Source organism: Streptomyces sp. NPDC030820, from assembly GCF_055572075.1.
Genome location: NZ_JBVIEB010000002.1, coordinates 721461 through 777932, shown reverse-complemented (window position 1 = coordinate 777932; position 56472 = coordinate 721461). Strand labels below are relative to the sequence as shown.

General features: G+C 70.3%; 54 protein-coding genes and 1 pseudogene (2 of these 55 running past the window's edge). 23 read left to right on the top strand and 32 right to left on the bottom strand.

The features are described 5' to 3' along the window. Positions 1–79: the beginning of a MarR family winged helix-turn-helix transcriptional regulator gene (locus ACZ418_RS08220; protein WP_468358685.1), read on the bottom strand. 413 nt of this gene lie to the left of the window's left edge; 79 of the gene's 492 nt are visible here — the first part of the coding sequence; its start codon is at positions 77–79; its stop codon lies off the left edge, out of view. A 237-nt stretch (positions 80–316) separates the two neighbouring features. Here ACZ418_RS08220 and ACZ418_RS08215 point away from each other — a divergent pair, with 237 nt between their 5' ends. Continuing rightward, a complete protein-coding gene (locus ACZ418_RS08215) occupies positions 317–1159 on the top strand; it encodes a lysozyme (protein WP_468358682.1) in 843 nt (280 codons plus the stop codon). Positions 1160–1163: 4 nt separating this feature from the next. Here the strand turns inward: ACZ418_RS08215 and ACZ418_RS08210 are convergent, their stop codons facing one another. Next, on the bottom strand, positions 1164–1370 hold the full coding sequence (locus tag ACZ418_RS08210) for a response regulator transcription factor (protein ID WP_468358679.1): 207 nt from the start codon (positions 1368–1370) through the stop codon (positions 1164–1166). A 196-nt stretch (positions 1371–1566) separates the two neighbouring features. Between ACZ418_RS08210 and ACZ418_RS08205 the strand changes: the two genes are divergently transcribed. Continuing rightward, on the top strand, positions 1567–3933 hold the full coding sequence (locus tag ACZ418_RS08205; protein WP_468358675.1) for a SpoIIE family protein phosphatase: 2367 nt from the start codon (positions 1567–1569) through the stop codon (positions 3931–3933). A gap of 1 nt (position 3934) precedes the next feature. Here the strand turns inward: ACZ418_RS08205 and ACZ418_RS08200 are convergent, their stop codons facing one another. From ACZ418_RS08200 to ACZ418_RS08175, 6 genes are all read right to left on the bottom strand, one after another. After that, positions 3935–4444, bottom strand: a complete 510-nt coding sequence (locus ACZ418_RS08200) for a hypothetical protein (RefSeq protein WP_468358672.1) — start codon at positions 4442–4444, stop codon at positions 3935–3937. Between the two features lie 22 nt (positions 4445–4466). Continuing rightward, the gene (locus ACZ418_RS08195) at positions 4467–4898 is read right to left on the bottom strand and encodes a DUF1153 domain-containing protein (RefSeq protein ID WP_468358669.1); all 432 of its coding nucleotides are present in this window, start codon (positions 4896–4898) and stop codon (positions 4467–4469) included. Between the two features lie 116 nt (positions 4899–5014). Further along, a complete protein-coding gene (locus ACZ418_RS08190) occupies positions 5015–5611 on the bottom strand; it encodes a hypothetical protein (protein WP_468358666.1) in 597 nt (198 codons plus the stop codon). Between the two features lie 213 nt (positions 5612–5824). Beyond that, positions 5825–6775: a serine/threonine-protein kinase gene (locus ACZ418_RS08185; RefSeq protein WP_468358663.1), complete on the bottom strand. Its 951-nt coding sequence runs from the start codon at positions 6773–6775 to the stop codon at positions 5825–5827. 197 nt (positions 6776–6972) lie between these two features. After that, on the bottom strand, positions 6973–9393 hold the full coding sequence (gene lon, locus ACZ418_RS08180; protein WP_468358660.1) for an endopeptidase La: 2421 nt from the start codon (positions 9391–9393) through the stop codon (positions 6973–6975). 96 nt (positions 9394–9489) lie between these two features. Then, complete coding sequence (locus ACZ418_RS08175; protein ID WP_468358657.1) at positions 9490–10314, bottom strand: rhomboid-like protein; 825 nt, start codon at positions 10312–10314, stop codon at positions 9490–9492. A gap of 196 nt (positions 10315–10510) precedes the next feature. Here ACZ418_RS08175 and ACZ418_RS08170 point away from each other — a divergent pair, with 196 nt between their 5' ends. The 4 genes from ACZ418_RS08170 to ACZ418_RS08155 all read left to right on the top strand — a co-directional run bounded on the left by ACZ418_RS08170 (position 10511) and on the right by ACZ418_RS08155 (position 17264). Continuing rightward, a complete protein-coding gene (locus ACZ418_RS08170; protein ID WP_468358654.1) occupies positions 10511–11188 on the top strand; it encodes a spermine/spermidine synthase domain-containing protein in 678 nt (225 codons plus the stop codon). A gap of 113 nt (positions 11189–11301) precedes the next feature. Next, positions 11302–12042 (top strand): response regulator transcription factor, encoded by a 741-nt coding sequence (locus ACZ418_RS08165; protein WP_468358651.1) that lies wholly within the window; start codon positions 11302–11304, stop codon positions 12040–12042. Continuing rightward, positions 12039–13154, top strand: a complete 1116-nt coding sequence (locus ACZ418_RS08160) for a sensor histidine kinase (protein WP_468358648.1) — start codon at positions 12039–12041, stop codon at positions 13152–13154. The genes ACZ418_RS08165 and ACZ418_RS08160 overlap by 4 nt, the downstream gene beginning before the upstream one ends. A 303-nt stretch (positions 13155–13457) precedes the next feature. Next, a complete protein-coding gene (locus tag ACZ418_RS08155) occupies positions 13458–17264 on the top strand; it encodes a multifunctional oxoglutarate decarboxylase/oxoglutarate dehydrogenase thiamine pyrophosphate-binding subunit/dihydrolipoyllysine-residue succinyltransferase subunit (protein ID WP_468358645.1) in 3807 nt (1268 codons plus the stop codon). A gap of 75 nt (positions 17265–17339) precedes the next feature. Here ACZ418_RS08155 and fxsT read toward each other — a convergent pair whose 3' ends face one another. The 9 genes from fxsT to ACZ418_RS08110 form a co-directional block, all read right to left on the bottom strand. After that, positions 17340–20342 (bottom strand): FxSxx-COOH system tetratricopeptide repeat protein, encoded by a 3003-nt coding sequence (gene fxsT, locus ACZ418_RS08150; RefSeq protein ID WP_468358642.1) that lies wholly within the window; start codon positions 20340–20342, stop codon positions 17340–17342. A gap of 96 nt (positions 20343–20438) precedes the next feature. Continuing rightward, a complete protein-coding gene (locus tag ACZ418_RS08145) occupies positions 20439–21710 on the bottom strand; it encodes an aKG-HExxH-type peptide beta-hydroxylase (RefSeq protein ID WP_468358639.1) in 1272 nt (423 codons plus the stop codon). After that, positions 21707–21982: a hypothetical protein gene (locus ACZ418_RS08140; RefSeq protein ID WP_468358636.1), complete on the bottom strand. Its 276-nt coding sequence runs from the start codon at positions 21980–21982 to the stop codon at positions 21707–21709. Before ACZ418_RS08140 ends, ACZ418_RS08145 begins: the two co-directional genes overlap by 4 nt. Positions 21983–22073: 91 nt before the next feature. Then, on the bottom strand, positions 22074–25292 hold the full coding sequence (locus ACZ418_RS08135; RefSeq protein WP_468358633.1) for an SAV_2336 N-terminal domain-related protein: 3219 nt from the start codon (positions 25290–25292) through the stop codon (positions 22074–22076). A gap of 7 nt (positions 25293–25299) precedes the next feature. Further along, entirely contained in the window at positions 25300–26316 is a 1017-nt protein-coding gene (locus ACZ418_RS08130) for an AAA family ATPase (protein WP_468358630.1), read from the bottom strand. 170 nt (positions 26317–26486) lie between these two features. Beyond that, positions 26487–28673 carry a VMAP-C domain-containing protein gene (locus ACZ418_RS08125; protein WP_468358949.1) on the bottom strand — a complete coding sequence of 729 codons (2187 nt, stop codon included), beginning with the start codon at positions 28671–28673 and terminating at the stop codon, positions 26487–26489. A 14-nt stretch (positions 28674–28687) separates the two neighbouring features. Then, positions 28688–29095, bottom strand: coding sequence for a CU044_2847 family protein (locus ACZ418_RS08120; protein ID WP_468358627.1), 408 nt, complete (start codon positions 29093–29095; stop codon positions 28688–28690). A gap of 117 nt (positions 29096–29212) precedes the next feature. After that, positions 29213–29392, bottom strand: a complete 180-nt coding sequence (locus ACZ418_RS08115) for a DUF6104 family protein (protein WP_046418474.1) — start codon at positions 29390–29392, stop codon at positions 29213–29215. A gap of 634 nt (positions 29393–30026) precedes the next feature. After that, positions 30027–30905: a hypothetical protein gene (locus ACZ418_RS08110; RefSeq protein WP_468358624.1), complete on the bottom strand. Its 879-nt coding sequence runs from the start codon at positions 30903–30905 to the stop codon at positions 30027–30029. 155 nt (positions 30906–31060) lie between these two features. Between ACZ418_RS08110 and ACZ418_RS08105 the strand changes: the two genes are divergently transcribed. After that, positions 31061–32080 (top strand): DUF4097 family beta strand repeat-containing protein, encoded by a 1020-nt coding sequence (locus ACZ418_RS08105; protein WP_468358621.1) that lies wholly within the window; start codon positions 31061–31063, stop codon positions 32078–32080. Position 32081: 1 nt separating this feature from the next. Continuing rightward, positions 32082–33125 (top strand): PadR family transcriptional regulator, encoded by a 1044-nt coding sequence (locus ACZ418_RS08100; RefSeq protein ID WP_468358618.1) that lies wholly within the window; start codon positions 32082–32084, stop codon positions 33123–33125. 35 nt (positions 33126–33160) lie between these two features. Here the strand turns inward: ACZ418_RS08100 and ACZ418_RS08095 are convergent, their stop codons facing one another. The 4 genes from ACZ418_RS08095 to ACZ418_RS08080 form a co-directional block, all read right to left on the bottom strand. Then, entirely contained in the window at positions 33161–33727 is a 567-nt protein-coding gene (locus ACZ418_RS08095) for a Clp protease N-terminal domain-containing protein (RefSeq protein WP_468358615.1), read from the bottom strand. Beyond that, positions 33727–33936, bottom strand: a complete 210-nt coding sequence (locus ACZ418_RS08090) for a helix-turn-helix domain-containing protein (protein ID WP_018571396.1) — start codon at positions 33934–33936, stop codon at positions 33727–33729. Before ACZ418_RS08090 ends, ACZ418_RS08095 begins: the two co-directional genes overlap by 1 nt. A 113-nt stretch (positions 33937–34049) precedes the next feature. Then, positions 34050–35015 (bottom strand): zinc-binding dehydrogenase, encoded by a 966-nt coding sequence (locus tag ACZ418_RS08085; RefSeq protein ID WP_468358611.1) that lies wholly within the window; start codon positions 35013–35015, stop codon positions 34050–34052. Positions 35016–35173: 158 nt separating this feature from the next. After that, positions 35174–36397 carry an NAD(P)-dependent malic enzyme gene (locus ACZ418_RS08080; protein ID WP_468358608.1) on the bottom strand — a complete coding sequence of 408 codons (1224 nt, stop codon included), beginning with the start codon at positions 36395–36397 and terminating at the stop codon, positions 35174–35176. Between the two features lie 555 nt (positions 36398–36952). Between ACZ418_RS08080 and ACZ418_RS08075 the strand changes: the two genes are divergently transcribed. Genes ACZ418_RS08075 through ACZ418_RS08065 form a run of 3 tightly spaced genes read left to right on the top strand, consistent with a single transcriptional unit; the run spans position 36953 to position 39719 of the window. Then, complete coding sequence (locus tag ACZ418_RS08075) at positions 36953–37909, top strand: ABC transporter substrate-binding protein (RefSeq protein ID WP_468358605.1); 957 nt, start codon at positions 36953–36955, stop codon at positions 37907–37909. 47 nt (positions 37910–37956) lie between these two features. Then, a complete protein-coding gene (locus tag ACZ418_RS08070) occupies positions 37957–38916 on the top strand; it encodes an amino acid ABC transporter permease (RefSeq protein WP_468358602.1) in 960 nt (319 codons plus the stop codon). 50 nt (positions 38917–38966) lie between these two features. Then, positions 38967–39719 (top strand): amino acid ABC transporter ATP-binding protein, encoded by a 753-nt coding sequence (locus tag ACZ418_RS08065; protein ID WP_451552075.1) that lies wholly within the window; start codon positions 38967–38969, stop codon positions 39717–39719. A 93-nt stretch (positions 39720–39812) separates the two neighbouring features. On the opposite strand, the pseudogene ACZ418_RS08060 reads toward ACZ418_RS08065, so the two are convergent. Continuing rightward, a pseudogene (locus ACZ418_RS08060) lies at positions 39813–40223 on the bottom strand (SAM-dependent methyltransferase); the annotation flags it as partial. Between the two features lie 40 nt (positions 40224–40263). On the opposite strand from ACZ418_RS08060, the gene ACZ418_RS08055 reads away from it, so the two are divergent. The 3 genes from ACZ418_RS08055 (at position 40264) to ACZ418_RS08045 (ending at position 42646) form a co-directional block, all read left to right on the top strand. Next, positions 40264–41793: a recombinase family protein gene (locus tag ACZ418_RS08055; RefSeq protein WP_468358599.1), complete on the top strand. Its 1530-nt coding sequence runs from the start codon at positions 40264–40266 to the stop codon at positions 41791–41793. A gap of 398 nt (positions 41794–42191) precedes the next feature. Next, positions 42192–42356, top strand: coding sequence for a hypothetical protein (locus ACZ418_RS08050; protein WP_468358596.1), 165 nt, complete (start codon positions 42192–42194; stop codon positions 42354–42356). Continuing rightward, positions 42353–42646, top strand: a complete 294-nt coding sequence (locus ACZ418_RS08045) for a hypothetical protein (RefSeq protein ID WP_468358593.1) — start codon at positions 42353–42355, stop codon at positions 42644–42646. The genes ACZ418_RS08050 and ACZ418_RS08045 overlap by 4 nt, the downstream gene beginning before the upstream one ends. A gap of 64 nt (positions 42647–42710) precedes the next feature. Here the strand turns inward: ACZ418_RS08045 and ACZ418_RS08040 are convergent, their stop codons facing one another. The 7 genes from ACZ418_RS08040 to ACZ418_RS08010 form a co-directional block, all read right to left on the bottom strand. Further along, positions 42711–43160, bottom strand: a complete 450-nt coding sequence (locus tag ACZ418_RS08040; protein WP_468358590.1) for a hypothetical protein — start codon at positions 43158–43160, stop codon at positions 42711–42713. Next, a complete protein-coding gene (locus tag ACZ418_RS08035) occupies positions 43150–44589 on the bottom strand; it encodes a replication initiator (protein WP_468358587.1) in 1440 nt (479 codons plus the stop codon). The genes ACZ418_RS08040 and ACZ418_RS08035 overlap by 11 nt, the downstream gene beginning before the upstream one ends. A gap of 149 nt (positions 44590–44738) precedes the next feature. Further along, positions 44739–45089 carry an SH3 domain-containing protein gene (locus ACZ418_RS08030; RefSeq protein ID WP_468358583.1) on the bottom strand — a complete coding sequence of 117 codons (351 nt, stop codon included), beginning with the start codon at positions 45087–45089 and terminating at the stop codon, positions 44739–44741. Between the two features lie 28 nt (positions 45090–45117). After that, positions 45118–45309, bottom strand: a complete 192-nt coding sequence (locus tag ACZ418_RS08025; protein ID WP_468358580.1) for a hypothetical protein — start codon at positions 45307–45309, stop codon at positions 45118–45120. Next, on the bottom strand, positions 45306–46643 hold the full coding sequence (locus ACZ418_RS08020) for an FtsK/SpoIIIE domain-containing protein (RefSeq protein ID WP_468358577.1): 1338 nt from the start codon (positions 46641–46643) through the stop codon (positions 45306–45308). The genes ACZ418_RS08025 and ACZ418_RS08020 overlap by 4 nt, the downstream gene beginning before the upstream one ends. Continuing rightward, positions 46643–47098 (bottom strand): hypothetical protein, encoded by a 456-nt coding sequence (locus ACZ418_RS08015; RefSeq protein ID WP_468358574.1) that lies wholly within the window; start codon positions 47096–47098, stop codon positions 46643–46645. Before ACZ418_RS08015 ends, ACZ418_RS08020 begins: the two co-directional genes overlap by 1 nt. Further along, complete coding sequence (locus ACZ418_RS08010; RefSeq protein WP_468358571.1) at positions 47098–47475, bottom strand: hypothetical protein; 378 nt, start codon at positions 47473–47475, stop codon at positions 47098–47100. The genes ACZ418_RS08015 and ACZ418_RS08010 overlap by 1 nt, the downstream gene beginning before the upstream one ends. Positions 47476–47741: 266 nt before the next feature. Between ACZ418_RS08010 and ACZ418_RS08005 the strand changes: the two genes are divergently transcribed. From ACZ418_RS08005 to phoU, 4 genes are all read left to right on the top strand, one after another. Further along, positions 47742–48545: a GntR family transcriptional regulator gene (locus ACZ418_RS08005; protein WP_468358568.1), complete on the top strand. Its 804-nt coding sequence runs from the start codon at positions 47742–47744 to the stop codon at positions 48543–48545. A 306-nt stretch (positions 48546–48851) separates the two neighbouring features. Continuing rightward, positions 48852–50018: a PP2C family protein-serine/threonine phosphatase gene (locus ACZ418_RS08000; RefSeq protein WP_468358565.1), complete on the top strand. Its 1167-nt coding sequence runs from the start codon at positions 48852–48854 to the stop codon at positions 50016–50018. 258 nt (positions 50019–50276) lie between these two features. Continuing rightward, positions 50277–50759 (top strand): DUF6328 family protein, encoded by a 483-nt coding sequence (locus tag ACZ418_RS07995; protein ID WP_468358563.1) that lies wholly within the window; start codon positions 50277–50279, stop codon positions 50757–50759. A gap of 99 nt (positions 50760–50858) precedes the next feature. Further along, a complete protein-coding gene (gene phoU, locus ACZ418_RS07990; RefSeq protein ID WP_451006470.1) occupies positions 50859–51533 on the top strand; it encodes a phosphate signaling complex protein PhoU in 675 nt (224 codons plus the stop codon). Between the two features lie 1241 nt (positions 51534–52774). On the opposite strand, the gene ACZ418_RS07985 is transcribed toward phoU, so the two are convergent. The 3 genes from ACZ418_RS07985 to ACZ418_RS07975 form a co-directional block, all read right to left on the bottom strand. Continuing rightward, complete coding sequence (locus ACZ418_RS07985) at positions 52775–53152, bottom strand: SH3 domain-containing protein (protein WP_468358559.1); 378 nt, start codon at positions 53150–53152, stop codon at positions 52775–52777. A 219-nt stretch (positions 53153–53371) separates the two neighbouring features. Next, on the bottom strand, positions 53372–53581 hold the full coding sequence (locus ACZ418_RS07980) for a DUF397 domain-containing protein (protein ID WP_468358556.1): 210 nt from the start codon (positions 53579–53581) through the stop codon (positions 53372–53374). Continuing rightward, positions 53578–54405, bottom strand: a complete 828-nt coding sequence (locus tag ACZ418_RS07975; protein WP_468358552.1) for a helix-turn-helix domain-containing protein — start codon at positions 54403–54405, stop codon at positions 53578–53580. Before ACZ418_RS07975 ends, ACZ418_RS07980 begins: the two co-directional genes overlap by 4 nt. A 106-nt stretch (positions 54406–54511) precedes the next feature. Here ACZ418_RS07975 and ACZ418_RS07970 point away from each other — a divergent pair, with 106 nt between their 5' ends. From ACZ418_RS07970 to ACZ418_RS07950, 5 genes are all read left to right on the top strand, one after another. Further along, entirely contained in the window at positions 54512–54766 is a 255-nt protein-coding gene (locus tag ACZ418_RS07970) for a hypothetical protein (RefSeq protein WP_468358548.1), read from the top strand. Then, entirely contained in the window at positions 54763–55032 is a 270-nt protein-coding gene (locus ACZ418_RS07965) for a DUF7848 domain-containing protein (RefSeq protein ID WP_468358545.1), read from the top strand. Before ACZ418_RS07970 ends, ACZ418_RS07965 begins: the two co-directional genes overlap by 4 nt. A 113-nt stretch (positions 55033–55145) precedes the next feature. Beyond that, positions 55146–55514: a hypothetical protein gene (locus tag ACZ418_RS07960; protein WP_468358542.1), complete on the top strand. Its 369-nt coding sequence runs from the start codon at positions 55146–55148 to the stop codon at positions 55512–55514. Positions 55515–55631: 117 nt separating this feature from the next. Then, complete coding sequence (locus ACZ418_RS07955; protein WP_468358539.1) at positions 55632–55790, top strand: hypothetical protein; 159 nt, start codon at positions 55632–55634, stop codon at positions 55788–55790. Positions 55791–55842: 52 nt separating this feature from the next. Then, positions 55843–56472, top strand: the 5' portion of a protein-coding gene (locus tag ACZ418_RS07950; RefSeq protein ID WP_468358536.1) for a radical SAM/SPASM domain-containing protein. 237 nt of this gene lie beyond the right edge of the window; only the first 630 of its 867 coding nucleotides appear in the window; the start codon lies at positions 55843–55845; the stop codon falls past the right edge of the window.

Here is a 56472-nt window from a genome sequence, read left to right as displayed (position 1 = left end):
CCAGGAACTCCTGGTCTGCACCACTGGGCGTCATCTCCTGGGCGCCGCGATGTGCGTCGCCGTTTCCGTCCTCGTGCACGTCAGCACCCCTGCTCGGTTTCGCGGACCTGAAAGTTTCTGCCAAAAAATCGTCGTTGCCGCAGCTCTGTAAGTATTTCGCAGGGCTAGACCAACGGCGGCGCCCGGACCCCCTTCCCCGCCTTCATCTACGTGCGTAGCTTCTTTACCAGGCAATCAATGGCATGCCCACGCCAGTGCGGCATCCGGTACACGGTCACAGCCACGCTCCCCCCACCCCACTCTCCGGAGGCACGTCATGCCCGTGCTCAGACCCGGCTCCGACCGCTCCGCCCGCTCGCTCCGCCCGCGCCCCCTCGCCGTCCTGGTCACGGCCCTGCTCGCGGCACTCTCCCTCACCCTCCCCCTCACCTCCGCCCACGCCGCGACCAGACCCACCCGCGGCTCCGCCTACATGGGCATGGGTGTCCTCGCGCACGACGGCCGGACCGGCACCCCCGCCCCCGCCGCCGTCGCCCAGACCGAGGGCGTGGACGTCTCCGGCTACCAGGGCAACGTCGCCTGGTCGACCCTGTGGAACAGCGGGGTGCGCTGGGCGTACACCAAGGCGACGGAAGGCACGTACTACACGAACCCGTACTTCGCCCAGCAGTACAACGGCTCGTACAACATCGGCATGATCCGCGGCGCCTACCACTTCGCGACCCCGGACACCACCAGCGGCGCCACCCAGGCGAGCTACTTCGTCAGCCACGGCGGCGGCTGGTCCCGGGACGGCAAGACCCTGCCCGGCGCGCTCGACATCGAGTGGAACCCGTACGGCGCCGCCTGCTACGGCAAGACCGCGAGCCAGATGGTCAGCTGGATCGCCGACTTCCTGAACACCTACAAGTCCCTGACCGGCCGGGACGCCGTGATCTACACGGCGACCAGCTGGTGGACCCAGTGCACCGGCAACTACGGCGGCTTCGCGGTGAACAACCCGCTATGGATCGCCCGCTACGCCTCGGACCCGGGGACGCTGCCGGCCGGCTGGTCGTACTACACGATGTGGCAGTACACCTCCTCCGGCCCGACCGTCGGCGACCACGACAAGTTCAACGGGGCGCTCGACCGGGTGCAGGCCCTGGCCAACGGCTGAGCCCTCACAGCCCCAGGGAGATCGCGATCCGCGTCAGCTCGGCCATGCTCGTGCGGCCGAGCTTGGCGCGGATGCGGCGCATATAGGTGTCCACGGTGTGCCGGGACACGCCCATGGCGCGGGCCGTCTGGAGATAGGTACGGCCCGCGGCGATATGTCGGAGCGTCTCCCGTTCGCGGTCGGTCAGCGGCCGGGCCGTAACGCCAGTCATCGAGTCCTCCTTGTTGTCACCCCCCAGCAGGATGGGTAATGCCGGAATAAGGGCATTTGTCTCCTTCACGCCGGGCAACCCCCGACCGGTTGCGGACGGCCGCGGATTTCTTGCCGCGGCCCTGCGTTGGTGCTCCGCGCCGCCCGGGATCATGCTGGTCAGGAGAGCCTGCCGAGCAAGGGCGAGATGAGCGGCGATGGAGCGACAGTCGACGTACACGGCCACGGCCACCATCGATGAGCAGGGCATCCTCACCGCGTGGAGCGAAGGCGCACAGCGGCTCCTGGGCTACGACTCACCGGCCGTCGTCGGACGGCCCGCCGCCGCGCTCCTCGCCACCGACGGCTCGGCGGCCCGGCGGATCGTGGCCGGCCGGGACCGCTGGAACGGCACCGTGCCGCTGCGGCACCGCGACGGCCGGCTGCTGGAACTGGGCGTGCTCGCACACCGCCGGACCTCGGAAGCCGGCGTCACCGACTGGCTCGTGGTGAGCGCCGTGACGGCCCGTGCGCAGCCGCCCCGGGGCGAACCGCTGGAGGAGTGGACGTTCCTGCAGTCCCCCTTCCCGCTGGCGATCTTCGACGCCGAGCTGCGGCTGGTGCGCGCCAACCGGCGCATGGAGCACGCCCTCGCCCTGCCCGAGGCCGCGATGCGCGGACTGCGGCTGCCGCACATCGTGCCCGGCGCCGCGAGCGAGGAGGCAGACCGGTCGATGCGGCTCGCGCTGGAGACCGGCCGGCCGCAGGAGGCCGGGGCCCGGCTCGGCGCGGAACTGGGCCGCAGTACCGTGCTCACCCCGCTGAAGGACGCCGACGGCCGGGTGCGCGCCGTCTGCCTGTCCACCCAGACGCCCGCCCAGGACTCCGCCGCCCGGCAACGCCCGCCGGCCGACAGCGGCTCGCGTGTCGGCATGGCCGCCGACCAGGCCCGCGCCGCGCAGGAGCTCGGCGAGGTCACCGTCCCCCGGCTCGCCGACGTCATGGCGGTCGACCTGCTCGACTCCCCCCGCGAGGCGGGCGAGGAACCCGCCCCGCAGCCCGGTCCGGTCGTCCTGCGCCGCGCCGCGCTGCGCGCCATGCCCGACGGCGTCGGACCGGCCTACGGCAGCGGCGTCGGCGAGGCGGTCGTCTGCCCGCCGGACTCGCCTCCGGTCCGGTGTCTGACGGCCGGCCGGCCCCTGCTGTACGACACGGCGGACCCGCTCGTCGCCGAGTGGGCGGCGGTGGACCCGGGTGCGGCATGGCTGCGCGCCTCCGGGGCGCGCTCGCTGCTGGCGGTGCCGCTACTCGCCCAGGGCAGCACGCTCGGGGTGGCGCTGTTCGGCCGGCGGCCCGGCCGCGAGCCGTTCGGCCCGGAGGATCTGCGGCTGGCCCAGGAGTTCACGGACAAGGCGGCCACGGGCATCCGGCAGGCCCGCTCGCAGACACGCAGCCGCACCACCACCATGGCCCTCCAGCAGAGCCTGCTCCCGCACACGCTGCCCGACCAGGCGGCCCTGGAGATCGCCACCCGCTATCTGCCCGCCGCGACCCGGGCCGGGGTGGGCGGCGACTGGTTCGACGTGATCCCGCTGTCCGGGGCGCGGGTGGCGCTGGTCGTGGGCGACGTGGTGGGCCACGGGATCCGCGCCTCGGCCACCATGGGCCGGCTGCGCACCGCCGTGCGCACCCTGGCCGACGTCGATCTGCCGGCCGACGAACTCCTCACCCACCTCGATGACCTGGTGCTGCGGCTGGCCGCCGACGAGGGCAGCACGGACCCGACCGCCGAGACCGCCGGCGGCATCGGCACCACCTGTCTGTACGCGGTCTACGACCCGGTCTCCCGCCGGTGCACCCTGGCCCGGGCCGGCCATCCGCCGCCCGCCGTGGTCACGCCGGACGGCACCGTGCGCTTCCTCGACGTGCCCGCGGGCCCACCGCTCGGGCTCGGCGGGCTGCCGTTCGAGTCCACCGAGACCGAACTGCCCGAGGGCAGCCTGCTCGCCCTGTACACCGACGGGCTGTTCGAGGCCCGCGAGCACGACATCGACGAGGCGCTGGACAAGATGTTCGCCGCGCTCGTCCAGCCCGCGCGGTCACTGGACGCGGTCTGCGACCACGTGCTCACCGAGCTGCTGACCCATCGCCCCGACGACGACATCGCCCTGCTCGTCGCCCGCACCCGGGTCCTGCACGAGGACCGGGTCGCCGCCTGGGAGCTGGAGAGCGACCCCGAGGACGTCGCCCAGGCCCGCCACCTGGCCTGCGCCCAGCTGTCCGCCTGGGGCCTGGACGAGGTCTCCTTCACCACCGAGCTGATGGTCAGCGAGCTGGTCACCAACGCCATCCGCTACGGCCGCCCGCCCATCCAGCTCCGGCTGATCCACCAGGACGCGACCCTGATCTGCGAGGTGTACGACTCCAGCGGCACCACCCCGCACATGCGGCGCGCCCGCATCTTCGACGAGGGCGGCCGGGGCCTGCTGCTGGTCGCCCAGCTCGCCGAACGCTGGGGCACCCGGCACGACCGGGTCGGCAAGACGGTGTGGGCGGAGCAGTCGGTCTCCGAGGCCCCCGGCTGAGTCAGCCGTCGCCACCGTCGCCACCGCGGCCGCCCTGACCGCTGGTCTCGCAGCCGACGCCGAGGCAGATCCCGCCGTTCCCGCCCCGCCCGCCGTCTCCGCCGTCGCCCCCGCCCACCGCGTCGCCGCCGCTCCCGCCGTTGCCGCCGTTGACGCTGCCCGAGCAGACGCCGACGCAGATCCCGCCGTCGCCGCCCTTGCCGCCGCTCCGGCCGGGTGCGCCGGCGGTGCCGTCGCCGCCGTTGGCGCTGCCGTTGCAGAGCCCGGCGCAGATGCCGCCGCCCGAGCCGTTGGTGCCGTTGACGGTGCCGTTGCAGTTGCCCGCGCAGATCGAGTCGCCGATGCGGACGTTGTCGTTGCCCACCTGGACGTCCAGGCTGGACGAGCTGCTGCCGGATCCGCTGCCGACGGGGCCGGTGTCGGCCATCGCGGCCGGGGCCATCGCGCCCCCGGCGATCACCACGGTCGAGACCGCGAGACCGATACCGAATTTCCAGGAGTGGCTGCGCATGGGATTTTCCTTTCTCCGAACTTCAGTCCGTCTGCAGAAATGCGAGCCAGTCGCCGTTCAGGAGCTGCCGCTCCCATTTGCTGATTTCTTTCTCCGGGATCTTGTACTTCTTGGCCGCGTCGGCCTGGGTCACCCGGCCGGTCAGCACGGCCAGCGCGATCCGCGCCTTGTCCACCTGCGACAGATCCGACTTCGGCTTGTCGGGCAGGTCGTGGAGGTCGAACGCGGAGCAGCCCGGCTTGCCCGGCTCACCCGGCTTGCCGGGCGCGCCGCCCTTGCCGCCCTCGCCGCCCTCTCCGCCCTCTCCGCAGTGCGAGTGAGCCGGCGCGGCCGCGTAGCCGCTGGGTACCGGGGCCGTATGAGTGGCCGCCTGGGCGGCGCATGCGGTGGCGGTGACGAGAGCCACGGAGGCCGCCGCGAGGGTGAAGGGACGCCGCCAGGAGTTCATGGACATCAGGGTCTCCTTTTCCGATCAGGGGTGTGGTGGGGCGTTTCATGTGCGGGCGCTGTGGCCCGGTCGGGGGTGGAGGCCCGGGCGGCCTCCACCCCGTTGACGGTCGGAGGAGACGGTCAGAAGAGGCTGGAGCCACCGGGCCCGCCGGACCCACCGGCGCCGCCGAACAGGCCGCCGAAGCCGCCCTTGCCGCCCGCCCCGCCGGCGCCGCCCTGGAAGATGCTGTCGCCGCCCTTGCCGCCGTTGCCGCCCTGGCCGCCGATGAGGGTGCCGTCGCCCCCGCCACCGCCGCTGCCGGCGCCACCGCCGGAGAGGACGCCGAAGCCGCCGTCGCCGCCGTCGCCGCCCTTGCCGCCGACGACGCCGTCGCCGCCGCCACCGCCACCACCGCCGCCACCACCGGCCAGGACGCCGTCGCCGCCCTTGCCGCCCTGGCCACCGTCACCACCGGTGCCGAGGACGCTGCCGCCACCGGATCCACCGGCACCACCGCCGCCGCCGACCAGGCCGCCACCGCCGTCACCACCGGCACCACCGGCGCCGCCACCGTGGACGAAGGCCACGGTCGAGGTGGGCATCGGGGCCGCCATCGCGCTGGACACGGGCAGGAGGACACCACCCGTGACCAGCGCGGCGGAGGCGGCGAGGGTCGCGAAACGCAGACCTCGGCGCTTCGGACGGGCGTCGGCGTGGGTGTGAACGATACGAGTCATAAGCTTTCTCCCAATTACTGTGAGGATTTCCCGAGAGGGATTACCGGAGGATTTCCGTTTCCCTCGGACCGCCTCATTTCCGTTCCGGTGAGGCCGTGCTTCAAGTAGGCCCGAACGGGAAATCAGGGTCACGTTCCGAGGACTCGGGACTTGACGCACTCACAGGCGTCGGGTAAAGCCCGCGTAAGCGGCCACGATCAGATGCGGCACAGATCAGCCGAGGAACCGCCGGGCCCAGGCAGGTGGCTCCGGCGGCGGAACAAGGTCCACCAGGGTCGGGGTACGGCGGCGGGGCACACAGTCGGCGACGGCCGCCCGCAGGGCCGCGACGAACTCCAGGCAGGTGTCGTGACGGTCGTCCGGGGCCTTCGCGAGGGCCTTGTTCAGCACATCGTCGGCGGCCGGCGGGATGTCCGGCCGCTCCTTGCTGAGCAGGGGCGGCGGGTCGTACTGGTGGGCCCACAGCAGTTCCAGGTGGTCCTCCCGCCGGAAGGGCGGGGCGCCCGCGAGCATCTCGTGGACCACACAGGCCAGGCTGTACTGGTCGGCCCGGCCGTCCACCGGGCGCCCGGCGATCCGCTCGGGCGCCACGTAGTCGAGGGTGCCGACGAACTCGCCCGCGGTGGTGAAACCGGTGAGCGACAGCGACTTCTTCGCCAGCCCGAAGTCGGTGAGATAGACGTGCTCGGGGTGGTCGCTGTCGACGACCTTGGCGATCAGGACGTTGCCGGGTTTGACGTCCCGGTGCACCAGGTCGCGCGCGTGGGCCGCGTCCAGGGCGGAGGCCAGCTGGGCCGTGATGCGCAGCGCGACCGGCACCGCCAGCGGGCCCTCCCGGTCGATCAGGGCGCGCAGGTCCTGCCCGGAGACATAGCACATGGCGATGTAGAGCACCCCGTCGAACTCGCCGGCCTCGAAGACGGGGACGATGTTGGGGTGGTCGATGGCGGCGGCCACCCGGGACTCCTGGGCGAAGCGGCGGCGGAAGGCGTCGTTCCTGGTGTACTCGGGGGCGAGCAGCTTGAGGGCGACCGTCCGGCCGAGGCGCAGGTCCCTGGCGCGGTAGACGACGGCCATCCCACCGCGACCGAGCTCGCGCTCCACCTTGTAGCCCGCGATCTCGGCCCCGATCAGACCGGAGGGGGTCTTGGGGGGCCAACTCACGTCTGAATTCTATCGAGCTATCCCGATATGGGCGCAATGCGAAGATCCCCGCACGTCCCCTGTGATCCCCGGCGATCCCCCTACGCCCCCCTACCCCCCTACGCCCCCCTACCCCCCTACGCCCTCCCCTGCGAGCGCATGGCGAAGGCCCGGGCCTCCCTCACGGAACCCGGGCCTCGCCTTTCCCACGGCGTCCGTCACGCCGCCACGGGAACCTCCGGCGTCGCGCCGCTCGTCGCGGGCGCCAGCGCCAGTTCCAGGACCTGGCGGACATCGGTCACGGCGTGGACGTCCAGCTTGTCCAGCACCTCGGCCGGGACGTCGTCCAGGTCGGGCTCGTTGCGCTTGGGGATGATCACGGTGGTCACCCCGGCGCGCTGGGCGGCGAGCAGCTTCTGCTTGACGCCGCCGATGGGCAGCACCCGGCCGGTCAGCGAGACCTCGCCGGTCATCGCCACGTCCGTGCGGACCAGCCGCCCGGAGAGCAGCGACGCGAGCGCGGTCGTCATGGTGATGCCGGCGCTCGGGCCGTCCTTCGGCACCGCGCCCGCCGGGAAGTGGATGTGCACGCCCCGGTCCTTCAGGTCGCCGACGGGCAGCTCCAGTTCGGCGCCGTGGCTGCGCAGGAAGCTCAGCGCGATCTGCGCCGACTCCTTCATCACGTCACCGAGCTGACCGGTCAGGGTCAGGCCCGCCGCGCCCGTCTCCGGGTCGGCCAGGGACGCCTCCACGAAGAGCACGTCGCCGCCGGCGCCGGTGACCGCGAGACCGGTCGCCACGCCCGGGACGGACGTGCGGCGCTCGGCCGGGTCCTGGGCGGACTCGGGCACGTGGTGCGGCCGGCCGATCAGACCGCGCAGGTCCTCCTCCCGGACGGTGAAGGGCAGCTCCCGCTCGCCGAGTTCGTGCTGGGCCGCGACCTTGCGGAGCAGGCGTGCGATGGAGCGCTCCAGGGTGCGCACGCCCGCCTCACGGGTGTACTCGCCGGCCAGCTTGCGCAGGGCGCTCTCGTCCAGAGCGACCTCGTCCGTGCCGAGTCCGGCCCGCTCCAGCTGACGCGGAAGCAGGTGGTCGCGGGCGATGACGACCTTCTCGTCCTCGGTGTAGCCGTCCAGGCGGACGATCTCCATACGGTCGGCGAGCGCCTCCGGGATGGCCTCCAGGACATTGGCGGTGGCCAGGAAGACCACGTCCGACAGGTCGAGTTCGACCTCCAGGTAGTGGTCCCGGAAGGTGTGGTTCTGCGCCGGGTCCAGGACTTCGAGCAGGGCCGCGGCCGGGTCGCCGCGGAAGTCGGAGCCCACCTTGTCGATCTCGTCCAGCAGGACCACCGGGTTCATCGACCCGGCCTCCTTGATCGCCCGCACGATCCGGCCGGGCAGCGCGCCGACATAGGTACGGCGGTGGCCGCGGATCTCGGCCTCGTCGCGGACGCCGCCGAGGGCGACCCGGACGAACTTCCGCCCCATGGCGTGCGCGACCGACTCGCCGAGGCTGGTCTTGCCGACGCCGGGCGGGCCGACCAGGGCCAGTACCGCGCCGCCGCGCCGGCCGCCGATGACGCCCAGCCCGCGGTCGCTGCGGCGCTTGCGCACCGCGAGGTACTCGGTGATGCGCTCCTTCACGTCCTCCAGACCCGCGTGCTCGGCGTCCAGGATCGCCTTGGCGCCCAGGATGTCGTACGCGTCCTCGGTCCGTTCGTTCCAGGGCATCTCCAGGACCGTGTCCAGCCAGGTGCGGATCCAGGAGCCCTCCGGGGACTGGTCGCTGGACCGCTCCAGCTTGTCGACCTCCTTGAGCGCGGCCTCGCGGACCTTCTCCGGCAGGTCGGCGGCCTCGACCCGGGCGCGGTAGTCGTCGGACTCCTCGCCGTCCTGATCGCCGTTCAGCTCGCGCAGTTCCTTGCGGACGGCCTCCAGCTGACGGCGCAGCAGGAACTCGCGCTGCTGCTTGTCGACGCCCTCCTGAACGTCCTTGGCGATGGTCTCGGCCACGTCCTGCTCGGCGAGGTGGTCGCGGAGCTGCTGCGTGGCGAGCTTGAGCCGGGCCACCGGGTCGGCGGTCTCCAGCAGTTCCACCTTCTGTTCGGTGGTGAGGAACGGCGAGTAGCCGGAGTTGTCGGCGAGCGCGGAGACGTCGTCGATGGCCTGGACGCGGTCCACGACCTGCCAGGCGCCGCGCCTCTTCAGCCAGGTGGTGGCGAGCGCCTTGTACTCCTTGACGAGGTCCGCGACCTGACCCGGCAGCGGGTCCGGCACGCTCTCGTCGATGCGGGCGCCCTCGACCCACAGGGCCGCGCCGGGACCGGTGGTGCCGGCGCCGATGCGCACACGGCTGCGGCCGCGGATCAGAGCCCCCGGGTCACCGTCGGCCAGCCGGCCGACCTGCTCGACCGTGCCCAGCACACCGGTCTTCGCGTACGTGCCGTCGATGCGTGGCACCAGCAGCACCCTGGGCTTGCCCGGTTCCGACCGGGCGGCGGCCTGCGCGGCCTCCACCGCGGCCCGTACCTCGGCGTCGCTCAGGTCCAGCGGAACCACCATGCCGGGCAGCACGACCTCGTCGTCGAGCGGCAGCACGGGCAGGACGAGCGTGAACGCCGGTGACTCAGTAGCCATGATCTCCCCTTCGGCAGTCAAGTTGAGCTGTACCGACTCAACTGCTGGGAGTTGACTGGTGTTCCCCTTGCTTGTTCGCTGTGAGCGATCAAGTCGCTATCGGGGTGCTTCGGCCCACCGGCGCACAAAGGGCCAGCTCGCCACACCTATCGTCAGCGCGATCAGGTGGCCCCAGTTCGTCATCGGATCCTCGAAGGCGATCAGGTCGCCGAGGAGTTCGGCGGCCGTCACGGTGAGCAGGGGCCAGCGGAGCCAGGGGCGGAGGAGCCCCGTCAGGGAACCGATGCTGGCCGCGACGCCGAAGCTGATGCCGTAGTCGAGGCGGTGCAGCGAGGTGGGCGGGAGGTGGCCGAACAGGACGGCCAGGCCCACGGGGATCTCGGTGGCAAGCGTGGCCAGGACGTGCCCGGCGAGGAAGACGCAGGCCGCACGCGCACCGCCTATCCGCCGCTCCAGCGCGGTGAGCACCAGCACGAAGGCCAGCGCGTACGGCGAGAGGACACCGCCCGCGATCCACAGTGCGCTCGCCGGCAGCACCAGCCCCGGCGTGCGCACCAGATGGGCCACGTCGGTGCTGGAGTCCTGGTAGAGGGCGTGCACCACGGCGGGGTCGGCCAGGGCCGCAACCACGGAGGTGACCGCCAGGACGGCCGTGTAGGCGAAGGTGAACGGGGTGCCGGTGGGAGTGGGCAGCAGGCGCCACAGCCGCGGGAGCGGGAACGGAAGCCGCAGTGGTGCGGTCGGGCGCGGGTCGACGAAGGCGGGTCCGGGAGCGGGGGGCGTGGCGTGCCGCTGACGTGGCATGCCGTCCAGCAGGTCCGCGATCGCGGGGAGCGGGACGGCGGCGGTGCCGTCGGGGTGGGTCGCGCCCGACAGGGGCGGGGACGCGGCCGTCGCAGGGCCCGTCGCGGTCCGTTCCACGCTGTGGCACTCCTTCCGTCGCGCCCAACCCTTCGTGCTCCGGGGGCCGCTGTCTATGACCGACGCCACGCGAGAGCCGATTCACAGCAACCTCCTACGTTCCGGCCGCGTCCGCGCCCCGCACCGCGCGGGCGCACATCGACGCGACATCCCTAATTCCCGTGCAGGTCAAGGTGTGTTCAAGGAATATGGGGGCATGACTGCCGTGTACGACTCCCCCGTGGTCCTCGACCGGCGCGACGGTCCGTACGGCGAGGTGGTGCTGCGCCGGCACGGAGCGCTGTTGCAGATCATCGCCAACGGCTGCTTTCTGATGGACACCTCCGACGGCCGCTCGGAGCGGCTGCTGGTCGACGCCGCACAGCGGGCGCTGGACGGGCGGCCGGAGCCGAAAGTGCTGATCGGCGGGCTGGGGGTGGGATTCTCACTCGCACATGCGGCGGCGGACCCCGGATGGGGTCGGATCACCGTCGTCGAGCGGGAGCCCGCCGTCATCGACTGGCACCGGGACGGCCCGCTGGCGGAGGTCTCCGCCGCAGCGCTCGGCGACCCGCGCACCCAGATCGTGCAGGACGATCTCGTGGCGTTCGTCAATGAGACATCCGACACGTTCGACGCGCTCTGCCTGGACATCGACAACGGCCCCGGCTGGACCGTCACGGACGACAACCACACCCTCTACTCACCGGCCGGACTGGCCGCCTGCGCAAGGGTGTTGAACCCCGGCGGGGTGCTCGCGGTATGGTCCGCCGAACCCTCTCCGGAATTTGAAGGAAGCTTGCGGAATGCCGGGTTCCAGCAGGTGCGTACCGAAGAGGTGCCCGTTGCCCGGGGCGTTCCGGACGCCGTGCACCTCGCCCTCCGCCCTGGATAGCGACAGGATGGTGGATCCCCGTAATGTGCTGCCCTGACGCGGATCATTCAAGCGTCAATCGCAGACATGGGATCACCCCACGGGTTCCGGAAAGCAACAAGCAGGGGCGGGCGATGGAGCAGACACACACCTCCCAGAGCGGCGCGGCGACGACCACCCCGGGCGCACAGCGCCGGGTACTGGTCGTCGAGGACGATCCCACGATCGTCGACGCCATCGCGGCCCGGCTGCGCGCCGAGGGATTTGTCGTACAGACCGCGACGGACGGCCCGGCCGCCGTCGACACGGCCGAGGCCTGGCAGCCCGACCTGTTGATCCTCGACATCATGCTGCCGGGCTTCGACGGCCTGGAGGTCTGCCGGCGGGTGCAGGCACAGCGCCCGGTGCCGGTGCTGATGCTGACCGCGCGCGACGACGAGACGGACATGCTGGTCGGTCTCGGGGTCGGCGCGGACGACTACATGACCAAGCCGTTCTCGATGCGGGAGCTGGCCGCGCGGGTGCATGTGCTGCTGCGCCGGGTGGAGCGGGCGGCGCTGGCCGCGGCCACCCCGCGCTCCGGCATCCTGCGGCTCGGCGAACTGGAGATCGACCACGCACAGCGCCGGGTGCGGGTGAAGTCCGAGGACGTCCACCTCACGCCCACCGAGTTCGATCTGCTGGTGTGCCTGGCGAACACCCCGCGCGCGGTGCTCTCCCGGGAGCAGCTGCTGGCCGAGGTGTGGGACTGGGCCGACGCCTCCGGCACCCGCACCGTCGACAGCCACATCAAGGCGCTGCGCCGGAAGATCGGCGCCGAGCGGATCCGCACGGTGCACGGCGTCGGGTACGCACTGGAGACGCCGACTCCATGAGCGGTGACGGGCGGCAGGCCGCGCGGAGGAGCCCCGGGGAGGATCCCTGGGGCGGCGTACGCCCGTTCTCGATCAAGACCAAGCTGGGCGCGCTGGTCGTCATCGCGGTGCTGATCACCACCGGTCTGTCCATCGTCGCCGTGCACACCAAGACCGAACTGCGCTTCATCACGGTCTTCTCGATGATCGCCACCCTGCTCATCACGCAGTTCGTGGCGCACTCACTGACCATGCCGCTGGACGAGATGAACACGGTGGCGCGGTCGATCTCCGAGGGTGACTACACCCGCCGGGTGAGCGAGGGCCGCCGGGACGAGCTGGGCGACCTGGCCCGCACGATCAACGTCATGGCGGACGAGCTGGAGGCCCAGGACCGCCAGCGCAAAGAGCTGGTCGCGAATGTCTCCCATGAGCTGCGCACCCCCATCGCGGGCCTGCGCGCGGTGCTGGAGAACATCGTCGACGGGGTCACCGAGGCCGACCCCGAGACCATGCGGACGGCCCTGAAGCAGACCGAGCGGCTGGGCCGGCTCGTGGAGACCCTGCTGGACCTGTCCCGGCTCGACAACGGCGTCGTACCGCTGAAGATGCGGCGCTTCGAGGTGTGGCCGTACCTCTCGGGCGTGCTGAAGGAGGCCAACATGGTGGCCTCGGCGCGCGCGGGCATCGCCTCCGGTTCCGGCAGCCACACGCGCAGCGACGTCCATCTGCACCTGGACGTCTCCCCGCCGGAGCTGACCGCGCACGCGGATCCCGAGCGCATCCACCAGGTCGTCGCCAACCTGATCGACAACGCCGTCAAGCACAGCCCGCCGCACGGCCGGGTGACGGTGCGGGCGCGGCGCGGGCCGCAGCCGGAGTCGCTGGAGCTGGAGGTCCTGGACGAGGGCCCCGGCATACCGCGGTCGGAGTGGCACCGGGTGTTCGAGCGGTTCAACCGGGGCGCGGTGAGCCGGCCGCACGGCCCGGGCAGCGACGGCGGCACCGGCCTCGGCCTGGCAATCGCCCGCTGGGCGGTGGATCTGCACGGCGGCCGGATCGGTGTGGCCGAATCCGAGCGGGGCTGCCGGATCATCGTCACTCTCCCGGGACTGTCCTCCGTCCCAAGTTGACGTAAAGTTCGAACCGGAGGCACAAGATCCACGAGTGTGCGCGGCCTTGCCGTGCAGCTGGACACGTGTGATCAGGAGCAGGCCCGCGCGACCGGTCGAACGAAGGCGCGCCGGGCCGGGGCCGGTGCATCCTCTCGCCTGCGGAACCACGCTTGTTTCCCGCCATATCAAGCCCTGAAACAAGATTTCCAATGTGACTTACGCGACGATGACCTTGCTCGACCTGACCTTCGCGGTCTTGGAGGCGTAGCCTTTATTTCCGCTGTCCATCACCTTGTGAAGCGGAAGAGGGCGGTTGCCGCCGTGTCGCCACAGTCCCCCAGTAACCAGAGCGTCTCCACCGACGACCAAGCCGGGAAGAACCCCGCCGCCGCGTTCGGTCCGAACGAGTGGCTCGTCGACGAGATCTATCAGCAGTACCTCCAGGACCCGAATTCGGTCGACCGCGCCTGGTGGGACTTCTTCGCCGATTACAAGCCGGGAGCGCCTGCCACCCCGGCTGCGGCGGGTACTGCGGCCGCGGGGGCCGCAGACACCACCACCACGGCCCCTCCGGCCCAGCCCGCGGCTCCGGCCCCCCAGGCCGCCGCCCCGGCTCCCGCAGCCGCCCCGAAGCCCGCTGCGGCTCCGGCTCCCGCTCCCGCGGCGAAGGCCGCGGCCCCGGCCCCGGCCAAGCCGGCGACGCCCGCACAGGCGCCGGCTCAGCCGAAGCCCAAGGCCGCTCCCGCCGCCGAGGCCCCCGAGGGCCCGGAGCTGATCACGCTGCGCGGCCCGGCCGCCGCCGTCGCGAAGAACATGAACGCCTCGCTGGAGCTGCCGACCGCCACCTCGGTCCGCGCGGTCCCGGTGAAGCTGCTGTTCGACAACCGGATCGTCATCAACAACCACCTCAAGCGCGCCCGCGGCGGGAAGATCTCCTTCACGCACCTGATCGGGTACGCGATGGTGCAGGCCATCAAGGCCATGCCGTCGATGAACTGGTCCTTCGGCGAGAAGGACGGCAAGCCGACCCTCGTCAAGCCGCCGCACGTCAACCTCGGCCTGGCCATCGACCTGGTGAAGCCCAACGGCGACCGCCAGCTCGTCGTGGCCGCCATCAAGAAGGCCGAGACGCTGAACTTCTTCGAGTTCTGGCAGGCCTACGAGGACATCGTCCGGCGCGCCCGTGACGGCAAGCTGACGATGGACGACTTCACCGGTGTCACGGTCTCCCTGACCAACCCCGGCGGCCTCGGCACCGTCCACTCCGTCCCGCGCCTGATGCCCGGCCAGTCCGTGATCATGGGCGTCGGCTCCATGGACTACCCGGCGGAGTTCCAGGGCACCAGCCAGGACACCCTGAACAAGCTCGGCATCTCGAAGGTCATGACGCTCACGTCGACCTACGACCACCGGGTGATCCAGGGCGCCGCCTCCGGCGAGTTCCTGCGCCAGGTCGCGAACCTGCTGCTCGGCGAGAACGGCTTCTACGACGACATCTTCGAGTCGCTGCGCATCCCCTACGAGCCGGTCCGCTGGCTGAGGGACATCGACGCCAGCCACGACGACGACGTCACCAAGGCCGCACGCGTCTTCGAGCTGATCCACTCCTACCGGGTCCGCGGCCACGTCATGGCCGACACCGACCCGCTGGAGTACCGCCAGCGCAAGCACCCCGACCTGGACATCGTCGAGCACGGCCTCACCCTGTGGGACCTGGAGCGCGAGTTCGCCGTCGGCGGCTTCGCCGGCAAGTCGATGATGAAGCTGCGCGACATCCTCGGCGTGCTGCGCGACTCGTACTGCCGCACCACCGGCATCGAGTTCATGCACATCCAGGACCCCAAGCAGCGCAAGTGGATCCAGGACCGGGTGGAGCGCGGTCACTCCAAGCCGGAGCGCGAGGAGCAGCTGCGCATCCTGCGCCGCCTGAACGCGGCGGAGGCCTTCGAGACCTTCCTGCAGACGAAGTACGTCGGCCAGAAGCGGTTCTCCCTGGAGGGCGGCGAGTCCGTCATCCCGCTGCTCGACGCGGTCATCGACTCCGCGGCCGAGTCCCGCCTGGACGAGGTCGTCATCGGCATGGCCCACCGCGGCCGCCTCAACGTGCTGGCCAACATCGTCGGCAAGTCGTACGCCCAGATCTTCCGCGAGTTCGAGGGCAACCTCGACCCGAAGTCGATGCACGGCTCCGGCGACGTGAAGTACCACCTGGGCGCCGAGGGCACCTTCACCGGCCTGGACGGCGAGCAGATCAAGGTCTCGCTGGCCGCCAACCCGTCCCACCTGGAGACGGTGGACCCGGTGATCGAGGGCATCGCCCGCGCCAAGCAGGACATCATCAACAAGGGCGGTACGGACTTCACGGTCCTGCCGGTGGCGATCCACGGCGACGCGGCCTTCGCGGGCCAGGGCGTGGTGGCCGAGACCCTGAACATGTCGCAGCTGCGCGGCTACCGCACCGGCGGCACGGTCCACATCGTCATCAACAACCAGGTCGGCTTCACGGCCGCTCCCGAGTCCTCGCGTTCGTCGATGTACGCGACGGACGTGGCCAGGATGATCGAGGCCCCGATCTTCCACGTCAACGGCGACGACCCCGAGGCGGTCGTCCGCGTCGCCCGCCTGGCCTTCGAGTTCCGCCAGGCGTTCAACAAGGACGTGGTGATCGACCTCATCTGCTACCGCCGCCGCGGTCACAACGAGTCGGACAACCCGGCCTTCACCCAGCCGCTGATGTACGACCTGATCGACAAGAAGCGCTCGGTGCGCAAGCTCTACACCGAGTCCCTGATCGGTCGCGGCGACATCACCCTGGAAGAGGCCGAGCAGGCCCTGCAGGACTACCAGGGCCAGCTGGAGAAGGTCTTCACGGAGGTCCGCGAGGCCACCTCCCAGCCGGCCGCCGGAGTCGTCCAGGCACCGCAGGACGGCTTCCCGGTCGCGGTGCCGACCGCGATCTCCTCCGAGGTCGTCAAGCGGATCGCCGAGTCTCAGGTCAACATCCCCGACTCCTTCCACGTGCACCCGCGTCTGCTGCCGCAGCTGCAGCGCCGGGCGACGATGGTCGAGGACGGCACGATCGACTGGGGCATGGGCGAGACCCTGGCCATCGGCTCCCTGCTGCTGGAGGGCACCCCGGTCCGCCTGTCCGGCCAGGACTCCCAGCGGGGCACCTTCGGCCAGCGCCACGCGGTCCTCATCGACCGCGAGACGGGCGAGGAGTACACCCCGCTCCAGTACCTCGCCGAGGACCAGGCGCGCTACAACGTCTACAACTCCCTGCTGTCCGAGTACGCGGTCATGGGCTTCGAGTACGGCTACTCGCTGGCCCGCCCCGACGCGCTCGTGATGTGGGAGGCGCAGTTCGGCGACTTCGTCAACGGCGCGCAGACGGTGGTCGACGAGTACATCTCGGCGGCGGAGCAGAAGTGGGGCCAGATGTCCGGCGTCACGCTCCTCCTGCCGCACGGCTACGAGGGCCAGGGCCCGGACCACTCCTCGGCCCGTGTCGAGCGGTTCCTCCAGCTGTGCGCCCAGAACAACATGACGGTCGCGATGCCGACCCTCCCGTCGAACTACTTCCACCTCCTGCGGTGGCAGGTGCACAACCCGCACCACAAGCCGCTGGTGGTCTTCACCCCGAAGTCGATGCTGCGCCTCAAGGCCGCCGCGTCGAAGACGGAGGAGTTCACCTCGGGCCAGTTCCGCCCCGTCATCGGCGACTCGACGGTCGACCCGGCCGCGGTCCGCAAGGTCGTCTTCTGCGCGGGCAAGGTCTACTACGACCTGGAGGCCGAGCGGCAGAAGCGCGGTGTCACGGACACGGCGATCATCCGCCTCGAGCGGCTGTACCCGCTGCCGGGTGCCGAGCTCCAGGCGGAGATCAAGAAGTACCCGAACGCCGAGAAGTACCTGTGGGCCCAGGAGGAGCCGGCGAACCAGGGTGCCTGGCCGTTCATCGCGCTCAACCTGATCGACCACCTGGACCTGGCGGTCGGCGCGGACGTCCCGCACGGCGAGCGCCTGCGGCGCATCTCGCGCCCGCACTCCTCGTCCCCGGCGGTGGGCTCCGCGAAGCGGCACCAGGCCGAGCAGGAGCAGCTGGTGCGTGAGGTCTTCGAGGCGTAGGCCTCCGGCGGTTCAGCCGACGCTCAGGGCCCGGTGCCGAGTTCTTGCTCGGTGCCGGGCCCTTTGCCCACCCCCTCAGCCGAGGTACGGCTCGAAGTCCCAGTACGGCCTCGTGCGTTGCCGGGCGGAGAGAGTGTGGGGGTGTTGCGCGCCCAGCGTGCGGGTGAGCCCGAGCAGCCCGTCCTCCTCCAGCTTTCCGGCCTCCTCGTGCTCGCGCGCGGCCCGCAGATCGGCGGCGAGCGCGATCACGCAGGACAGGGTCAGCGGATGCTCGTCGCCGAGGGCGTGCCGAGCCCGCCTCAGGGTGTCGCGGCTCAGCTCCACGGCGTCGGTGATACGGCCGTTGAAGTTGCGGGCGCTGGCCGCGTTGAGGGCGCAGCCGAGGACCCAGGGATGGTCGGGCCCGAGGGTGGCGCTGAGGCCCGCGAAGGACGCCTCGAACATCGACATGGCCTCGGCCCGCTCGCCCGACACCTGCATGACCAGGCCCGTGTTGGCGAGCATGCCGGTGGCCACCGGGTGGGCGGGTCCGAGGAGCGCCCGGTAGCCGGACTCGGCCTCGCCGACCAGTTCCCGGGCCCGGCTCAGATCCCCGTGTTCCCTGAGGTAGTTGCCGTAGTTGGTGAGGAACGCCAGCGTCCGGTAGTGCTCCCGGCCGTGCAGCTGTACCAGCTGCTCCAGGAGGGCGGCCATCGACGGCCCGACGTCCGGGGCGAACCCGCCCTCACGCTGCCGGCACATGGCGAGCTGGGCACGTGCCTCCAGGGTCTGCGGGTGCTGCGGGCCGAGCACCTGGACATGCAGCCGGACCACGGGCTCCTGGCGGGCCACGGCGTCCCGGTAGCGGCCCAGCAGGCGCAGGCTGTTGGTGACGGCGTTGCCCGAGTTGAGGGTGTTGATGTGCCGGGCGCGCAGGACGTTCTCCCGCCGGGCGAGCGTCTCGAGGTCGAGTTCGTACGACTCCGCGTACCGGCCCAGCAGTCTGAGGCCGACGCCGAGGTTGTGCCGGGCCGCCAGCGTGATGACCTCGTCGGGGCCGAGGAGCTGGGTGGTGCCTTCGAGCACCTCCTGCTGGAGGGTGTGCGCGTCCTCGTACCGCCCGAGGTGGCGCAGGCCGTTGGCCATGGCGCTCTTGGTGGTCAGCTCGGCGAGTTCGTTGCGCCGGGGAGCGGTCCGGAGGCGCTCCAGGACGCCCCGGTCCAGTTCGTAGGCGTCGCGGAACCTGCCGCTGGCCCGCAGGATGTAGCTCTCCTGGTTGGCGAGGTCGAGCATGGGCTGGGCCAGCGGGTCCATGGTGCGCGACCAGTGTTCGCGGATCTGCTGGGCGAGCTTGAGACCGCCGCTGTACTCGCCGCTGCGGAAGCAGTACCGCAGGCAGTTCAGCACGGTCTCCTGCACCCGGGGCTGGTCGCTGCCGAGGGCGCCGGAGAGTTCCAGGTGGGGCAGCAGCTCGGCGTAGCGGGGCCAGTTCCTGGAGTCCACCGGGTTGCCCGGGTCGGCCTCCGCGAGCAGCGTGTGCACGGCCCTGCGGTGCACGGCGCGGCTGTCGTCGCTGGTCAGCTTGGAGACGATGTCATGGACGAGCCGGTGCATGTGGACCGACTCCTGGTGCGGGCCCATGTCGGCGCCGACGGGACCGCGGGTCTCGCGGGTCAGCACCGAGTAGTTGACCAGCGTGTCCAGGGCCCGGGTCCAGGCGGGCAGGTCGGTGGCCATCCAGCGCAGTTCCTCGGGCAGGTCGGCCTGCGGGTAGGCGCGGATCAGGCCGAGCGGGATGCGTCCCGGCGCGAAGGACGTGCACAGGCCGAGGATGTCGATGGCCTGCGGCTGGGCGCGGCGGAGCCGGTTGAGCAGTATCGACCAGGAAGTCATGGAGGACTGCGGGAAGCCGTCCCCGGTGACCGGCTCGTCGACGGTGGAGAGCCTGCGCTCGCGCACCATCCGCAGGTACTCGGGGACCTCCATACGGGACTCGCCGAGCCAGGAGGCGGCCTGGACGATGGGCAGCGGGACGTCGCCGAACTCGGCGGCGACCTCGTCCGCCTCGGCCGCCGTGATGTGCGGGGCACGGCGCATCAGATAGCCGGTGGACTCCGGCCGCAGGAAGGCAGTGACCTCGAGGATGTCGGTGTGCTCGCTCCAGCCGCGGTTGCGGGAGGTGATCAGCACGTGTCCGGGGCCCTGCGGAAGGAGCGTGTTGATGCCTTCGGTGTCGTCCCAGCCGTCGAAGATCAGCAGCCAGTTGGCGTGCGGCTCGCCCCGGCGCAGCGCGTCGCGCACGGCGCGGATGCGCTCGCCGGGCTCGCTGCCGATCCCGAGCCCCAGTTCCACGGCGAGTTCACCGAACCGGTCGCGCTGGATGTTGCGGTCGTCGGAGTTGACCCACCACACCACGTCGTAGTCGGGGCTGAACCGGTGGGCGTACTCGGCGGCCAGCTGAGTCTTGCCGATGCCGGACATGCCGAGCAGGGTGCAGGCCGCGGCGCCGCGCTCGGCGTCGGCGAGCCGCTGGTGCAGCTCGGCCAGCAGGTCGTCGCGGCCGGTGAAGCGCGGGTTGCGGCGCGGGACCTCGCCCCAGATCTCGCAGCGGGTGTCGGGGTAGCGGATCCGGGTGGTCGGGGCTCTGGGGGTGCGGCGGCGCTCCAGGCCCAGCCGGCCCAGCAGCCGTTCCTCGGCGCCTTCCTCGCTCATTCCCCACAGGCTGGCCGGTTCCAGGACCGCGGTGGCGGGCAGCAGGGGCCGGTTGGTGAGGTTGACCGCGGTGAAGCGGTCGGCGTGGGCGGCGACGAAGCCGCGCAGGGCGTCGTTCCACTCCCCGGCGGGGCGCGGGCCGAGTTCGAAGAACCAGTCGTCCAGGACGAGCAGTACCCGTCCGGAGGACAGCAGCAGGTCACCGAGCGAGTCCTCGAGCGGCACCTCGCGGGGCGGGTCCCAGCGCTGGAGGGTGACCCGGTGGCCATGGCGCTCCAGGACCTGCGCGATCCAGGCCGCCCATGAGCGGTGATAGCCCGGGAAGACCACGAGGAAGTGCTCGGTCGCCCCCGTATCGCCCCCACCCGTCCTGCGCTGTTCCGCCATGCGCCAACTCCCTGTTCCACGTCCGCCGCCGCCGTACCTCGTCTGCGGCCCTTTTCACCGGCCACCCACGAGGGGTGACCGATCACGCACACAGTGTCACTCATGCCCCCGGCTCGCCACGCCGAGCCGGGCGTGGGATCTGGCCATCTCCCTGACGAACTGCCCACCCGCGAAAGTCAGTTCATCGGATTCAAGGAGAATCGACAAGGCTTGGCCGACGTGGGCGCGGTGTTGGTCGAACTGTTCGGCGGCCCGCCGCCGCCAGGCCCGTCCGGCCGTCGCCCCGCTCCGCGCCCGCCACCACAGGTCGCTCAGCGCCAGATGGGCGTATGCCCCGTGCAGGACGCCCGCCACGGGCCGCGGATCGGCGCGCCAGCCCACCCGGTGCACGGCGGCGCCACCCGGGCGGCACAGCGGAACCAGCTCGTGCAGGGCCGCCAGCTTGGTGTGGTGCACCTCGTGGACCAGGGACTCCGCCAGGTCCGCCCCGCTCACCGGGAGCTGGGAGAGCACCGCGCCCGGCGCGGTCTGCAGGGTGGCGCTCATGGCGGGGCCGCCGCGCCGGGGCGAAGCCAGGGGCACCACGGCCCGCAGCACCGCACCGATCTCGGCGACACGCCCGGGATCCGTCGTCCGGAGTATCCCTTGGGCCTCCCGCCACCGCCGGGCCCACACCCGGTGGGCGGAGCGCGGGCGCTCGGCCGGGGGCAGCGCGCCGGGGCCGATGCCCCCGGGCGGCACCCGCTGGGGGTGCAGATCGTCGAATACGACGGCTCCGCCCGGAAGCGTGCCGAGGGCCGACCAGCCGCGCCGGGTGGGCCGCCGCGGCCCGGCCCACCTCGCCGCAGGGGCGTACAGGGGTACGACGCTCTCGCGGCCGGGGGCGTCCGGGACCCGGACACTGCCGCTGCGGCCGTCCAGGTGTGCACGGCCCGCCGCCGGGTCGAGGACGCCGAGTCCGGGCAGCACGAGGAAGCCTGCGGCGGGCGGGACCGTCACCGCGATCCGGTGGCCCGCGCGGACGGCCGCGGCGGCGGCCAGGCCCCGGAACTGCGCGAGCTGTCCGCGGAAGGCGGGGCCGTCGGGCGCGCCGAGCGTCTCGGCCAGCCAGGCGCCGGTCATCGGGTAGTCGACGACCTCACGGACCGCTCGGGCGTCGGTGCGCTCGGCCTCTTCCAGCAGGGCCCAGTCCGCCTCGAAGTCCCGGCGGGCCGGACCGCCCTCGCGCTCCACCCGGACGGCGAGCGTTTTGAGCAGGAGCAGGCGTCGGGCGTGCAGCCCTTGCGTGAGCGCGGCCAGGGCGGCCGGACGGGGCCGGGTCCCGGCGAGTTCCGCGAACGCATCGCGCGGCACGGACACCAGGGTCATCCCGGCCGTTCCTCACCCCGTACCAGCTCCGTACGGGTGGCTGGAAACGACCGGCCGGGCGGTCCCGGGTCGACGGGGCTGTAGTCCCCGCCGGTGTACCAGACTTCACCGCGCCGCTGGGCCGACGCCAGGACCTCGTCCATGAGCGCCGTGAGCCCTGGATCGTCCATGGCGCGCAGAGTGCGCAGGTCCACACCGGTGAAGTCGGGCAGAAACACGGACCGACCGGCTTCCTCGCCCGGGCCGACCGCCCCCTCCGTCTGCTCCGCCACGCTCGGCTCCTCCCTGCCCACGTCCGCCCCGCACGGCCGTCATGGCTGCCCAGTTCTTCCCGACAGGCCGGAGACAGAAACCCTGGACGGCTCAACTCCGGTCAGCATCGGCCGGGTTGGCCCACTCCTGCGTCCAGGGCCACCAGGGCGGAGCCAGCTGGCGCCACCGCTCCTCCGGCGTCCACCGCGCCTCGAGCGCCGTCAGCTGCTCCTGCGCCGTGCGGGTCAGTTCGACGTCGGCCCAGTCGACCTCCCGCAGCGCGCCGACGAGCCGCTGCCACTGGTCCCGGGCCGCCCGGAACGCGCTGCGCGCCGCTCCCGGCCGTCCCATCAGGGCGAGCACCGCCCCGCTGCCGTGCCGGGCGCGGGCCGCCGTCGGCGAGCCCGGATCGCCACCGTGGGCCGCGTGTGCCTCCCGTTCGGCGTTCTCGTACGCCTGAAGCGCGTCCATCAGCACGGGCGCCCCGGCGTGATGCCAGCCCTCCAGCCGTACCCGCCCCAGCTGGAGCCACACCTCGGCGCGTACGGCCGCGTCGGCCGCCGCGCGCACCGCCTGGCCGAGCAGATGCCGGCTCTCGAACAGGTCGGGCAGGAAGCCGAGGTGCCGGAACCGCTGGGCGAGCGCGCTGCCGACCAGGCCCTGGAGCCGGCCCCGTTGCGCGGAGCGCACCGGCAGGGCCTGCAGCGCCTCGCGCAGCACGTACTCGGCCCGGTCGACGATGCCGGCGCCGTCCCGCGCCGAGGCCCGCCGGAGCAGCGACTCGCCCCAGGCGGTGAGCAGTTCGCAGCGCCGGGCGCTGTCGGCCGGGGCGAGCAGCACGGCCCGCTCGTAGGCCGCGTCGGCCTCCCGAGTCTCCCCCGTCGCATCGTGGAACGCGGCCAGGGCGGCGAGGCAGGGCAGCAGCAGTGCGGGATCCTCACCGGCCGCCCGCTCGGCCCGCTCCAGCACCCGGCGCGTCTCCGCGTCGTCGGCCCCGGTGGCCCGCAGTGCCCGCGCGAGATCGAGCAGCGCCGGGGCCCGTACGGTGTCAGCGGCCTCTTCGAGGTCCAACAGGGCACAGCCTTCCCTGAGTTCGGGCACGGCGGCGCCGGCGCGCCGCAATGTGAGCAGCATCCAGCCGCGCAACAGCAGCCGGGCCCGGTGCGCGCCGACGGCCCAGGCGACGTCCTCGGTGCCGACGGCGCCCTCGCCCGTGCCGTCGGCCCCGTCCTGTCGCAGACGCACCCGTGCGCGCGCCGCTTGCGCCGGCCACGGCGCACGGTCCGGGTCGAGGACCTCCAGCGCGGCCACGAGCAGCTCGTCCTGCGCCGTCAGCTGCCACAACTCCCTGTGGGAGGAGGCGAGTTCGAGGGCGGACTCGGCCTGTTCGCGGCTGTCGGCGACGGCCGACCGGTACGCGGCGGCGAGTTCGGTGACCGCCTCGCGGAGCAGTTCCTCGCGGCGGCTCGCGGCGCGTGCGGCCGCCGTGCCGGCCTCGGCGCGCAGCACCCGGCCGAGCAGCAGCCGGGCCCGTGCGGCGGTGCCCGGCAAGGGCGCCGCACCGGTCACCGCCGTACGGGCGAGGTCGCGGGCCTGCCGCAGCGTCTCCGGGTCACCGCGGCGCCGCCACTCCTCGAACAGCCGGCCGCCCTCGGTGAGCGGGTCGCGGGCGGGGCGCTCGGGCTGGTAGAAGCGCAGCACCCGGGCGGGCACCCGGGCGAACAGCTCGGCCTCGACGCTGCCGCCCTCGTCCCGCGCCCCGGTCTCCTCGGGCAGTGGCCCAATGCCGCCGTCCGGGTCGTGGTCGGTGAGCCGCGCGGCCGCGAGCGCGGCGAAGTTGCGGGTGCCCCGGCCGAAGTGCCGCTCCACATAGGCCGAGCAGTGTTTGAGGACGAGCCCGGCGGTGTCCTGGTCCAGGGAGGACAGCAGCAGGTCCTGGACCCGGGACGGGTAGGCGAAGCAGGGCTGGTCGGCGGTGCCCGGGAGCTGGGTCAGCAGTCCGCCGAGCAGCACCTCGGCCAGCTCCATGGGCCCGGTGTCGGGCAGCATGGCCCGCTGCACGAGCTGCATCACGGGCAGGGTGAGCGGGGCCGCGGCGAGGTAGACCGCGAGGCGCAGCGCCCCGGGCGAGGCCCCCGCGCGGAAGGCCCGCAGCAGGTCGTCGTCGCTCGGCGGGCCGGCGAGGGCGGGCGCGGGCGGCGGGGCCGTGCCGGGGCCGGTGAGCGCGGCCCAGGCGCGCTCGCGGGTGGGGCCGGTGCCCGCGAGCAGCCGGGCGAAGGCGCCGAAGGCGTCCGGGGTGGGGGTGAGGACCGGCACCGGCCGGGCGTCGGCGGCCGGTTCCTCCCAGGGCTCGTCGTCGGGGAGGAAGGCCAGGCGTCCGCCGGTCTCGCCGCCGCGCACCAGCAGCCCTGGTTCGGCGGGCAGCGCGGTACGGCCCCACAGGCGCGGCGGCAGCGGCTGGACGACGGCGAGCGGGGCGCTGCGCGGCCACTGGTGCAGCAGCCGCTGGGCGCTGCCGTTCTGCCAGAGCGGGCCCACGCAGTCGCTGATGACGAAGGTGACCCGGCGGCCGGTGGGGTCGTGCAGTTCGTCGGCGGGGCGTAACCGGGTGCGCCGGCCGGGACCGGCGGTCGTACCGACGAGCGGGAGGCGCGAGCCCCCGGAGTCGTCGGCGTACAGGTGGTGGACGCGGACCGAGGCGAACGCGCCGGACTGCTGGCAGGCCTGGCGCAGCTCCTCCACCATCCGGCCCCAGACGGCCATCGCGGGGCCGGTGTCCATGAGGAGCTGCACGTCACAGCGCCGGCGGCGGCCGGGCCGGGTGACGGGGAGCAGGATGCCGCCGGCGGCGGCCCGGTCGGCGGTGGCCTCCTCGTCGATCCGCTCGTCCTCGGCGCGGGCGGAGGCGGTCCGGTAGCGGCCGAGGGCGCGCAGCGCCTGCTCCAGGCCGAGCAGCCCGGGCAGCGCTCCGGCGGCGGGGGCGCGCACGGGGAACGCGGCCGGGGCGCCCTCGGACTGCGTATGCGCGGGACCGGAGCCCGGTGTGCGCATGTGCAGCGGCACGGGGGCGGTGGAGTTGTCCGGGCGGGACGCACGCGGGCCGGTGCCGGGGTCCGGCGGGGCGCCCGGGGTGTCCGGCGGGGTCGGTGCCGGCGAGCCGTCCCGGAGGGGTGGGCCCGGCTCGGCCGGGGACGGCCCGGGCGCGTGGCGCGCCGCGCCCGTGCCGAGCCGCCGGGCCAGCCAGAGCGCGTCCGCCACGTCCTCGGCGGTCAGGTCGAGCCCGCCCTGGCGCAGCTTGCCGATCAGCTCGTCCAGACCCATGCCGGGCATCCGGCCATCACCTCGTACGGTCGAGCGGCTGCATGAGCATCTCGGCGATGCGCTCCCGGGTGAGGCTCTGGGCGCGCGGGTCGTGCCGGGTGAGGAAGAGGGCGTTGAGCAGCTGGTCCGCGGCGAGCACCTCGCCCGGCTCGCGCTCCAGGAACCGCCGGATCAGCTCGCCGCCCGCTGCGACGCCCTCCGGACCCAGGTGCGCCTCGACCATGGCGGTCAGCTGCTCCTCACCGGGCGCCTCCAGCTCCAGCTGGATGCAGCGGCGCAGCAGCGGGGCGGGGAAGTCGCGTTCGCCGTTGGAGGTCAGGACGATCACCGGGAAGGCGGTGCAGGCGACGCGTCCGCCGTGCACGGCCACCCGGTCGCCGTCGTGGTCGAGCACCTCGACGACGGGCTCGCGGTCGGCCAGCCGCTCCAGCTCCGGGATCGCGAACTCCCCCTCCTCCAGGGTGTTCAGCAGGTCGTTGGGCAGGTCGAGGTCGCTCTTGTCGAGTTCGTCGATGAGCAGCACGCGTGGCTCGTCGGCGGGCAGCAGCGCGGTGCCGAGCGGCCCGAGCCGGATGTACGACCCGATCCCGGAGGCGCTCGCCGCGTCCTGGCCGCCGCCCCGGGCCCGCTCCAGCTGGACGTCCTGCAGGCGGCCTATCGCGTCGTAGCGGTACAGGCCGTCCTGGAGGGTCGTGCGGCTGACGATCGGCCAGCGCAGCACTCTGCCGAGGCCCAGTTCGTGCGCGATCGCGTAGGCCAGGGTGGACTTGCCGGTGCCCGGGTTGCCGGTCACCAGCAGGGGCCGGCGCAGATAGAGGGCCGCGTTGACGGCGTCGACCTCGGCGGGCCGGGGCGCGTAGCTCTCCACCAGCCGGCGGCGGACCCCGAGCCGGCGGGCGCTGCTCGGGTCCTCCGGGCCCGTCTCCCCGTTCTCCCGGGACGCCGCGAAGTCACGCCAGGGCGGCGGCGCCGGCAACCGCCGTACACCGTCGTGCGGCTGACCCACTCCGCGGTAGATCCGCCAGTCGTTCACCTTGGGCTCCTCCCGGCTCTGGTGATCATGAAGCGGGTCCCGGTCGTCCGGCCTACGAGGCTACCGCCAGCGGGCCGTGCCTGCCGAGGTTCGCGGCGCCCGGCGTTCACTTCCGGCCGGACGAACACCCTTGCGGATCAAGCAGATTGACGGCGTGTCCGCGCGGCGGCTCAGCCGCCGGGCGCGGCCTGCGGCGGCGGCCGCATCGCCTCGGCACCGAACGGCGGCCGGTCCGGCGGGTCGAAGAGTACGGCGATCTTCCCGCACAGCCCGCGCCCGCGGGCGGTGTCCGCATCGGCGAGACGGATCCGCAGGTCGCGCACCGGACCGTGCAGTCCGCCCGCGTGCCGGGCCGCCTTCAGCAGATCGGCGGCCTGCCGGTGGAAGGCCCCGCACTCCTCGTGGTCGTGCCGGTCCCGGCGCCACAGCACCACCGAGTGTCCGGCGCGCAGCGCGTCGTTCATCGCGGCCAGCCCCTCTCCGCTGCCGACGGGCCCGCAGTACACCGGTACGCACCCGTCGGCCATCCCGGTCAGGGCGCCGTAGTACGCGAAGCGACCGCCGGGGCGGGCACCGGGCGGATGTCCCTCGGCCGCCGGCCGCCCGTGCAGCGTCTCGCCCGTGAGCGGCCCCTTCCGCACGCCGTTCCAGCGCCGGCGCCACTCCGGGGAGGGCGCCAGGGCGGTGCGGCGCACGTCCCGGACGACGACGGTCCGCCGCATGCCGAGCGGCATGGCCCGCTCGTCCACGAAATCGTCCTCGGCGTCCTCGACGTCCTCGTCGCCCACGGGCCCCTGCCCGCCGGCAGGTTCGGGCAGCAGCTGCCACTCGTCCACCGGCAGGTCGAACAGCCTGCGGGGCAGGAACACCTCGATGGCGGCCAGATGCTCGCCGTGATCACCCTGGCTCAGCGCCCGGGCCAGCGGCTCGCGCAGCACCCGCACCAGCTCGTCGGCGTGCACGCCCCGGTCGTCGGCGGCGACCGGGGTGACGTCCTGACCGTCGTAGATCAGCTGCACGCTCCACGGATACCGGCCGTCGTACATGGGCGCGCCGACCTTGACCAGGACGTCGGTCCGGGCGGCGCGCTGGGACGCGGGGGGCTCTGGTGCGAGGGGCTGCTCGCCCTCACCGGTGTCCGATGAGCCCTGGTGGTTCTGGACTGAGCCCTGGGGGTTGTCGATGCCCTCCAGCAGGGCGCGGATGGCCTCGCCGACCGCCCAGTGCCGGTGCCCGGCGGCCTGACCGGCGATCCAGGACGTGAAGGCGCCGAGCCGGGCCGGGTCCACCTCGTCCGCGCGTTCCCACGCCGTCCTGCGGGCGACCTTCGCCGCGTACAGCAGGACGGCGTCCAGATCGACCAGCGTACCGCCGCCGCCCGGCTGCAGCGTGCGCAGCCCGGACAGCAGCCCGGCGCCCTCGCGCCAGGTCCGCACATTGCGCAGCACCAGCGACAGCAGGCGCTCGCCGCGCACCTGCTCCTTCACGTCCTCCACGAGGTGGACCACCTCGCCCGCGCCGGCCGGCGGCGGCAGATGCGCGAGGTGGCCGTACAGCCGGGTGCGCAGTTCGGCGCCGATCCCGGTGACCGAGGGCGCGTGCCCGGGCAGTTCGGCCTGGAAGGAGGTCCAGTCGGGGTACGCCGGGAAGGACGAGGAGGGGGAGGAGTCTTCGAGGCGGCGCAGATGGTGCAGGTCGTGCGCGCGCAGCACCTCGCGTACCGTACGGCCCCCGTCCCTCAGGTCGAGCAGTTCGGACAGCGCGGTGACCGGGACGGCGACGCCGTCCTCCGTCCGCCTTCCCTTGATCACGCCGATGACCGAGCCGTGCCGCAGGTCGAGCACCGGGCCGCCGGACAGCCCGCCCACCGGCAGGCTCCCGGTGAGCAGCAGGGCACGCGCGTCGGCGCCGGCGAGTTCTCCGTCGCCGTGCCGGATGCCCAGCTCGCCGGTCTGCACGGACCAGCCGTAGAGGCCGACGGGGGTGCGGGGGCCGGCCTCCCGGTCGGCCAGCCACAGACAGGGCACGTCGTCGGCGCCGCTCACCTGGACGAGCGCGAGGTCGGGGAACGACCAGCGGTCACGCGCCGGCTGCGCGTCCTCGGGACGGGGGGCGAGGAGCCGGGCGGTGCCGGTGCCGGTGCGTTCCGTCCAGCCGTCGGCGAAGGTGCGCTCCAGCCAGGTCACGCTCATGGCGCTCTCCCCTCGGCACACCGCGGCTCCCCCCTTCCCCACGACATGGGCGCAGGTCAACAGCCAGCCCGGGGCTATGAAGAAGCCCGATCCCCAGTACGGGTCACGGTCCGTTGCATACCCGTCACCCGGTGCGCCGATGCGTGCGAGGGAGGGGCGCACCATCTCGGCGAAGGCGCTCATACGGCGCCGGAGGCCGGGGACCGCGGCGGTACGACGGTGCCGCCGGGCTGTGCAGGATCCGCGCCGTCGGCCGTGGTGGCCGGCTCGGTCCAGGTCAGGGACACGGTCAGGGACGACTTGCCACCGCCCTCCGCGATCGCGCTCACGATCTTGCCCGCCTGCGCCGTCAGTTCGATTCCGAAGCTGACGGTCACCTCGACGGGGGCCGGTGTGTCCAGACCGGCGCGCAGGGAGCGCACGACTCCGCCGACCGTGCCGGCGAGACCTCCCGCCATGTCGATGACGCGATCTCCGAACGAGGTGTCCCGGTACCCCTCGCCGTGTCCGCCCTCGTCCCCGTCCCCGATTCTGGCCCAGACGACGGTCCCGTCGTCCAGCCGTATCCGCTCGACTCCTCCAGCCATGACGCCCCCGTTCGCCGATGGGAGAAGAAGGCTAACTCCCGGGAAAGGGGAGGGGGAGAGTCAACGAAGGATACGGCTGATGATCGCCCCCGCTCCTACGCCACGGGCTCCACGGGGCTACTCGTCGTCCTCGTCGTCGAGCCGGGCGAGCCAGGTGGCCAGCCGCTCTACGGGCACCTCGAAGTCGGGGTTGAGATCCACGAACGTGCGCAGCTGCTCGGCAAGCCACTCAAAGGTGACCTCTTGCTCGCCGCGCCGCTTCTCCAACTCCTCGATACCGCGGTCGGTGAAGTACATGGGGTGCGTCTCCTGCGTGAACATCAATGCCGGTGGTGGCTACAGAGACAGCGTATGCAACGTTCCGGGGTGGGCGGCCGGGGGTTCGTGTGGAGGTGCGGGGCCGTTGCTGGTTGCGGGTGCGCTGCGGCTGATCGCGCAGTCCCCCGCGCCCCGTCAGGCACTGCCGGCCGCCGCAGCCTGCGCGGCTGCGGGCAGTCGTGCCGCTGGGGCGGGCGATGCCCACCTGCCGCGTCGCTTGAGACCGTGCGCGACTGCGGGCCCTCCGTCGGCTGGTCGCGCAGTTCCCCGCGCCCCTTGGGGGAGCGGCAGCGCCGCCTGCTTCGGGGCGCCGCCGCCCAGCTGCTCGCGGTCGTGCCGCTGGGGCGATGCCCACCCGCCGCGTCGCTTGAGACCGTGCGCGACTGCGGACCCTCCGTCGGCTGGTCGCGCAGTTCCCCGCGCCCCGTCAGGCGCTGTCGGCCGCCGCAGCCTGCGTGGCTGCGGGCAGTCGTGCCGCTGGGGCGGTACGGGTGGGCGCAGCGGCATCCTGCCAGCGCCGGCAAGCGACCCGGCCCCCGGCCGACCGCGGCACCGGGTGCCTCACAGATCCCGCTCAGTCACAGCACACGGTGCCGTGCCCCGGCGGACGCCGTCACCCGCGCCCGCGCACGCCCTCGTACGCCATCCCGAGCGCCCCATGCGCCAGCAGCAGCACCCCTGCCGCCACCCATCCCGCACTCCGTCGCCAGATCCCCCACGCGGTCACCGGCACCCCCACCCCCACCTGCACCATCCCGAGCCATCGAGCCCGGGGATCCCCCGAGCCCGGTACCCACGCTCCGAGCCCCTTCGCGCCGCCCATCGGCTCCCCCGCCCCGGACGCCACGGACTCCACCCGCGCCGCCTCCCGCCACCCGGCCCCCTCGACCCACCGCACCCCGCCGGGCACCCCCGTGGCAGCCTCCAGCAACCGATCGGCGCCTTCCCCGGGCACAAGACCCGCGGGCAACGCGACACCCGCGCGCGTCAGGACCGCGATCAGCCCGCGCATCCGTGCCCGCCCGTCCGCGTCGGAGTCCACCGCGGTCAGTCCGTCGAGGGCCTGCACGTCCAGCACCGGATCCAGCCCCAGCCGAGCCGCGAAGGTACGCATCGCCTCGCCCTCCCCCGCCGGTGTGCCGTTGGCCAGCCAGACGTACCCGACGGGACGGCGGAAGCCGGACGCGAGGGTGTAACCGACGCGGTCGGCGTCCCACCACAGCGCGAGCACGGGCCAGGACGACCCGACGGCGAGCGCGGAGGCCCAGCCGGTGAGCACCCGGTCGACCGGTTCACGCCGCGTACCGCTTCCCCGCCACGGACTCCCCTCCGGCACCAGCACCGTCCAGCGCTCTCCCGCGCGCGTGAGCGCCATCCGCTCGCGCAGCAGCGGGGCGAGAAGGGCGACGGACTCCGGCTCGGCCCGGCACAGCAGCAGGGCTCCGGTGGCGGAGGCGGCCCGGTGTCCGCCCTGGAACGCGTCCATCGGCATGCCAACACGCTAGGCAGTTCGCTCATATCGCGCCCGATATGAGGCGTACGCACTCACACGAAAGGGTGCCTTGACTTCCGGACACCACGATATATCGTGTTTCATAGAGAACGCGATATGGCGCGTCGTCCCGTGTCCGGCCTAGGAGGTCTCCCATGCCCGAGTGGTCCGTCAACGAGCCCCAGAAGCTGACCTTCGACACTCGCGTGAGCGACCTCCAGGTCCGCATCGTCAACGGAACGGTGAACGTGATGGGCACGGACGAGGGTTCCGCCCGCCTCGAAATCTCGGAGATCGAAGGCCCACCCCTGGTGGTCACCCAGCAGGGCGACACCCTCACGGTGGCCTACGAGGACCTGCCCTGGAAGGGCTTCCTCAAGTGGCTCGACCGCAAGGGCTGGCGGCGCAGCGCGGTCGTCTCCCTGGCGGTCCCCGCCGACACCCGCGTGGAGGTGGGCGTGGTCGGCGCCGGCGCGGTCGTCTCCGGCATCCGCGGCCCGGCGGTGGTCAAGGGAGTGACCGGCGAAACGACCCTGGTCGGCGTCTCGGGTCCGGTCCGCGCGGACACCGTGTCGGGCAACCTGGAAGCCCAGGCGGTCACCGGCGACCTGCGGTTCAAGTCGGTCTCGGGAGACCTGACGGTGGTCTCGGGCTCCGGCCGCTCCGTCCGCGCCGACTCGGTCAGCGGCTCCATGATCGTCGACCTGGACCCGGACGGTCCGACGGAGGTCGGCCTCACCACCGTCTCCGGCGAGATCGCCATCCGCCTGCCCCATCCGGCGGACGCCGAGGTGGAGGCCAACACCGCGAGCGGCACGATCTCCAACGCCTTCGACGGACTGCGGGTGCACGGCCAGTGGGGCGCCCACAAGATCACCGGCCGCCTCGGCGCGGGCACGGGCAGGCTGCGGGCCACCACGGTCTCCGGCTCGATCGCCCTGCTGCGCCGCCCGCCGCGCGAGGAGGAGGAGATGGACACCCCTCGGGAGGCCGCCCGGCCCGCAGGGCCCTCCGACCCCTCCGACCCCTCCGCGCCCCTACGGCACCCCGGCACCGCCCCCGCCGCAGGCAGCCCGGCCGCTCCGGGGGACAATGCCCTTTCCGGCCAGGGCGCCGACGCCTCCGGCGGCACCGACACCCCGGCCGATGGCACGACTGACAAGAAGGTGCTCTGACATGCCCCCCGTCTTCGCCCACGGGCGCCTCCGCCTGTATCTGCTCAAGCTGCTCGACGAGGCCCCGCGCCACGGCTACGAGGTGATCAGGCTCCTTGAGGAGCGCTTCCAGGGCCTGTACGCCCCTTCGGCGGGCACGGTCTATCCCCGGTTGGCCAAGCTGGAGGCCGAGGGCCTGGTCAGGCACACCACCGAGGGCGGCCGCAAGGTGTACGCCATCACGGACGCGGGTCGGGCCGAACTGGCCGACCGCAGCGGCGAGTTGGCCGACCTGGAGCTGGAGATCCGCGAGTCGGTCGCGGAACTGGCCGCCGAGATACAGGCCGACGTGCGCGGCGCGGCCGGCGATCTGCGCCGCGAGATGCGCGCCGCCGCGTCCGAGGCCCGCCGGGGCGCGAAGGCGGGCGCCGGCGCGGGCCTCTTCGGGGAGTACGGCGACCTCGGCGACAAGGAGGCCTGGAAGGCCGCCAAGGAGGAGATGCGCCGGGTCAAGCAGGAGTGGAAGGAGCAGGCCCGCCGCGCCAAGGACGAGAGCCGCCGGGCCCGCGAGGAGGCCCAGCGGGCCCGCCACCAGGCGCAGGAGGCGCAGGCGCGGGCGCGGGCCCAGGCGCAGGAGGAGGTGCAGCGCATCGCCCGCCGGGTCCAGGACCGCGTCCAGGACCACTTCGCCCAGGGCGACTGGCCGACGGGTGTCCGCGAGGGCCTGTCCGAACTGGCCAGGGAGCTGGGCGATTTCGGCAAGTACTGGGGCTCCCCCCGCACCCCCGGGGAACCGTCACCGAAGCCCACCGCCGCACCGGCCGACGCGCACTACGTCTCTCCGGACGAGGACTTCCCGGCCGAGTACGAACCCACCTGGGCCCACGAGGACTCCACCGGCGAACCGGCCCGCGACCTGGACCGACTCCTGGACCGCTTCCGCGACGACATCCGCGACGCGGCCCGCGACCACGGAGTCACCCCGACTCAGCTCCGGGAGGCCCGCCGCCATCTGTCCACGGCGGCGGCCCACATCGGCGCGCTCCTTCGGACGCCGAAGGCCTGAGCAGGCCAGGAGCGGGACAGCGCCCGGCCGGTGCCTCAGCCGGCCTGCGCCTCGCCCGCGCCGTACAGCACACGAGTCACCGACGCGTGCGTCACACCGTGGTCCGCCAGCACCTCGCCCACCACCCCGGGCAGGACGGTCAGCGCGAGCAGAAGGTGCTCGTCGCCGATGTGCCGGTCGCGGTGTCCGACGGCGACCCGCAGCGACCTCTCCAGGACGGTCCTGGCGCCCCGGCCGAAGCCCGGCCGCCGCCCCGGCCACCGGCGCCGGTCCTCCGGGTCGCCGGACATGGCCCCGACACCGTGCACCTCCTCGACCCGGGCGACGATCTCCGACACATCGATCCCCAGCCCCGCCAGCGCGTCCGAGTCGGCCCGCGACAGCCCGCCGCGCCGCCGCGCCTCGTCCAGCGCCTGCCGTACGGACGCCTTGCGCTCCCCGAGCCCCAGTGCGGCCAGCGCGAAGGAGGCACGGCTGCCGTCCCGGTCGAGAAGGGCGAGCAGCAGATGCTCGGCACCGACGGTCTCCTCACCCGAGCGTTCGCAGTGGACGAACGCTCCCTTCACGACCTCACGGGCGTCCCTGGTGAAGCGTTCGAACATCACTGCCTCCCGTACTTCTTGTGCACGGCCTGCCTGCTGACTCCGAGCTCCGCGGCGATCTCCTGCCACGACCAGCCCTGATTGCGCGCGCTGCGCACCTGTACCGCCTCCAGCTGCTCCAGCAGCCTGCGCAGCGCGGCCACGGCCCGCAGTCCGACCCGCGGATCACGGTCGCCGGCGCGCTCGGCGAGATCGGTTGCCTCGGTCATGATGTCAACTTACGTTGACAAGGCCTCCATGTCAACCATCGTTGACACTCGCGGCATGGAAAAGGCGGGCCCGGACCCCCGGACCCGCCCGATAACCGCTCTCGTCAAGGACTTCAGGAGTTGGTGAGCACGATCTTCCCGAACTGCTCCCCGGACGCGAGCCGTTCGAAGCCCTCGCGGGCGCGGTCCAGCGGCAGTTCCTCGTCGATGACGGGCCGCACCCCGGTCGCGGCACAGAAGGAGAGCAGGTCCTCCAGCTCCTCCTTGGTGCCCATGGTGGAGCCGACGACCTTCAGCTCCAGGAAGAAGATCCGGGTCAGCTCGGCGTGCGAGGGCCGGTCCCCGCTGGTGGCACCGGAGATGACGATCGTGCCTCCGGGCCGCAGCGACTTCACCGAGTGGGACCAGGTGGCGGCACCCACGGTCTCGATCACGGCGTCCACCCGCTGCGGCAGCCGGGCCCCCGGCTCCACCGCCTCCACGGCCCCCAGTTCCACCGCCCGCTTCCGCTTGGCCTCGTCCCGGCTGGTCGCGAAGACGCGCAGCCCCGCCGCCTTGCCGAGCACGATCGCGGCCGTGGCGACACCGCCGCCCGCACCCTGCACGAGGACCGAGTCACCGGGCCGTACGCCGGCGTTGGTGAACAGCATCCGGTAGGCCGTCAGCCAGGCGGTCGGCAGACAGGCCGCCTCGGCGAAGGACAGCTCCTTGGGCTTGGGCAGCACGTTCCAGGTCGGCACGGCGACCTGCTCGGCGAAGGTGCCCTGGTAGCGCTCGGTGAGGATGGAGCGGGGCTCGTCGGGGCCGACGCCGTGACCGGTCTGGCCGATGACGGAGTGCAGGACGACCTCGTTGCCGTCCTCGTCGACACCGGCGGCGTCGCAGCCGAGGATCATCGGCAGCCGGTCCTCCGGGAGGCCGACGCCCCGCAGGGACCAGAGGTCGTGGTGGTTGAGGGAGGCGGCACGCACCGTGATGGTGCTCCAGCCGGGCCGGGCCTGGGGAGCCGGACGCTCCCCCAACTCCAGGCCGGTGAGCGGCTGGTCGCGGTCGATTCGGGCGGCGTAGACAGCGAACATGCAGCCGACGATAGGTGCGTTGATCAGCCGACGGAACCGCGGGGGCCTGTGACACATGCCCTCTTGCACAGGGACACCCATGCGGCGCAGCCGAGCCCTGACGCCTTCCAGGCAAAGAAATGGCCCCGCCCGAACGGACGGGGCCATTCAGCGCAAGGTCAGCGACGAGCAACGCCCTCGGCACGAGCCGCGGCCGCGACCGCCGCCGTGACCGCAGGAGCGACCCGCTCGTCGAACGGCGAGGGAATCACATAGTCGGCGGCGAGGTCATCGCCCACCACCGCGGCCAGCGCCTCCGCCGCCGCGATCTTCATCCCCTCGGTGATCCGAGAAGCCCGCACCTGCAGCGCGCCCGCGAAGATGCCCGGGAACGCCAGCACGTTGTTGATCTGGTTCGGGAAGTCGGACCGCCCTGTGGCGACCACGGCCGCGTACTTGTGCGCGACCTCCGGGTGCACCTCGGGGTTCGGGTTGGCCATCGCGAACACGAAGGCGCCCTCAGCCATGGAGGCCACGGCCTCCTCCGCGACCGTACCGCCGGAGACGCCGATGAAGACGTCCGCGCCCGCGAGGGCGTCCTCCAGCGAGCCGCTGATGCCGGCCTTGTTGGTGAAGCCCGCGAGCTCCCGCTTGACCGGGGTCAGGTCCTCCCGGTCGGCCGACACGACGCCCTTGCGGTCCGCCACGGCCACGTCCCCGATGCCGGCCTCGACCAGCATCTTGGCGATGGCCACGCCGGCCGCGCCGGCGCCCGAGATGACGGCCCGCAGCTGCCCGATCTCCCGCCCGCTCAACCGCGCCGCGTTCCGCAGCGCCGCGAGCGTCACGACGGCCGTACCGTGCTGGTCGTCGTGGAAGACCGGGATGTCCAGGCGCTCCTGGAGCCGGCGCTCGATCTCGAAGCACCGGGGTGCCGAGATGTCCTCCAGGTTCACTCCGCCGAAGGACGGGGCGAGCCGGACGACGGTCTCGACGATGTCGTCCACGTCGGTGCAGTCGAGCGCGATCGGCACCGCGTCGACGCCGCCGAACTGCTTGAACAGGATCGCCTTGCCCTCCATCACCGGGAGGGAGGCCTCGGGACCGATGTCCCCGAGTCCGAGCACGGCCGTACCGTCGGTGACGACGGCGACCACGGAGGACTTCCATGTGTAGTCGTTGACCAGCTCCGGCTGTTCCGCGATCGCGGTGCACACGCGCGCGACGCCGGGCGTGTACGCGAGGGAAAGGTCGTCCTTGTCACGGACCGGCACGGTGGCCTGCACGGCCATCTTGCCGCCGCGGTGCAGCGCGAACGCCGGATCGAAGGAATCGAGGGGCTCGGCCCCGCCGTCCTGGTCCGTATTGCTGTCGCTGCGAGGATTGACGATCTCCGCTGCCACTTCGTTTTACCCCTTAGGTATGCATGGTTTGAGGGTCGACCACTCCTGGTGAGGGGTGGGCGGGCACCGCGCACCGCCCGATTGCTGATACGTACGGGCCATACGCGACGGGCGCGCCGCACACGCGCCCTGAGCCCCGGATGAGGGGTGTAAAGAACCTTCTTACCGGACGGACGGTGCCCACGACGAGTCCATTAGGTGCAAGGTCACATCGCGGAACCGGAAAGCCACGCCGAGATGACACGCGGCTGACAACCGCGCCGGGCAGGCGGAGACGCTGAACACACCGGCGCCCGCGCTGACCACATCGTGAGACGCGCCGAAGATTTTCCGGCCGGAAGGCTGGATTCCCGCAGATGGTTCGGTGGTGAACTACCAAGGATGTACCGACCTGATGCGGTTCGGGGGTGACCCGTTATCCGATTTTGACATAGCCGCACCCCTGAACGGCGTAGTCCGAATGGCAAGATGCCGTAAACCCACGAGGTCGCGACACCCGAAGGTGTGTGCTCTCGCTGACCTATCGGCACCTTTCCCACCGCCGGAGGAACCACGATGACCGCAAGCTCCACCCGTCGTACGACCGCCGCACGCTCCCGTCTGGCAGCGGCCGGTGCGATCGCGGTCGCGGGCGCCCTGCTGCTCACCGGCTGCGGTGACCAGACCAAGGACAAGAGCAAGGACTCCGGCGCTTCCGTCAGCAGCGCCCCGCTGGCCGACAAGCTCCCCAAGGAGATCCGGGACAAGGGCAAGATCGAGGTCGGTTCGGACATCGCGTACGCCCCGGTGGAGTTCAAGGACTCCTCCGGCAAGGCCGTCGGCCTGGACCCGGACCTCGCGGCGGCCATGGGCAAGCAGCTCGGCGTGACGCTGGAGTTCCAGAACGGCACGTTCGACGCCCTGCTCACCGGTCTGCGCTCGGGCCGCTACGACATAGCCATGTCGGCCATGACCGACAACAAGAACCGCCAGGAGGGCGTCGACCCGGACACGGGCAAGAAGGTCGGCGAGGGCGTCGACTTCGTCGACTACCTGACCGCCGGTGTCTCCATCTACACCCGCAAGGGCGACACCCAGGGCATCAACGGCTGGTCGGACCTGTGCGGCAAGAAGATCGCCGTGGAGCGCGGTACCGTCTCGGAGGACCTGGCCAAGCAGGAGGCCAAGAAGTGTCCGAGCGGCAAGAAGCTCACCATCGAGCCGTTCGACGACGACCAGCAGTCCCAGACCCGGCTGCGCTCGGGCGGTGTGGACGCGGCCTCCTCCGACTTCCCGGTCGCCGCGTACGCGGTGAAGACCTCCGGCGGCGGCAAGGACTTCCAGATCGTCGGCCAGCAGGTCGAGGCGGCCCCGTACGGCATCGCCGTGGCCAAGAAGGACACCCAGCTGCGCGACGCGCTGCAGGCCGCGATGAACGCGGTCATCAAGGACGGCGAGTACGCGAAGATCCTCCAGAAGTGGGGCGCCCAGGACGGCGCCGTCAAGGAGTCCGTGATCAACGGCGGCAAGTGACCCGCGGAAGCAGCAGAAGCAGAAGCGGCCACTGAGAGGCAACACCCGTGACTGACATCGAGAAGACGGCCGGAGAGGGCGCCGGGGAGGACGACGGCGAGAACCCCGCCCTCCCGGCCGACGGCCCGGAGGCCATCAGGGCCATCCCGGTCCGGCACTACGGGCGCTACATATCCGCCCTCATCGCCATCGGCATCCTCGTGGCGATCGTCTACGCCTTCAGCCAGGGCAAGATCAACTGGCATGCGGTGCCGGAGTACTTCTTCGACCACCGGATCACGACCGGTGTCGGCAAGACCCTGCTGCTGACGGTCCTATCGATGCTGATCGGCATCGTCCTCGGCATCGTCCTCGCGGTGATGCGGCTGTCGAAGAACCCGGTGACCTCGTCGATCGCCTGGTTCTACATCTGGTTCTTCCGCGGCACGCCGGTCCTGGTCCAGCTGTTCCTGTGGTTCAACCTGGGCCTGGTCTTCGAGTACATCAACCTGATGCCGTTCTACAAGGACTACTGGTCGAACTTCATGACGCCGCTGCTGACGGCGCTGCTCGGCCTGGGTCTGAACGAGGCGGCGTACATGGCCGAGATCTGCCGGGCGGGCCTGCTCGCGGTGGACGAGGGCCAGACCGAGGCGGCCCACGCGCTGGGCATGAGCCACAGCAAGACCCTGCGCCGGGTGATCATCCCGCAGGCGATGCGAGTGATCGTGCCGCCGACCGGCAACGAGGTCATCAACATGCTGAAGACGACCTCGCTCGTGGCGGCCGTCCAGTATCCCGAGCTGTTCCGCTACGCCCAGGACATCGGCCAGAACTCCGGCGCCCCGGTGGAGATGTACTTCCTCGCCGCGGCCTGGTACCTGATCATGACCTCGGTGCTGAGCGTCGGCCAGTACTACATCGAGCGCTACTACGCCCGCGGTTCCAGCCGCAGCCTCCCGCCGACCCCGTGGCAGAAGGTCAAGGGACATCTGACGACCTTCTCTAGCAGGAAGGTCACGGCATGACCGACAAGCTCAGCAAGACGCAGGACACCCCGCCCGAGGCCACGGTCCCGATGGTCAGGGCGCAGGGTGTGCACAAGTCCTTCGGCCATGTCGAGGTGCTCAAGGGCATCGACCTGGAGGTGAGGCCGGGTGAGGTGTTCTGCCTGATCGGCCCCTCCGGCTCCGGCAAGTCGACGTTCCTGCGCTGCATCAACCACCTGGAGAAGATCAACGCCGGCCGGCTGTACGTCGACGGCGAGCTGGTCGGTTACCGCCAGAAGGGCGACAAGCTCTACGAGCTGAAGGACAGCGAGGTCGCGCGCAAGCGCCGGGACATCGGCATGGTCTTCCAGCGCTTCAACCTGTTCCCGCACATGACGGCCCTGGAGAACGTCATCGAGGCGCCGGTGCAGGTCAAGGGCGTGAGCAAGGCGCAGGCCCGGGAGCGGGCCATGCAGCTGCTGGAGCGGGTCGGCCTGGCCGACCGGGCCGGGCACTACCCCTCGCAGCTCTCCGGCGGCCAGCAGCAGCGGGTGGCGATCGCCCGGGCCCTCGCGATGGACCCGAAGCTGATGCTGTTCGACGAGCCGACCTCGGCCCTGGACCCGGAGCTGGTCGGTGACGTCCTGGACGTCATGCGGGACCTCGCCGAGTCCGGTATGACCATGGTCGTCGTGACCCACGAGATGGGCTTCGCCCGCGAGGTGGGCGACAGCCTGGTGTTCATGGACGAGGGCGTGGTGGTCGAATCGGGCCATCCCCGCGAGGTCCTGACGAACCCTCAGCACGAGCGGACGCAGTCGTTCCTGTCCAAGGTGCTGTAGCGGCACGCACGCGAAAGGGGCGGTACGCGATCCTCGTACCGCCCCTTTCGCATGCCCCGCTACGGCAGCAGCTGCGGCTTCGACGCCCGGCCGCTACTTGAGGGCGAGCAGCAGCGTGTCCGACGGTGAGCACCACACCGGCCGGGCCTCGGCGAAGCCCCGCGCCAGCAGGGTGCGCGTGTGCCAGGCGGCCGGGGGCGTGTCCCCGTCCGCGTGCTCGCCGTAGATCTCGAAGCGGCGGGCGGTGGGCTCGGCGAGGACCGGGTCCTCGGCCGCGAGCTGCCACCATTCGGCCCAGTCCAGGGCACCGTCCCGCTTGGCCTGATCCATGCGGGTGTGGCGCCGGGCGCGCTCGGCGGCGTTGATCCGGGGCGTGCTGTCGTCGATCATGTGGTCCGCGTTCATGAAGACACCGCCGTCGCGGACCAGCTCCGCGACCTGACCGTAGAGGGCCGCGAGAGGTTCGCTGTGCAGCCAGTGCAGGGCCGTCGCGGTGAGGAGCGCTCCCTAAACGCACATGCGTGCGGATCGGAGAGCGGACATCATGGACCAGGTGATCACCACCGACTACGACGGATGCGGAAAGTGCCTGGTAGGCGTACGGCGGTTGTCGCGCATGAAGGACGCGAGCAACAGCCCCGAGAAGCAGCTAGACCAGGTTCTCAGCGCGGCTGAGTCCGTTGGTGGCCACATCATCGCGTGGGCCGATGACTGGGAGGTCTCGGGCGCCACAGACCCCCTCACGCGGCCGGGACTGGGCCCGTGGCTGAGGGACGAGGCAGGCCCGTACTCGGGGATCGTGGGCGCCGCCGTCGACCGGATCGGCCGGAACCAGCGCGACGTGTTGAACACCGCCTACATGATCCACGAGTCCGGCCGCCTACTGGTCACGTACGGGCATGACGGACCGTGGGACCTCAACGACGCCAACGACGAGATGCGCCTTTCCATGGAATCCTTCGGCGCGCAAATGGAGTTGAGGGCAATCCAGAAGCGCAACCGGGAGGACACGCAACGAGCGCGCACCAACGGCAAGCCGAAGCAGAAGAATCAGTACGGCTACCGCTATGTGCGACTCACTCCTAACGGCAAGGTCGATCACGTCGAGATTGACCCCGTGCCCGCTGAGATTCTGCGCACCGTCGCAGAACGCATCCTTGCCGACGAGACGGGAGAGATCACCGTACACACCGAGGCGGCACGCCTCAGCCGCGAAGGGGTGCCAACCCCGGAGGATTACCGCGCTGTTCTGAGCGGCCGGAAGCCCAAGGGGTTCCGGTGGAACGCTAAGACCCTGAAAAGGCTTCTCGTCAGCGAAGGATCTTTGGGGTATCTGATGCACAACGGCCGCCCGGTAATCGGACCGGACGGCCACCCTCGGCGCCTTGCCCCGCCGTTGTGGGACCGCGCTACTCGGGATGCTCTGATCAAGAAGACCGCCCCCAAGCGGAAGGTAAGCGAAGCACAGCGCAGAGCCCCGAAGTCCACGTACCTTCTCTCGGGGCGCGCCTACTGCGGGAATTGTGGTCGTGCACTGTACATCTACGGCCGTAAGGGCCAGAACAACTCTTACGGTTGCGATGGGCGCGTACTCGGGGTGATCGCATCGAAGGACTGTGCCCCGGCTCCCAACATGTCCGTTCCCAAGCTGAACAAGATCGTCACTGAATGGTTCCTGGGGAGATACGGAAGCGGTCAGCTCATGAAGCGCCAGTACGACCCGGGAACCGGATATGCCGCACGTATCGCCGAATTGGAGGCAGACCGAAAGCGTCTTCGGGATGACCGTTCAGCAGGTCTCTACGACTCCGAGGACGATGCCGAGTGGTACCGGCGCGAGTACGCCCGCATGGGTCGCGAAATCGCCGAGCTCAAGAAGTTGCCGGAGCGCCCCGCTGGAATGCGAATGGTGCCCACCGGAAAGACCGTGGCGGATGAATGGCACGCCGCCCACGACGACGCGGCCCGTCGCGAGCTTCTTAGCGGCTTTAACGTGCGCGTGACCCTCTTCCCGGCAAGCGCCAAGGAGCGAGTCAGCATTACCGGTGCCGACATCTGGGGTAGAGCCGCCTAGTACTCCAGCCGTAGAGTGATCTTCACGGTTGGGGGAGGGTAGCCGGAGCGACCGGCTGAGCGCCATGCTCGCCGGCTCGGTCACTCATCTACCAACCGGGGTGCCTGTCATACCCGCAGCAAGATCACATCTACGGCTGGCGTACTTAAGCGGTACGGAACAGGAGCCTCGACTCGACATGGGGTGGAACCGGGCGCAGACTTGACTTAGGGGTCTTCGCGTCCGCTGGGGATCGTGACATGAAGAAACCAAGTGGGTATGTATCTGCGAGAGCTAGACGCCTCGCACGTCTACACCTTCCGCTAGCGGTCGTAGGGTTGTGTCTCCTCGCGGCCGGACTAGCGGCAATGTTTCTTGGACGTGACACAGCGGCAGTTGACTTTATCTCGGGATTGGGCGTGTTCGTGCTCCTGATTGCCGCTTTCTACTACCGAATCAAGGGAGTGATAAAGACTCCCGGCGGGGGCGAATTTTCGGTTGAGTCACTCTACGATTCCATCGATGACGGAGAGGCAGATCTGGGTAACGGTGCCGTTACAGCCGCTGAGGAGCTGACACCATGACGACGCCGGAAATTGTGTTCGCCAACAAAGCCGCCAAGAGGATTCGCGGCCTTTCACCGGAACGAAGAAGCGCACTGATTGACAGGCTTTCTAAGGAAGTCTCAAGGGGGGCGGAAGAAAGTGCCCACACGATCGCCGTTCCTGGAACGGATTATGTAGCCGTCCGCATCGGCGATAGAGTCGCACTCGCGCGCCCCATGACCGATTCGGAGCGAGAGAAGTTTACCCCTAAATCGGATGAAGCTTACTTCGTAGCGGACGTCATTCCATCCGAGGAAACAGCACGGTAACAACGTTTCAAGAAAACAGTGTAGGCCCGGCAAGGACGCAGACTTGCCGGGGCTCGCTTTGACCCTACACACCCGAGGTGAGAAGTCCGATGGACGGCAGAATATAGAGAACCGTCAATCCCGTCAGCGTCTTGAGTTCGACAGGCTTTAGCCTCAACTCACATCGCACCGAACAGGACTCACCAACCGTCGACATCCGAGACATCTCTTCGGGGTTCCACATATCAGACCTGAAGAAGAATTCTCCGATCTCGTTTTCTCCAGGCAGAGCAAAAGCAATCTCCCCGTTGGTGACGTGGCTCACCACGATCTCAACGGCAGGAGATTCCGTCAGCACTTCCCACCGACCATGTGGGGAATCCTCGATACCCCACACTTCGCCACCCAGCTTACGAGCCGTTACCTGTGCTACATCTCGGGAATCTGTCGTCACACGCCATTCGCGCAACATCTCTTTTCGGCCACTGAGTAAACGATCCGAGTGGAAGCATCCCGCGTATCCTTCACGCAGCATAGTCCCACCCCTCAGCAGCCAAGTCCCTTCTAATTTCTCTGAGTGCTGCAAGATCTTCAGCGATGCCATACGCAATTTCTGCTTCTGCCGGCGAGTGCCCCGAGCCGACATAGCGCCAGGCTGATTCCGTGACGGTCTCTCGGTCCTCCAGGGCGAGCACGCCGCCGCTCTGGTAGTCCGCCCGCACTGCGCGCAGGGCTCCGTAAGTGGTGGAGTACTGGCGTGATTTGGTGAGCACGTGGCCCCGGTAGCCGAGTGTGTGAGCCCAGGCCCGCAGGTTCAGCGCCTCCAGCTCTGGCAGGCCGCCCAGGCGCCAGCAGGTGGCCATGAGCGCCCGCAGGTGGGCATTCACGGGGGCAAGGCGGATGCTGTCGAAGTCCTGTATCCGGTAGTCAATTCCGCCCGAGTCGCCGACGCTCTTGGAAACGTATTTCGCGACGTAGGCCGCAACGGCACTATCGGTCACTGCCGATTCCGTAAATGCGTCGCTGCGGATCGGGTGTACGTCGCGCTGCTTGCCCCACTTGATGACCTGCGCACCGGTCGCAGGAGAATACGGGGTGTGCACCTCTACTTGATCCGCAGCCGACCGCACGGCATCTGACAGCAAATCGGTTGTAGCCCATAGCGGTGGGGGCGACGAGGGACCGTCGGGCCCGTCGAGCCGGATAACCGCGTGGAAGTGAACCGCGCCCCGATCCTGGCATTCGGCGACTTTGGCAAAGGAGAGGGTCAGGTGTGCCCGCAGGCGGGTTTGCGTTATTCCTGCCGCCGTCGCCAAATGCCGCCTGAGCATGTGGCAATAGCGGTTCCATAGCTTGCCGGCGGAGGCGTGCCAGAGGGTGTGTCCGGTGTAGTCGTAGCAGTCTCGGCACAGGGGTTGGCCCACCATGGGATCGCTGTCTGTGTGTTTCTGACCGCAGCCGACGGGGCGCCCGTGTTCGCAGACTCCGCCATGCCGACGAGGACGGCACACCCCGCCATCGTCAGCACGGTGCACGGCGCCGAACGAGGGAGCCGTCAGGGTGACGAAGAGCCGGGGGTGATGCCGAACGCCGTCCGTGACTCCCTTGCCGCCGAGCAGGCCGGAGCGAACCAGGTGGAATGTGTCGCCCGCGTGCAGGTACGAGCAGGGCTCACAACGCGTCTCACGCCGGTTGCGGCACCGTACCGGCATCCGGCCGCCGGGTTCGTTGCTGGTGTCGTAGTGCCGCAGCACTTCCCCCGTGACGGCATCACGGGTCGTGGTGTGCCCGGCAAGGTAGATCGGGTGGGCACACCCGCCAATGGATTTGATCTGATCGAGCCAGCGCGAGAATCCGGGTTCATGCACGAGCCGGATAAGGTCACGCTCGGTAGACGAAAGAAGACGCAGACGCTCAGCCTCATTGAGAACTGAGCGCCGCGCCCCATCCGACATCACAGACATTCGGAGGCCCCCTTTCACGAGGAATAGGCACGGCATTCATGGATTGGCTCCGTCTTGGTCTCTACTCGGCTACGGCTTCAGCTCAGCTTGAATGATCTACGAAGAGTGTTTGTGTTTTCGAGAAATCCGAGGACAAGCGGCCGATTTCATCAGGGCCAGAGATAGGATTCCTTCACCCAGCCCCACCGTCCGGCATTCGGGCCGCTGGTGACCTTTCCGTATCCCCAGTCGAATTTCTTGTTGCAGTATTCGGTGAAGTGCGCGCCCTTATACAGGGTTCCGAGAGATGTGTAATTCGTGCCCGGACCACTGCGCAGGTTCACGGCCGTCGTGGTGGCCTCCTTCTGCGGCCAGGCCCATTCCCAGTCGCATGCCTTGGGAAGGGCCGCCGCCGAAGCGCTCTGAGGCGCCGCCGAAGCAGTCGGGGCAGAAACCAGGGCGCCGCCGATGAGAAAGGCGGTCGAAGCAGCGGCACCGACGATGCGCGTAGAGATCTTCATTCTTGTTCTCCTTATCGATTCGGGGAGGTCAGCCGGTAAAGAGGCCGACTATGGCTGAAACGATTTCCATGACGGGGATCGAGAATGGCGTCATTGCCAGCAGGAATCCGAACAGGGAAATCAGGGTTGCCTGATACCAGCGGATTTCCCGTGACCGGGCGGTAAGGACGACGTACAGGAACAGGAACGAGTCGATGACCCATATCTGTGTCTGTGTCATTCCGCTGCACCTCCTTTCTCGAAGGTCACGGGGTCTGGCTGTGTCAGGAACGGGTCCGCCGGGGGGTCCATACGGGCAATACCGGCCGCATCGGCGGTCGTGACGAGGCGGGAACGGGCGCGCATCCACCGGCCGCCCATGGCGACCACGGCAACGCCCTGTTCGTCTTCGGTGATGCTCAGGGCGGTGATCACGGCGTCCGGGTTGATGTCGCCCAAGGTCATCTCGGCTGACGCCTCGTCGTGCGCTCGGTGGGCGACGCGTCCGCCGAGCTGGGCGCGCAGCGCGGTGACGCGGGGGCCGATGTCGGAGCCGACCCGCTGTCCGGCGACGACCAGGTGAACGCCGAGCGCCGCGCCGAGCTGGGCGACCCGCAGCAGCAGCGTTCCGCACTGCTCCGCCTCGTCCTTCGAGGCCCGAGAGCCATCGGTGAGGTACAGCTCTGCCAGCTCGTCCACGATCACGACGAGGGGCACCGGCCGCTGTTCCTCGGGCAGTCCCCAGACGGACCGCTTGCCCCACGCACGGCAGCGATCCATGCGCGCCTGTATCTCGGCGACCACGCCGGAGAGCAGGCCGACCGCTTGTGTCCGGTCGGTGGCCAGGGCGGAGAGCCGACCGCCGAACAGGCCCAGTTCCATGCCGCCCTTGCAGTCGATGCCGACCAGGGCAACCCGCTGAGGCGCCAGCGCGAGCACCAGCGCCGCCAGCAAGGAGGACTTGCCGGACTGTGTGGCCCCCGTGATCAGCCAGTGCGGCACGCGCCGCAGGTCGATCACCCAGGGGTCGCCGTCCTCGATCCGGCCCACGTTGGCCGACAGCAGCTCCGCAGCCGGCGCACGGACCGACGCGAGATCACCGGTCAGGGGGTCCAGCGCCGTGACATGAATGAGGACCTGTCCCCGACGCGGCGAAGTAACCCGCACCCCGTGCACGTGCCAGGCGTGTTCCATGGCACGGGCCGCCGCGAAGTACGGCGCCGGAGTCTGCCCCGGATGCAGCAGCACCCGCAGCGTCAGCCCGGTTTTCGTCGGCACCGGCCAGGACAGCCGAGGAGGCTTGGGCCGCAGAGCCTGTCCCTGCACCACGAGATCACGGCCGATCACCCTCCGGTCCGGCGACGTGCTCACCGACAACCCGTTGAGGTGGGTCAGCCGCCGCCAGGTCGTGAAGATCCGCAGCGCGGTTCCGGGGTAGCCGACCAGCCACCACCGCCACGGCCACCGCCTCACCGGGATGCCCCGAGCCGCCAGACGCGGTTCCCACCAGCGCTGTGTCATCACGCCGACCAGGACCAGCGCCGTCAGGACCCAGACCACCAGCGAGGCAGGCATCAGCCGTCCCCTTCCTTGGTCCGGGCCAGGACGAGGCGGGCGCGCATCATGGCCGTCTCTGCGTGGCGGGCCGTCAGGCCGAGGAGGAAGCGAAGGGTAGGGATGTCGTCGGACGTGGCGAGCAGCGCCTCAGCACCGGCCAGCGTCCGCAGGTCCCGCAGCAGCGAGCCGAAATGCCCGTCGACGCAGAACACCGGGTCATCGCCGTCCACAACGTCCCCGCCGTCCGCCTCGTCGGCGCCGACCGCCGCCCGCATCTCCTTGGCCATCCGGGCAGCCTCGTCAGCGATCACGGCCGCGCACGGGTCCTTGCACGCGAACACCTGTGACTCATCCGCAGGCGACCGCCCCACGGGAATCGAAGTGATCTTGGCCGTGACGAAGTCGGCGTTGCACACCACGCAGGCCATGCCGTCCGCCTGCCGGGCGTTCAGGTGCCAGAAGTAGCGCTCCATCACGCGTCACCGCCCGCCGACTTCCCGCGCGGACCAGCCGCCGGAGCCGTCGAGGCGGAAGCGCCGCCGGACACGGGCGTGATCGCATCGGCCCGGTAGGTCGTACCGGTCCGGCCGTCCACCGCCCAGTCGTTGGCCCACAGGTTCGTGACCCTGACCTCACTTCCCTCCATGAGGCCCTGCGGCTGTCCGCTGGTGACCACATGCACGACGTCCGTACGCCGTCCCTCCGCCTGCCGCACCGACAGGCCCGTGATCCACAGCGGGTTTCCCTCGCGGTCCCTGCGCGTCTCTCCTTCCGGCGTCAGACGCGGTTCCGGAGCGATCACACAGCGGATCGCGCCGAGCCGAGCAACATCAATCGGCTTGTTGTCCATAGGGGGTTCACCTCGTTTCTGCACGGCACCCACCCGGCCACTCATCCGGATGAGTTGAGGGATCATCTTGACTTGCCGCCGGGAACAGGGTCAACCACTTATCCGGATGAGTGGGGCGGGGGTATGCGGCAGAGGGTCAACCACTTATCCTCATGAGTATTGCCCGCGCGCAATACCACGCCGCACTAACAACGACCACTGACCACCAGCTCAAATCGCATCTGAGTTCGAGTACCTAGACCGCCGACCCGAGAAGGACACACGCCATGGCAGCCCGAGAGCACATCGAACGCGCCCCGTCCATGTACTTGCAGGTGGCTCAGCGCATGGCCACGGACATCAAGCGAGGCCGCTACCAGGCCGGCGATCTCCTGCCGTCCGAGGCGGAAATGGTGAAGATGTACGGCATCGGCAAGCACACCGCGCGTGCCGCCGTCGCCGAGCTGCGCCGCATGGGTCTCGTGGAATCCTTGCAGGGCAAGGGCAGCAGGGTACTTCCCTCCGGGGGAGTTCTCCCCGCCACCCGTGTTGTGCGGTCCATCGAGCGCAGTGCGAAGGGCAGTTGGCACCTTCCGGAGATGAACGAGGCGGAGCCGCCCGCCGTCAGCAGGACCGCGCTGGACGGTCCCCCGGCACTGTTGTTGGACCAGCAGGACCAGGACGCCATCAACGTGGATCGCCTGATCCACGATCCGGCGACCGGCGCCCGCATGGCCCACCGTGTTCTGATCCCTATGGCCACCGCCGCCGAGGTGCCCACCCTGGCCGAGCAGCCAGACGCCGAGATCATCGACCTGTACCGGCAGCTTGCCGAAGCCGGACTCAGCCTGTCGTTCACCGAGCATGTCACCGCCCGCGCCCCCTATCCCGACGAGCGGACCGCACTCGGACTCAGCGACGCCAGCCCCCTCCTGATCACTTACCGCGTGACCACCGACGCGGACCAGGACCGCCCGTTGCTGTGCGAGGAGCTGAAGGCCCCCGCCGCCACATGCCAGCTCACCTACCCCGTGACCCCGACGAAGCCAGCCGTCAAGCGCGCCGCCCGCCGACGATCCGAATCGGAGTAAGTTCTCTTTACTTGCTCAAGGGCGCGCCTTCGGCGCGCCGGGCGGCTCTGGCCGCCTCGGCCGGGCGTGCGGCCTTCGGCCGGTCCCGTCCGGTCGGCCAGCCGCCCGACACCCCGACCCACCCCGACCAAGCAGAGAAGCCCCCCGCGGAATCGTCGCGGGGGGCTTTGTCGTCTGCTCAGTCGGCCACCGGGGAAGTGAGCTACACGGCCGCCAGGTGTGGTCATCACACGCATGTCGTTGCCGCCGCTGCTCCTATCCCAGCCGTCGTTCGTCAGCTGCCTTGGGTGGTGGCAATCTGGAGGGATGGAGGCCGGGCATGGCTTGGCTGGTGTGCGGCAGGTGTGGCAGTCGAGTCATGCGCTGCTGGTGATCCCGATCGTGCTCATCGTGGTGATCACAGTGGTGGACCAGTTCGTCCCGGCGGACATCCATCTAGGTCCGCTGCTGGTCATCGCTCCTGCGATCACGGCCTCGTTCGCCGGCCCATGGCTGACCGGGCTGATCGGGTTCCTCGCCGTGGCGGCGCAGTCGTACATCGGCTGGCACTTCGGCGTGCTGACCTCGCGTAACGTGCTGGTACAGATCCTCGCTCTGGCAGTGCTGTCAGCGATGATCGTGTTTTTTTGCGTGGTGCGTGAGCGGTCCCGACGTCAGCTGGCCCAGGTGCGGTCGGTCGCGGAGGCCGCGCAGCACGTCCTGCTGTGGCCGCTGCCGGAGCGGATCGGTCCCCTGCGGATCGCCTGCCTGTACCTGGCCGCCGAGGACGAGGCGCAGATCGGCGGTGACCTCTACGCGGCCACCCGCATCATCGGTGGTGTGCGCATCATGATCGGCGATGTGCGGGGCAAGGGGCTGTCCGCCATCGGCGAGGCCGCCCTCCTGCTCGGAGCCTTCCGCGAAGCCGCTCACCAGCACACCTCCCTGCCCGATCTGGCCGCTTCCCTGGAACAGAGCGTCACCCGCTACCTGGCCGACTTCGAGCCGGCCGAGGAAACCGGCGAACGCTTCGCCACCGCCTTGCTGCTGGAACTCCCCGACGACGACCCCATCACCCGGATCGTCAGCTGCGGGCACCCCCCGCCCCTGGTACTCAGCCCTAAAAGTTCCCTCATCGTGCCCAGCCTGCACCCCGCGCCACCGCTGGGGATCGGCAAGCTGGGGACGGAGGAATACAAGATCGATGTACTCGCCTTCGAGCCCGGTGACACGCTCCTGCTCTATACCGATGGCGTCATCGAAGCTCGCGACGCCGACGGAGACTTCTACCCCTTCGAGACACGGGCCGCCCAGTGGAGGGAGACCGGCCCGGAATCGCTGTTGCACCACATCCGGCGCGACCTGCTCGCCTACACCCGTGGACGCCTTGACGACGACGCGGCTCTCGTCGCGCTCCGCCGCGAGCCCGACATCGACCGACACCGCCATCACGGGCGCGTCACCCACACGAGCAGGTTCGGCGCAAGCTCCTGAACTGCACGTGCCATCTGAGGCGGGACATCCGGGCGGCCGTTTGTGCGACGCCCGCAAACGGCGCGCTGCCCCCCCGGCAGCGGGCCGTGGGCGTTTCTCACTCCCTGGGAAAAGAGCCCGTAGGCAGGAAGGACGGCCGCGCGACGGCTGCCATGCAGGCCGGGGACATGTTCCGAGAAGCGGCGCAGGCAGTACGCGGGCCGACACATACTCCGCCGGTTGTGGCGTGATCCTGAAGCCGAGCGGACAGTGAAGGCCATGTCGAAAGAGTCAGGTCAGCAGCCGCAGGCGCCCCGCCACGAAACGCCCGAGGAGCGGGCCGACCGCAACCTTGCCGAGCTCCTTCAGGAACTGCGCGTCGTCCAGACCGGCGTGCAGATCCTCTTCGCCTTCCTCCTGGGACTGGCGTTCACCAGCCGTTTCCCGCAACTGGATGCCTTCCAGCGCGACACCTACGTGATGACGCTGCTACTGACCGTTGTCACCTCCGCAGTCCTTGCCACCCCCGTCGCTTTGCACCGCGGCCTGTTCCACCGAGGGGTGAAGCCACGCATCGTTGCCCTGTCTGCCCGGCACGCGCAGATCGGCCTGGCCCTTCTGGTGCTGGCGCTCAACGGCGCCGTTCTCCTGCTGATGGACGTCGTCCTGGGCGGTACGGCAGCCATCTTCATCACGACCGTGACCACAGCGATCTTCGTCAGCCTGTGGTTCCTGTTGCCCTGGGTCGTCCGACGTATGTGATCCAGCCGGGAACTCCCGGTGGCCGCCGCCTGCGCAACGATGTGTGCAAACCTGACAGACGGTGGAGGCTGACGGACACAACCGGATGGTGAGGACGCGATGCGAGAGGCTTATCACGAAGAGTTGGACGCGATCAGTGAGGGCCTGGTGGAGATGGCACACCTGGTCGGCTCCGCCATCGGCCGGGCCACCACCGCTCTCCTCGACGCTGACCTGAAGGTGGCCGAGGACGTGATCGCAGGGGACGCGAAGGTCGACGACCTCCAGCGTGACCTGGAAGACCGGGCGATCGCCCTGCTGGCCAGGCAGCAGCCGGTCGCGACCGACCTGCGGATCGTGGTCACCTCACTGCGGATGAGCGCCGACCTGGAACGGTCGGGAGACCTGGCCCAGCATGTGGCCAAGCTGGCCCGGCTGCGCTATCCCGAGCAGGCGGTTCCACGTGACCTGCGCCGTACGATCCTGGAGATGGGCCAGCTCGCGCAGCGCCTCATGGCGCAGGCCGCCGAGGTGCTCATCACCCATGACGTTGATGCGGCACTCCAGCTGGAGAAGGACGACGACCGCATGGACGAACTGCACCGCACGATCTTCCAGCACCTCATGGACGACCGTTGGCACCACGGCGTCGAGACGGCCGTGGACGCCACGCTCGTCGGCCGCTACTACGAACGCTTCGCCGACCATGCCGTGGCCGTGGCCCAACGCGTCGTCTACCTCGTCACCGGCGAGCATGCGGAAGACCTGCCCACCGACCCGCCCACGACCGCCTGACCGCACCCTGCGGCTACCTGTGAGGCTCTCACCGCGATTGCGTGGTGTCTACGGTTGGATGAGGGCTCTCATCAGCGAGAACGATGCCCGTCCGTACATCTGGCGCTTGAGCATCTTGATCCGGTTGACGTGCCCTTCGACCGCTCCCGAGCTGTACGGAAGGGTGAGGCCGGCCGTGACGGCGTCGAGGTCCTGGCGGAGGTAGCCAGCGAAGCCCACACTCCCCCATCACAGGTGCCAACTCCGCACGGGGGACGAGTGGTTCATGGAGGGCGTCAACGCCGCTCACCGTGGCATCCAACGCCGTGACGGACATGGTTGCGGGCGGTGGTACCAGGGGCGCTACAGCGCACCCCTGGACCCCGCCCACGCGTGGCAACCTCACGCGCGAAACAGGTTTCGTCGTGGTCAAGATCCGTGCGCGCGTGAGGTCACCACGCACGCGATCTCACACGGTGCCGCCGCCGTGAGGAGCTGTAGCCGACGACCCCCAGTCAGCCGGACCCCGCACACCGAGGCACCCTCACCCGCTAGTTCCGGCACGTCCGCGCGTGCCGCTCAGCGGCGAACCGAGCAGGACCCGCACCCGTGATCAGGATTGACCGTCGGCACCCCTCACACCGAATGAACTCCCCGCGCCTGTCCATCTCGACCCACACGCGCGAGCCCGCCACCGTACGCCAGTCGTCCCGCCCCATCTTGTCTTCACTTCCCTCTCGTTCCAGCACTCGCGCGATTAACCGGGCACCCTCCGGACGCAGCCACACCACCGGCTCACCGCGCGCCCCCGCGTGAGGTACGGCCCGCACCGCCCGAGCGTCCACACCGAGTTTGCCTAGGCTGGCGTTCAGTTCTTCGGCAGCCTCGTACGCTTCACGCCAACCTGACAGGTAGTCAACTCCGGGCACGAACACGGCGTCGTCGGCCCCGCCGTAATCTTCCCCCTGAGCGTTCACGTTCGCACACCCTTTCCGGCCCCCGTAGTGCCGCCGTTCACCACAGGAGACCGCCCCGCATCGAATCGAACACGTGTCGGTCACATAGGCCAGCAGCCTATGTCCGCGCACCCTGCGAGCGCTCAGCTACAGACAGTCAGATTATGAAACCGGAGCAAAAAACACACCAACTCCATAGCCTGAGCACAGAGTTAACACGGATCACGGCGCAATCACGACGAAACGGCTCCTCCCTGCCGAGACAGGGAAGAGGCCGCCCACTAGATCACCTTCCTAAGCCGTGGGTCAGTAGAGGTACTCCTCAGTAACCCACCCGATGTAGCCGCCCGGCAGGCCGCCCGCCGACGCGGTCTGCAACATCACCTCGTCCCACACCTGGCCCGTGTCGTCGTAGGCAGAGGTGATCACCTGCACCGACTGACCCTCGTAGATCAAGCCGAGTATCGCCCGATCCGTTCCCGGACCCGTGCGCACCCGCAACCCGTCCACCGTCGCCGACTTGAACACCGACTGATCCGCCGGATACGACACACCCGCCCCGGAACCGCCCGACGAGTAGCCCGGGTCCACCGGCATGGCCGACGCCGCCGATACGCCCACCAGGCCGACGCCGGCCACCAGCGCACCCGACACCACCAGTGTCCGCAGAGCCTTACGCCCCATGATTCAGATCCTCTCGACTCGAAGAGGACGAGCAGCCGCCAACCAACCGGTAGCCACTCATCCGGATGAGTGGCCAGCATCCAACGACAACTCGGAAGCGGTCAACCACTTATCCGGATGAGTGGCTCTATGGACAGCATGCGAAAGCCCCGCCATGCCTCCGGGCATCGGAGCGTGACAGGGCTTCCGTCTTCAACCAGCACCGCGAGGCGCGAGCGGTCAAACGGTGTCGATCTCTCCCGCCTTGACACCCGCTACGAAGGACGAGAACGAGTCGGCGGGGAAGGTCAGGACCGCACCATTCGGGTTCTTAGAGTCACGGACGGGGACCACACCGCACGTGGCGGCAAGATTCGTGGCGACCTGGATGCACTGGCCGCCGTTGCTGCTGTACGAGGACGTGAACCACTGCGGGTCTTCGGTCGTCACGGGGTGCCCTTTCGAAGCTGTTCGATCATGGCCACCGACGCCGCTTGCGACAGCGCTTCGGCCTGTAGTTGATGGTAGGCCGTGAGCATGGGCTGTACGAACCTCGTATCTCGCTCTAGGCGACCCTGTAACGCAGACTCGGCATAAGCGACGTGGGACCGATCCGGCAGGGTCAACAGGGTCACCGGCAGGTCAAACGCCCGACGCTCGCCGAGATCGTATGGCGCCACTTGGAGGACCGTGGAAGGCAGCTCAGCGAATGCTGCAAGTCGGTCCAGTTGGGCCGCCATGACTTGGGGGCCGCCCACGGCCCGCCTTATGCAACTCTCGTCCAGGACCGCATAGATCATGGGCGCCGGCGTGCGCTCTAGGGACGCCTGACGATCAGCGAGTGTGGATAGCCGTTCTGCCGCTTGGTGCTCCGTGATGGCCCCTCGCCGCACAGCACCCGTGGTGATTGCTGCGGCGTACTCCGGTGTCTGGAGCAACCCAGGAACGATTCCCAGCTCAAAGAGTCGAATCTCAGTGGCCCGTACCTCCTGTTCCACGAAGTCCGGGAACCCCTCCAGCAGCGCTGTGTGTCGTACGGCCCTCTCTTGACGCTCCAACTGGTCGCCTGTGCCAAGGGCCTTGTCAGCACTCCGCGAGAAGCGAGGAGTTGGGGGCCGACGGCCAGTTTCCACGGCGGAAATGTGCGTCCCTGAGTAGCCCATCCGTTCGCCCAGCTCGTCTTGAGTCCAACCCCGCTCATCCCGCAACGTGCGCAAACGCTGCCCGAACGCCGCTCCGGGTGACTTCTCGGGGTCCAGCTCTTTCCGGTTCAACGGCCACCGTCCAACTCTCCGTGCAAACACTGCAAGTTGAAGACACCTCGACTGTAGGCCACGCTGAATCGCCCTGGTAGTGGAAGCACTACGGAGAGGAGCGGTCGTGTCCGGCAAGAACGACCCCGCCCAGTGGCAGGGCCCCCCGGACGTTCCGAGCCCTGGCACGCTCGTGGTGGACGGGCGTGATCGGGTCGGCGAGTTCCGGGGCGTGGCGTACGGATACTGGCATCTGCGTCCGGTCGGGGGCGGCAAGGAATGGTCGGTTGACCCGGATGAGGTGCGGCCGGCGAGCCCCGTGCAGCGCTTGCATGCCGAGACTGCCCGCGCGAATGCGCGTAGCCGGGGTGAGCTGCTGTGAGTACCCGAACCCGTCGGAAGTTCGCCCTTTTCAACTGGACGCTTCGGCCGGACCATGACGAAGACGCTCCGCCGACGATGTACGCGTTTCGGTGCCTCACGCTCAACGACGACGACACCGAGTGTGCCAAGGAGTCGCCGCCGAGCGAGGACCCCACCGAACCGCAGGGGTGGGCGTTCGACCACATGCGCGCGCATCCCGAGCACACGAGTTACGCCGAGGTGATCGAGCGCCCGTGGGTCATGTGGCGCCAGGGGCCGACATGACCAGTCGACCGGAGCCAGCGGGTTACTGGTGCGAGGTGCTCGCCCAGGGGTTTGTGTGCGGCGCAGGAGAGAGCACCCGGTACGTCTTAGCCACCTACCGGACCATTTCCCCTGTGCTCGCGCTGCGCTGGCTCCGCAGCGAAGCACTGCACATCGCGGATCGGCTTGACCTCGATCCCCTCAGTTCGGGGTGGGTGCACCCGTCCATGCTCGTGGCGAGCATGCCCCTTCCGGATTGCCCCGCAGAACTCAGGGCCTGGACGACCGACCGGACCGAGGAGCGCGAAGCGCGCCAGCATCTCAAGGGCGGGCATCCGATGTTCGCGAAGTTCCTGGATACGGACTGCACCTACACCCTGGCCGTCTGGCCGATCGGGCTATCGACCGACGAGGGCGCACCGCCGGCACCGGAACCGATGTGCCACCGAATCGGCGGGTTATCGCATCCCCTGTACGTGCTCGCCGAGGACCCGTGGCGGTAGAGCCAGCCGCCCTCTCTGAGACTCCGCTCCCGCCACATTGACTCGCTCTGTGGCAGGGGGCGGGCACTACCCCGAGCCCGACCGGGCCGGGACCGTCCGAAGGAAAGGGGCGCGGAGATGACCGCGACCACCGAGCCCAACACCGCCAAGCCCGAGCCCACCGGCAGCGACACCGAGGCCGCCGAGCCAGCCGCCCCGGACGACCAGGGCGACGACGACCACCAGGACGAGGGTGCCACCGCATCTCTCGGCGGCTATCTGCTGCTCATTGCGTAGCGGCGCTGTCCGGCCACGGAAGCCCACACCCATCAAGCGGAAGGAAGCAGCAGTGACCACACTCCTTGAACCGCCCGCCGCATCCCCCGTCGCCGGTATCCAGTCCCTGGAACTGGAGATCACCGGTAAGTGCCAGCTCACCTGCACGCACTGTCTGTCCGAGTCCAGCCCGCAGGCGACGCACGGCACGATGACGCCCACTGATTGGCGCGCGGTCATTACGGACGCCGCCGCTCTGGGCATCCGGACCATTCAGCTCATCGGCGGTGAGCCGACCACGCACCCGAACTGGCGTGAGTTCACGGAACTCGGGCTGTCGCTCGGACTGCACGTCGAGGTGTACTCAAACCTGTTCCACGTCAGGCCCGAGTGGTGGGACCTGTTCACGCGCGACGGGGTGACGCTCGGTACGAGCTACTACAGCGATGACCCCGCCGAACACGACAAGATCACGGGCCGCGCCGGAAGCTACGTCCGCACACGGTGCAACATCCGGGCAGCGGTCAACCGTGGGGTCACCATCCGGGCCGGGCTCGTGGACCTCCTGCCGGGGCAGCGCGTAGCCGAAGCCCGCGCCGAGCTGGAATCCATGGGCGTGAAGCACATCAACACGGACCGAGTACGCGCCGTGGGTCGTGCCGCACTGCCCGGCACGAAGCCGACGTTGGACGAGATGTGCGGC

Coding starts and splice junctions, on each gene's coding strand:
- ACZ418_RS08075 (WP_468358605.1), top strand. CDS start 36,953: ATGACCGCAAGCTCCACCCGTCGTACGACCGCCGCACGCTCCCGTCTG.
- ACZ418_RS07995 (WP_468358563.1), top strand. CDS start 50,277: ATGTCGAAAGAGTCAGGTCAGCAGCCGCAGGCGCCCCGCCACGAAACG.
- ACZ418_RS08025 (WP_468358580.1), bottom strand. CDS start 45,309: ATGACACAGACACAGATATGGGTCATCGACTCGTTCCTGTTCCTGTAC.
- ACZ418_RS08005 (WP_468358568.1), top strand. CDS start 47,742: ATGGCAGCCCGAGAGCACATCGAACGCGCCCCGTCCATGTACTTGCAG.
- fxsT (WP_468358642.1), bottom strand. CDS start 20,342: ATGGCGGAACAGCGCAGGACGGGTGGGGGCGATACGGGGGCGACCGAG.
- ACZ418_RS08135 (WP_468358633.1), bottom strand. CDS start 25,292: ATGCCCGGCATGGGTCTGGACGAGCTGATCGGCAAGCTGCGCCAGGGC.
- ACZ418_RS08215 (WP_468358682.1), top strand. CDS start 317: ATGCCCGTGCTCAGACCCGGCTCCGACCGCTCCGCCCGCTCGCTCCGC.
- ACZ418_RS08010 (WP_468358571.1), bottom strand. CDS start 47,475: ATGGACAACAAGCCGATTGATGTTGCTCGGCTCGGCGCGATCCGCTGT.
- ACZ418_RS08015 (WP_468358574.1), bottom strand. CDS start 47,098: ATGGAGCGCTACTTCTGGCACCTGAACGCCCGGCAGGCGGACGGCATG.
- ACZ418_RS07955 (WP_468358539.1), top strand. CDS start 55,632: ATGACCGCGACCACCGAGCCCAACACCGCCAAGCCCGAGCCCACCGGC.
- ACZ418_RS08035 (WP_468358587.1), bottom strand. CDS start 44,589: ATGTCTGTGATGTCGGATGGGGCGCGGCGCTCAGTTCTCAATGAGGCT.
- ACZ418_RS08210 (WP_468358679.1), bottom strand. CDS start 1,370: ATGACTGGCGTTACGGCCCGGCCGCTGACCGACCGCGAACGGGAGACG.
- ACZ418_RS08000 (WP_468358565.1), top strand. CDS start 48,852: ATGGAGGCCGGGCATGGCTTGGCTGGTGTGCGGCAGGTGTGGCAGTCG.
- ACZ418_RS08030 (WP_468358583.1), bottom strand. CDS start 45,089: ATGAAGATCTCTACGCGCATCGTCGGTGCCGCTGCTTCGACCGCCTTT.
- ACZ418_RS08125 (WP_468358949.1), bottom strand. CDS start 28,673: ATGGTGCGCCCCTCCCTCGCACGCATCGGCGCACCGGGTGACGGGTAT.
- lon (WP_468358660.1), bottom strand. CDS start 9,393: ATGGCTACTGAGTCACCGGCGTTCACGCTCGTCCTGCCCGTGCTGCCG.
- ACZ418_RS08160 (WP_468358648.1), top strand. CDS start 12,039: ATGAGCGGTGACGGGCGGCAGGCCGCGCGGAGGAGCCCCGGGGAGGAT.
- ACZ418_RS08090 (WP_018571396.1), bottom strand. CDS start 33,936: ATGACCGAGGCAACCGATCTCGCCGAGCGCGCCGGCGACCGTGATCCG.
- ACZ418_RS08055 (WP_468358599.1), top strand. CDS start 40,264: ATGGACCAGGTGATCACCACCGACTACGACGGATGCGGAAAGTGCCTG.
- ACZ418_RS08045 (WP_468358593.1), top strand. CDS start 42,353: ATGACGACGCCGGAAATTGTGTTCGCCAACAAAGCCGCCAAGAGGATT.
- ACZ418_RS08110 (WP_468358624.1), bottom strand. CDS start 30,905: ATGCCGATGGACGCGTTCCAGGGCGGACACCGGGCCGCCTCCGCCACC.
- ACZ418_RS08190 (WP_468358666.1), bottom strand. CDS start 5,611: ATGACTCGTATCGTTCACACCCACGCCGACGCCCGTCCGAAGCGCCGA.
- ACZ418_RS08020 (WP_468358577.1), bottom strand. CDS start 46,643: ATGCCTGCCTCGCTGGTGGTCTGGGTCCTGACGGCGCTGGTCCTGGTC.
- ACZ418_RS08105 (WP_468358621.1), top strand. CDS start 31,061: ATGCCCGAGTGGTCCGTCAACGAGCCCCAGAAGCTGACCTTCGACACT.
- ACZ418_RS08085 (WP_468358611.1), bottom strand. CDS start 35,015: ATGTTCGCTGTCTACGCCGCCCGAATCGACCGCGACCAGCCGCTCACC.
- ACZ418_RS08170 (WP_468358654.1), top strand. CDS start 10,511: ATGACTGCCGTGTACGACTCCCCCGTGGTCCTCGACCGGCGCGACGGT.
- ACZ418_RS08100 (WP_468358618.1), top strand. CDS start 32,082: ATGCCCCCCGTCTTCGCCCACGGGCGCCTCCGCCTGTATCTGCTCAAG.
- ACZ418_RS08195 (WP_468358669.1), bottom strand. CDS start 4,898: ATGTCCATGAACTCCTGGCGGCGTCCCTTCACCCTCGCGGCGGCCTCC.
- ACZ418_RS08205 (WP_468358675.1), top strand. CDS start 1,567: ATGGAGCGACAGTCGACGTACACGGCCACGGCCACCATCGATGAGCAG.
- ACZ418_RS08040 (WP_468358590.1), bottom strand. CDS start 43,160: ATGCTGCGTGAAGGATACGCGGGATGCTTCCACTCGGATCGTTTACTC.
- ACZ418_RS08065 (WP_451552075.1), top strand. CDS start 38,967: ATGGTCAGGGCGCAGGGTGTGCACAAGTCCTTCGGCCATGTCGAGGTG.
- ACZ418_RS08200 (WP_468358672.1), bottom strand. CDS start 4,444: ATGCGCAGCCACTCCTGGAAATTCGGTATCGGTCTCGCGGTCTCGACC.
- ACZ418_RS08115 (WP_046418474.1), bottom strand. CDS start 29,392: ATGTACTTCACCGACCGCGGTATCGAGGAGTTGGAGAAGCGGCGCGGC.
- phoU (WP_451006470.1), top strand. CDS start 50,859: ATGCGAGAGGCTTATCACGAAGAGTTGGACGCGATCAGTGAGGGCCTG.
- ACZ418_RS08165 (WP_468358651.1), top strand. CDS start 11,302: ATGGAGCAGACACACACCTCCCAGAGCGGCGCGGCGACGACCACCCCG.
- ACZ418_RS08120 (WP_468358627.1), bottom strand. CDS start 29,095: ATGGCTGGAGGAGTCGAGCGGATACGGCTGGACGACGGGACCGTCGTC.
- ACZ418_RS07985 (WP_468358559.1), bottom strand. CDS start 53,152: ATGGGGCGTAAGGCTCTGCGGACACTGGTGGTGTCGGGTGCGCTGGTG.
- ACZ418_RS08145 (WP_468358639.1), bottom strand. CDS start 21,710: ATGACCCTGGTGTCCGTGCCGCGCGATGCGTTCGCGGAACTCGCCGGG.
- ACZ418_RS08095 (WP_468358615.1), bottom strand. CDS start 33,727: ATGTTCGAACGCTTCACCAGGGACGCCCGTGAGGTCGTGAAGGGAGCG.